Annotated in this window: 44 protein-coding genes and 2 rRNA genes (2 of these 46 cut by a window edge); 24 read left to right on the forward strand and 22 right to left on the reverse strand. The window is 51.6% G+C overall.

The window, feature by feature from the left end; translation table 11 throughout:
* Nucleotides 1-2,035: ribosomal RNA gene (locus HCH_RS10020) — 23S ribosomal RNA — on the forward strand (it extends 856 nt beyond the left edge of the window).
* Between the two features lie 117 nt (nt 2,036-2,152).
* Nucleotides 2,153-2,265, forward strand: a 5S ribosomal RNA gene (gene rrf / locus HCH_RS10025).
* Between the two features lie 109 nt (nt 2,266-2,374).
* Here the strand turns inward: rrf and HCH_RS10030 are convergent.
* The 3 genes from HCH_RS10030 to imuA are packed head-to-tail and all read right to left on the reverse strand — an operon-like array spanning nt 2,375 to nt 7,610.
* Nucleotides 2,375-5,473: an error-prone DNA polymerase gene (locus HCH_RS10030; protein ID WP_011396097.1), complete on the reverse strand. Its 3,099-nt coding sequence runs from the start codon at nt 5,471-5,473 to the stop codon at nt 2,375-2,377.
* Between the two features lie 15 nt (nt 5,474-5,488).
* Nucleotides 5,489-6,895 carry a Y-family DNA polymerase gene (locus HCH_RS10035; protein WP_041598556.1) on the reverse strand — a complete coding sequence of 469 codons (1,407 nt, stop codon included), beginning with the start codon at nt 6,893-6,895 and terminating at the stop codon, nt 5,489-5,491.
* A gap of 22 nt (nt 6,896-6,917) precedes the next feature.
* The gene (imuA, locus tag HCH_RS35170) at nt 6,918-7,610 is read right to left on the reverse strand and encodes a translesion DNA synthesis-associated protein ImuA (protein ID WP_420794875.1); all 693 of its coding nucleotides are present in this window, start codon (nt 7,608-7,610) and stop codon (nt 6,918-6,920) included.
* Between the two features lie 174 nt (nt 7,611-7,784).
* On the opposite strand from imuA, the gene HCH_RS10045 reads away from it, so the two are divergent.
* Entirely contained in the window at nt 7,785-8,273 is a 489-nt protein-coding gene (locus tag HCH_RS10045) for a GNAT family N-acetyltransferase (RefSeq protein WP_011396100.1), read from the forward strand.
* 51 nt (nt 8,274-8,324) lie between these two features.
* Here the strand turns inward: HCH_RS10045 and HCH_RS10050 are convergent, their stop codons facing one another.
* Nucleotides 8,325-11,219, reverse strand: coding sequence for an insulinase family protein (locus tag HCH_RS10050; protein ID WP_011396101.1), 2,895 nt, complete (start codon nt 11,217-11,219; stop codon nt 8,325-8,327).
* 275 nt (nt 11,220-11,494) lie between these two features.
* Here HCH_RS10050 and HCH_RS10055 point away from each other — a divergent pair, with 275 nt between their 5' ends.
* On the forward strand, nt 11,495-12,340 hold the full coding sequence (locus tag HCH_RS10055) for a GNAT family N-acetyltransferase (RefSeq protein WP_011396102.1): 846 nt from the start codon (nt 11,495-11,497) through the stop codon (nt 12,338-12,340).
* A gap of 26 nt (nt 12,341-12,366) precedes the next feature.
* Here the strand turns inward: HCH_RS10055 and HCH_RS10060 are convergent, their stop codons facing one another.
* The 4 genes from HCH_RS10060 to potA are packed head-to-tail and all read right to left on the reverse strand — an operon-like array spanning nt 12,367 to nt 16,135.
* Nucleotides 12,367-13,416 (reverse strand): extracellular solute-binding protein, encoded by a 1,050-nt coding sequence (locus HCH_RS10060; protein ID WP_011396103.1) that lies wholly within the window; start codon nt 13,414-13,416, stop codon nt 12,367-12,369.
* Entirely contained in the window at nt 13,413-14,186 is a 774-nt protein-coding gene (potC, locus tag HCH_RS10065; RefSeq protein ID WP_011396104.1) for a spermidine/putrescine ABC transporter permease PotC, read from the reverse strand. The genes HCH_RS10060 and potC overlap by 4 nt, the downstream gene beginning before the upstream one ends.
* The gene (gene potB, locus HCH_RS10070) at nt 14,170-15,036 is read right to left on the reverse strand and encodes a spermidine/putrescine ABC transporter permease PotB (RefSeq protein ID WP_011396105.1); all 867 of its coding nucleotides are present in this window, start codon (nt 15,034-15,036) and stop codon (nt 14,170-14,172) included. Before potB ends, potC begins: the two co-directional genes overlap by 17 nt.
* Nucleotide 15,037: 1 nt before the next feature.
* Entirely contained in the window at nt 15,038-16,135 is a 1,098-nt protein-coding gene (gene potA / locus HCH_RS10075) for a spermidine/putrescine ABC transporter ATP-binding protein PotA (protein WP_011396106.1), read from the reverse strand.
* 203 nt (nt 16,136-16,338) lie between these two features.
* On the opposite strand from potA, the gene HCH_RS10080 reads away from it, so the two are divergent.
* Nucleotides 16,339-17,082, forward strand: coding sequence for a substrate-binding periplasmic protein (locus HCH_RS10080; RefSeq protein WP_011396107.1), 744 nt, complete (start codon nt 16,339-16,341; stop codon nt 17,080-17,082).
* Between the two features lie 25 nt (nt 17,083-17,107).
* On the opposite strand, the gene HCH_RS10085 is transcribed toward HCH_RS10080, so the two are convergent.
* Complete coding sequence (locus tag HCH_RS10085; protein ID WP_011396108.1) at nt 17,108-18,016, reverse strand: U32 family peptidase; 909 nt, start codon at nt 18,014-18,016, stop codon at nt 17,108-17,110.
* Between the two features lie 60 nt (nt 18,017-18,076).
* Nucleotides 18,077-19,075 (reverse strand): ubiquinone anaerobic biosynthesis protein UbiU, encoded by a 999-nt coding sequence (ubiU, locus tag HCH_RS10090; RefSeq protein ID WP_011396109.1) that lies wholly within the window; start codon nt 19,073-19,075, stop codon nt 18,077-18,079.
* Nucleotides 19,076-19,135: 60 nt separating this feature from the next.
* Between ubiU and ubiT the strand changes: the two genes are divergently transcribed.
* On the forward strand, nt 19,136-19,798 hold the full coding sequence (gene ubiT / locus HCH_RS10095; protein ID WP_049780900.1) for a ubiquinone anaerobic biosynthesis accessory factor UbiT: 663 nt from the start codon (nt 19,136-19,138) through the stop codon (nt 19,796-19,798).
* 21 nt (nt 19,799-19,819) lie between these two features.
* On the opposite strand, the gene HCH_RS10100 is transcribed toward ubiT, so the two are convergent.
* From HCH_RS10100 to HCH_RS10110, 3 genes are all read right to left on the reverse strand, one after another.
* Complete coding sequence (locus tag HCH_RS10100; protein WP_011396111.1) at nt 19,820-20,443, reverse strand: LysE family translocator; 624 nt, start codon at nt 20,441-20,443, stop codon at nt 19,820-19,822.
* 150 nt (nt 20,444-20,593) lie between these two features.
* Nucleotides 20,594-23,662 carry an efflux RND transporter permease subunit gene (locus HCH_RS10105; protein ID WP_011396113.1) on the reverse strand — a complete coding sequence of 1,023 codons (3,069 nt, stop codon included), beginning with the start codon at nt 23,660-23,662 and terminating at the stop codon, nt 20,594-20,596.
* 27 nt (nt 23,663-23,689) lie between these two features.
* Nucleotides 23,690-24,808 (reverse strand): efflux RND transporter periplasmic adaptor subunit, encoded by a 1,119-nt coding sequence (locus HCH_RS10110; RefSeq protein ID WP_011396114.1) that lies wholly within the window; start codon nt 24,806-24,808, stop codon nt 23,690-23,692.
* A 369-nt stretch (nt 24,809-25,177) separates the two neighbouring features.
* Between HCH_RS10110 and HCH_RS10120 the strand changes: the two genes are divergently transcribed.
* Nucleotides 25,178-26,941 (forward strand): autotransporter assembly complex protein TamA, encoded by a 1,764-nt coding sequence (locus HCH_RS10120; protein WP_011396115.1) that lies wholly within the window; start codon nt 25,178-25,180, stop codon nt 26,939-26,941.
* Entirely contained in the window at nt 26,941-30,783 is a 3,843-nt protein-coding gene (locus HCH_RS10125; protein WP_011396116.1) for a translocation/assembly module TamB domain-containing protein, read from the forward strand. Before HCH_RS10120 ends, HCH_RS10125 begins: the two co-directional genes overlap by 1 nt.
* A gap of 26 nt (nt 30,784-30,809) precedes the next feature.
* On the opposite strand, the gene ccoM is transcribed toward HCH_RS10125, so the two are convergent.
* Both ccoM and HCH_RS10130 read right to left on the reverse strand, forming a co-directional pair.
* Nucleotides 30,810-30,929 carry a cytochrome c oxidase subunit CcoM gene (gene ccoM / locus HCH_RS35105; RefSeq protein WP_337998589.1) on the reverse strand — a complete coding sequence of 40 codons (120 nt, stop codon included), beginning with the start codon at nt 30,927-30,929 and terminating at the stop codon, nt 30,810-30,812.
* A gap of 136 nt (nt 30,930-31,065) precedes the next feature.
* Nucleotides 31,066-31,683, reverse strand: coding sequence for a chalcone isomerase family protein (locus HCH_RS10130; protein ID WP_011396118.1), 618 nt, complete (start codon nt 31,681-31,683; stop codon nt 31,066-31,068).
* Nucleotides 31,684-32,052: 369 nt separating this feature from the next.
* Here HCH_RS10130 and HCH_RS10135 point away from each other — a divergent pair, with 369 nt between their 5' ends.
* Genes HCH_RS10135 through HCH_RS10145 form a run of 3 tightly spaced genes read left to right on the forward strand, consistent with a single transcriptional unit; the run spans nt 32,053 to nt 34,572 of the window.
* Nucleotides 32,053-32,667 carry a flavin reductase family protein gene (locus tag HCH_RS10135; protein WP_011396119.1) on the forward strand — a complete coding sequence of 205 codons (615 nt, stop codon included), beginning with the start codon at nt 32,053-32,055 and terminating at the stop codon, nt 32,665-32,667.
* Nucleotides 32,664-33,692 (forward strand): class I SAM-dependent methyltransferase, encoded by a 1,029-nt coding sequence (locus tag HCH_RS10140; protein WP_011396120.1) that lies wholly within the window; start codon nt 32,664-32,666, stop codon nt 33,690-33,692. Before HCH_RS10135 ends, HCH_RS10140 begins: the two co-directional genes overlap by 4 nt.
* Nucleotides 33,693-33,717: 25 nt before the next feature.
* Entirely contained in the window at nt 33,718-34,572 is an 855-nt protein-coding gene (locus HCH_RS10145; RefSeq protein ID WP_202945296.1) for an RluA family pseudouridine synthase, read from the forward strand.
* On the opposite strand, the gene HCH_RS10150 is transcribed toward HCH_RS10145, so the two are convergent.
* A complete protein-coding gene (locus HCH_RS10150; protein ID WP_011396122.1) occupies nt 34,529-34,921 on the reverse strand; it encodes a DUF6455 family protein in 393 nt (130 codons plus the stop codon). The two genes, HCH_RS10145 and HCH_RS10150, sit on opposite strands and share 44 nt — an antisense overlap.
* A gap of 99 nt (nt 34,922-35,020) precedes the next feature.
* Here HCH_RS10150 and miaA point away from each other — a divergent pair, with 99 nt between their 5' ends.
* A complete protein-coding gene (miaA, locus tag HCH_RS10155) occupies nt 35,021-35,932 on the forward strand; it encodes a tRNA (adenosine(37)-N6)-dimethylallyltransferase MiaA (protein WP_011396123.1) in 912 nt (303 codons plus the stop codon).
* A gap of 2 nt (nt 35,933-35,934) precedes the next feature.
* Here the strand turns inward: miaA and HCH_RS10160 are convergent, their stop codons facing one another.
* Nucleotides 35,935-36,384: a CopD family protein gene (locus tag HCH_RS10160; protein WP_011396124.1), complete on the reverse strand. Its 450-nt coding sequence runs from the start codon at nt 36,382-36,384 to the stop codon at nt 35,935-35,937.
* A gap of 148 nt (nt 36,385-36,532) precedes the next feature.
* On the opposite strand from HCH_RS10160, the gene HCH_RS10165 reads away from it, so the two are divergent.
* The 7 genes from HCH_RS10165 (at nt 36,533) to HCH_RS10195 (ending at nt 47,668) form a co-directional block, all read left to right on the forward strand.
* Entirely contained in the window at nt 36,533-37,327 is a 795-nt protein-coding gene (locus tag HCH_RS10165) for a methyltransferase domain-containing protein (RefSeq protein WP_011396125.1), read from the forward strand.
* 338 nt (nt 37,328-37,665) lie between these two features.
* Nucleotides 37,666-38,487: an ABC transporter permease gene (locus tag HCH_RS10170; protein WP_011396126.1), complete on the forward strand. Its 822-nt coding sequence runs from the start codon at nt 37,666-37,668 to the stop codon at nt 38,485-38,487.
* On the forward strand, nt 38,441-39,898 hold the full coding sequence (locus HCH_RS10175) for an ABC transporter ATP-binding protein (protein ID WP_202945297.1): 1,458 nt from the start codon (nt 38,441-38,443) through the stop codon (nt 39,896-39,898). Before HCH_RS10170 ends, HCH_RS10175 begins: the two co-directional genes overlap by 47 nt.
* Nucleotides 39,891-44,732 carry a glycosyltransferase gene (locus tag HCH_RS32240; protein ID WP_049780902.1) on the forward strand — a complete coding sequence of 1,614 codons (4,842 nt, stop codon included), beginning with the start codon at nt 39,891-39,893 and terminating at the stop codon, nt 44,730-44,732. The genes HCH_RS10175 and HCH_RS32240 overlap by 8 nt, the downstream gene beginning before the upstream one ends.
* The gene (locus tag HCH_RS10185; RefSeq protein ID WP_011396129.1) at nt 44,729-45,685 is read left to right on the forward strand and encodes an NAD-dependent epimerase/dehydratase family protein; all 957 of its coding nucleotides are present in this window, start codon (nt 44,729-44,731) and stop codon (nt 45,683-45,685) included. The genes HCH_RS32240 and HCH_RS10185 overlap by 4 nt, the downstream gene beginning before the upstream one ends.
* Nucleotides 45,686-45,698: 13 nt before the next feature.
* Entirely contained in the window at nt 45,699-46,643 is a 945-nt protein-coding gene (locus HCH_RS10190) for a glycosyltransferase family 2 protein (RefSeq protein ID WP_041598558.1), read from the forward strand.
* 35 nt (nt 46,644-46,678) lie between these two features.
* Complete coding sequence (locus HCH_RS10195; protein ID WP_011396131.1) at nt 46,679-47,668, forward strand: glycosyltransferase family 2 protein; 990 nt, start codon at nt 46,679-46,681, stop codon at nt 47,666-47,668.
* Nucleotides 47,669-47,858: 190 nt separating this feature from the next.
* On the opposite strand, the gene cmoB is transcribed toward HCH_RS10195, so the two are convergent.
* Nucleotides 47,859-48,833, reverse strand: coding sequence for a tRNA 5-methoxyuridine(34)/uridine 5-oxyacetic acid(34) synthase CmoB (gene cmoB, locus HCH_RS10200; RefSeq protein ID WP_011396132.1), 975 nt, complete (start codon nt 48,831-48,833; stop codon nt 47,859-47,861).
* Nucleotides 48,830-49,576: a carboxy-S-adenosyl-L-methionine synthase CmoA gene (cmoA, locus tag HCH_RS10205; protein WP_011396133.1), complete on the reverse strand. Its 747-nt coding sequence runs from the start codon at nt 49,574-49,576 to the stop codon at nt 48,830-48,832. Before cmoA ends, cmoB begins: the two co-directional genes overlap by 4 nt.
* A 225-nt stretch (nt 49,577-49,801) precedes the next feature.
* Between cmoA and asnS the strand changes: the two genes are divergently transcribed.
* Nucleotides 49,802-51,199: an asparagine--tRNA ligase gene (gene asnS / locus HCH_RS10210; protein ID WP_011396134.1), complete on the forward strand. Its 1,398-nt coding sequence runs from the start codon at nt 49,802-49,804 to the stop codon at nt 51,197-51,199.
* Between the two features lie 113 nt (nt 51,200-51,312).
* On the opposite strand, the gene HCH_RS32245 is transcribed toward asnS, so the two are convergent.
* Entirely contained in the window at nt 51,313-52,869 is a 1,557-nt protein-coding gene (locus HCH_RS32245; RefSeq protein WP_011396135.1) for a response regulator, read from the reverse strand.
* Between the two features lie 441 nt (nt 52,870-53,310).
* Between HCH_RS32245 and HCH_RS10220 the strand changes: the two genes are divergently transcribed.
* The 3 genes from HCH_RS10220 to HCH_RS10230 all read left to right on the forward strand — a co-directional run bounded on the left by HCH_RS10220 (nt 53,311) and on the right by HCH_RS10230 (nt 55,792).
* Entirely contained in the window at nt 53,311-54,168 is an 858-nt protein-coding gene (locus HCH_RS10220; RefSeq protein WP_011396136.1) for a UDP-2,3-diacylglucosamine diphosphatase, read from the forward strand.
* Between the two features lie 274 nt (nt 54,169-54,442).
* The gene (msrA, locus tag HCH_RS10225) at nt 54,443-55,057 is read left to right on the forward strand and encodes a peptide-methionine (S)-S-oxide reductase MsrA (RefSeq protein WP_238384987.1); all 615 of its coding nucleotides are present in this window, start codon (nt 54,443-54,445) and stop codon (nt 55,055-55,057) included.
* Between the two features lie 3 nt (nt 55,058-55,060).
* On the forward strand, nt 55,061-55,792 hold the full coding sequence (locus HCH_RS10230; protein WP_148212532.1) for an ATP-grasp domain-containing protein: 732 nt from the start codon (nt 55,061-55,063) through the stop codon (nt 55,790-55,792).
* Here HCH_RS10230 and HCH_RS10235 read toward each other — a convergent pair.
* Both HCH_RS10235 and HCH_RS10240 read right to left on the reverse strand, forming a co-directional pair.
* Nucleotides 55,779-56,255 carry a hypothetical protein gene (locus HCH_RS10235; protein WP_011396140.1) on the reverse strand — a complete coding sequence of 159 codons (477 nt, stop codon included), beginning with the start codon at nt 56,253-56,255 and terminating at the stop codon, nt 55,779-55,781. The genes HCH_RS10230 and HCH_RS10235 overlap by 14 nt on opposite strands.
* Nucleotides 56,256-56,284: 29 nt before the next feature.
* Nucleotides 56,285-57,049 carry a M15 family metallopeptidase gene (locus tag HCH_RS10240; RefSeq protein ID WP_011396141.1) on the reverse strand — a complete coding sequence of 255 codons (765 nt, stop codon included), beginning with the start codon at nt 57,047-57,049 and terminating at the stop codon, nt 56,285-56,287.
* Nucleotides 57,050-57,345: 296 nt separating this feature from the next.
* On the opposite strand from HCH_RS10240, the gene fabR reads away from it, so the two are divergent.
* Nucleotides 57,346-57,671, forward strand: the 5' portion of a protein-coding gene (gene fabR, locus HCH_RS10245; protein ID WP_011396142.1) for an HTH-type transcriptional repressor FabR. 307 nt of this gene lie beyond the right edge of the window; 326 of the gene's 633 nt are visible here — the first part of the coding sequence; it begins with the start codon at nt 57,346-57,348; its stop codon lies off the right edge, out of view.

Genomic DNA, 57,671 nt, shown 5'->3' on the forward strand with positions numbered 1-57,671 from the left:
GTTTGGGCTAGGGGGTCATCTCGACTTACCAACCCCATGCAAACTCCGAATACCGTAGAGTGATATCCGGGAGACACACGGCGGGTGCTAACGTCCGTCGTGAAGAGGGAAACAACCCAGACCGCCAGCTAAGGCCCCCAAGTCCATGTTAAGTGGGAAACGATGTGGGAAGGCAGAGACAGCTAGGAGGTTGGCTTAGAAGCAGCCACCCTTTAAAGAAAGCGTAATAGCTCACTAGTCGAGTCGGCCTGCGCGGAAGATGTAACGGGGCTCAAACATGGCGCCGAAGCTGCGGATTCATCCAATGGATGAGTGGTAGGGGAGCGTTCTGTAAGCTGATGAAGGTGTGTCGAGAGGCATGCTGGAGGTATCAGAAGTGCGAATGCTGACATGAGTAACGATAATGCGGGTGAAAAACCCGCACGCCGGAAGACCAAGGGTTCCTGCGCAACGCTAATCGGCGCAGGGTGAGTCGGCCCCTAAGGCGAGACCGAAAGGTGTAGTCGATGGGAAATCGGTTAAAATTCCGATACTTTGTATTGCTGCGATGGGGGGACGGAGAAGGCTAGGTCAGCCTGGGATTGGTAGTCCAGGTTTAAGCCTGTAGGCAGTGTGTTTAGGCAAATCCGGACACACAATGCTGAGGGGTAATGACGAGCTCTCTTTAAGAGAGTGAAGTGATTGATGCCCAGCTTCCAGGAAAAGCCTCTAAGCTTCAGGCAATACAAAACCGTACCCCAAACCGACACAGGTGGTCAGGTAGAGAATACCAAGGCGCTTGAGAGAACTCGGGTGAAGGAACTAGGCAAAATGGTGCCGTAACTTCGGGAGAAGGCACGCCGTCATGTACGTGAAAGCCTTGCGGCTGGAGCGGAAGGCGGTCGAAGATACCAGGCCCCTGCGACTGTTTATTAAAAACACAGCACTCTGCAAACACGAAAGTGGACGTATAGGGTGTGACGCCTGCCCGGTGCCGGAAGGTTAATTGATGGGGTTAGCGTAAGCGAAGCTCTTGATCGAAGCCCCGGTAAACGGCGGCCGTAACTATAACGGTCCTAAGGTAGCGAAATTCCTTGTCGGGTAAGTTCCGACCTGCACGAATGGCGTAACGATGGGGGCGCTGTCTCCACCCGAGACTCAGTGAAATTGAAATCGCTGTGAAGATGCAGTGTATCCGCGGCTAGACGGAAAGACCCCGTGAACCTTTACTATAGCTTCACAGTGGACTTTGAACCTGCTTGTGTAGGATAGGTGGGAGGCTTTGAAGCGAGGACGCCAGTTCTCGTGGAGCCATCCTTGAAATACCACCCTGGCATGTTTGAGGTTCTAACTCTGACTGGTAATCCTGGTCGAGGACACTGTGTGGTGGGTAGTTTGACTGGGGCGGTCTCCTCCAAAAGAGTAACGGAGGAGCACGAAGGTGCGCTAAGTACGGTCGGACATCGTACGGTTAGTGTAAAGGCAAAAGCGCGCTTAACTGCGAGACAAACACGTCGAGCAGGTACGAAAGTAGGTCTTAGTGATCCGGTGGTTCTGTATGGAAGGGCCATCGCTCAACGGATAAAAGGTACTCCGGGGATAACAGGCTGATACCGCCCAAGAGTTCACATCGACGGCGGTGTTTGGCACCTCGATGTCGGCTCATCACATCCTGGGGCTGAAGCCGGTCCCAAGGGTATGGCTGTTCGCCATTTAAAGTGGTACGCGAGCTGGGTTTAGAACGTCGTGAGACAGTTCGGTCCCTATCTGCCGTGGACGTTGGAGATTTGAGGAGAGTTGCTCCTAGTACGAGAGGACCGGAGTGAACGAACCGCTGGTGTTCGGGTTGTGATGCCAATCGCATTGCCCGGTAGCTACGTTCGGACGGGATAACCGCTGAAAGCATCTAAGCGGGAAGCCCCCTTCAAGATAAGATCTCCCTGAGGACTTGATCCTCCTAAAGGGCCCTTGTAGACCACGAGGTTGATAGGCTGGGTGTGTAAGCGCTGCGAGGCGTTGAGCTAACCAGTACTAATTGCCCGAGAGGCTTGACCATATAACACCGAAGTAATTTACCGGTATTGATTGAGTATAACTGCTTATCCAAGTTAAAGGTCTTCTGACCAAGCGCCAACTAGACAAGCTAGAACTAAGACAAAGCTTAACGGTTTTGCCTGATGATCATAGCGGACTGGAACCACCTGATCCCATTCCGAACTCAGAAGTGAAACAGTCCAGCGCCGATGGTAGTGTGGATTCCCATGCAAGAGTAGGTCGTCGTCAGGCTCTTAATACGAAGAACCCGTCCCCGTGACGGGTTTTTTTTATGTCAAAAGAACACCAGCTGTGCTGGATCATCTATCCCCATCCTCCTAAGACAACCTTCCTTCAACGCTCAGTGAAAGTCCCTCGAGCGCGATTCCAGCTCTTCGAGATGCGGCGTCAGGTCTGTCAAGCGATGGGCGAGGACGTGCGCTACCCTTCCTTCCTCGTCCTTATCTAACTCCCCGTATACCATTAGCAGCCGCGCTTTGACCAGAATATCCATTTGCGCTATCGCTGTTTTTTTCCAGACAAGGATATTGATTGAGCCGGTTTCATCTTCAAGCGTAACAAAGGTGACTCCTGTCGAGGTTTTGGGGCGTTGTCTGTTGATGACGACGCCTGCGACATAGGTTTTTAGGCCGGCCTTTTGTTTTAGTAGCTCCACTGCCGTTAAGCATTGAGGGGTGAGGTTAGCCTCTCGAAGATAGGCCAAGGGGTGATCATTTAGCACTACGCCCGTACTGGAATGATCTTCGTAAATATTGTCCAAACGGCTGGGAGGCTCGAAGTCTATGTTTATGTATTCACACTCGGAGAAGAGTTGATAATAATAAAGAAACCCTGAGCATTCCCAGCGCTGCTGGTATCTATTCTCGCCTAACGAAGCCAATGCGTTGGCTGAGGCAAGAGCTTCAAGGTCTTCTCTGTTTATTTTCGGTAAATGCATTACCTGAACAAGAGAGGTGAATCCTTCATCGGTTCTATGCTGAATAATAGAACAGGCAGCTTCTTCTGATAATCCTTTGACGAGTCTGAACCCTAGACGCAAAGCGCCTTCTTTTGTGTTGTCAGAGTGTGGTTCTAGACGATGCTCCCAGTAACTATTATTTATATCTACGGGTAAGACGATAACGCCATGTCGTTGAGCATCTTGGATTACTTGCCAGGGAGCATAAAAGCCCATTGGCTGACTGTTTAAGAGAGCGCAGCAAAAAGCAGAAGGGTAATAGTATTTTAGCCAGCCTGAGTGATAAGCCAGCAGCGCAAAACTGGCCGCGTGAGACTCTGGAAAACCGTATTCCCCAAAGCCTTCTATCTGGCGGCATAAGCGCTGAATATATTCTAGAGGTACACCCTTTTTCAGCAGATTGATTATCAGTTTATCCATCAACTTGCCCATATGTCCGCGGCGTTTCCAGCTGGCCATAGAGCGCCTTAGTTCTTCCGCTTCTTCTGAAGTGAAGCCTGCACCGACAATGGCTATGGCGATGACTTGTTCCTGAAAGATAGGAACGCCAAAAGTGCGCTTCAGTATAGGTTTGAGTTCAGGTAAAGGAACGTCGTCAGGATCTTCCAAGTTATGTCGCCTGCGTAGATAAGGGTGAACCATATCTCCATGGATCGGACCAGGCCTCACAATCGCAACCTGCACCACAAGGTCATAGTACTTTTCAGGTCTGAGGCGGGGAAGCATGTTCATTTGGGCGCGAGACTCCACCTGAAACAGCCCAACAGTGTCGGCCCGCTGCAGCATGTCATAAACTTGGGAGTCTTCTTCTTTGGGGATGCTTTCCAAAGAAAACGTCTTTCCCGTTATTTCACTGATATATGTTGTACACTTTTTCAGTGCTGTCAGCATGCCCAGCGCCAGTACATCGACTTTCATTAAGCCAAGAGACTCAAGGTCGTCTTTATCCCACTGTATAACTGTGCGGTCTTCCATTGCTGCATTTTCTATTGGGACCAGCTCGACCAAGGGGCCTGCGGATAAAACAAAGCCGCCTACATGTTGAGATAAATGTCTCGGAAAACCTAACAACTCGGGCAGTAACTCTTTAAAACAGGTCAGGATATGATTGTCCTGAGAAACCTGAGGGGTGATGACTTCGTCTATCCAATCTTGTCCACGATAACGCCATCCATAGTTAGCGATCACGCTTTCGAGCTGCAGTAAGTCCACTCCCAGTGCCTTTCCCAAATCCCTTATTGCGCTTTTGGGACGATAAGTGATTACAGTCGCAGCAATAGCGCAACGCTCACGGCCGTAACGTCGATAGAGATATTGGATAACTTCTTCTCTGCGCGCATTTTCGAAGTCCACATCAATATCAGGTGGTTCATCACGTCCCTTGGATATGAATCGCTCGAAGAGAAGGCTGGCTCTGGTCGGGTCTACAGCAGTTATACCAAGGCAGTAGCAAACTACGGAGTTTGCGGCTGAGCCTCTTCCCTGACAGAGGATCTGTGATTTTTTCGCGTAATCCACAATATCGAAAATAGTTAGGAAGTAATATTCATATTGCAACTCACTGATGATATTGAGTTCTTTCTCCAGCGTAGCTAAAACGTTTTCAGGTATGCCTTGCGGGTAACGGAGATGAGCCCCTTCATAAGTTAAGCGGCGCAGGTAAGCGCTGGGATCGTCTCCTTCTGGAACGACTTCTTTGGGGTACTGGTAACGAATTTCATTCAACTCAAAGGCGCACTTTGCTGCTATCCTCAGACTCTCTTGTATTGTGAAAGAGGGATAAATCTCGTGGATTTCATTTAAAGGACGTAAATAGTTCTCCGCGTTAGGGGCTAGGCGATCTTTTATGGAGTCCACAGATTGATTGAAGCGAATTGCTGTTAGTGCGTCGTGCAGCCGCTTTCGCTCGGGGGCATGCATCTTGACGCCATTGCTGCTCACAACAGGAAGGTTATAGGCGCTGGATAGTGTTTGTATAAGTTCGCGTTCTGAGTCGTCCTCTTCTGATAGGGATAGCTCTAATAGTAGCCATAGGCGGCCAGAGAATATTTTCGTTAACGCTGGAATAAACTCTTGATCACTCTGTTTGGGACGCCAGAGTAAGAGGCCTTGCTTGATGTTTTCATTAAGCGCGTCAGGTGAAAATTGATAGTCGCCTTTATCTGCTTTTCTCCTGCAGTCGGTAATAAAGCGGCAAAGCTCACCATAAGCTTTCTTATGAGGCGCCAATACGACAAAGCAATTACCTTCATAATGAAACTCGCTGCCAATGATTAGCTTAAACGCTGAAGCCTCGGGCGCTTCCTGTCTTAGTCGCCGTAACTCACGCCACGCTTTGACTGCGCCGGCCACGGAGCATTCGTCTGTGATCGCCAGGCCTTCGTAACCCTGCGCAATAGCTTGCCGCACTAGCTCTTCTGGATGAGACGCTCCTTTTAGAAATGAGTAGTTGCTTATGCAATGGAGCTCGACGAAAGACATAAAGTAACAGCTGAATCAGGAGAAAAATCCATGACGGAACCACTGTTTCTCGGGGGTATGGAAAATCCAGTGCAAATTGTTGGTCGGGGTGGCTGCAACATAGTAGTCCCGTTTTATGGCATCTTTATCCCACCAACCCGAATCTATGCGTAGAGGGCCATAGAGCAGCCTATAGAACTCAATATCGACAGGAGATGCCGAAGGCAGTAGCCAAAGCGGTTGTGGCGAGGCTTGGGAGAGTGGATATTTTACAAGCGCGGGCAGGGGCGTTTGTTGGGTTCTCAGTTCTGGTCTATGGTCTGTGGTTAGGTTAAGAAAGTGCACGCGATCGGAGCCTAGTCGTGCAGTCAATCGGTTGAGTAGGCGCGTTTTTTCCGCAGCGATATTCTCGTTGAAATGCGCGAACAAGTACTCTGATTGCTGCGGCGCGGCTTCAAAATGGGAGGCGAAAAGCTCAATCATTATAACCGGCGCGGTCAGCTCTATTCTTTCCAGGCTCTTATTCAGTATGTATAACCACGATTCGGGCCGGTTATCTCCCTGTGCGAGTCTGATGTTTTCCTGGGTCGGAGTTTGATGGCGATGAATAAGGCGAACTTCCAATGACTGACAGGTCAGGCAGCGTTCCTGTAAAAAAAGGCAGAACTCTTTAACGACTTTGGCCAAGTAAAAGAGTAAAGGCTGTAGGCTTTCAAATTCCTGCTCCAGATCCAGCCGCTTTTTGAAATGTCTTGGCGGAGAAAAAGGCGAAGGTCGCCAAGGTTTGCGGCCAAGCGCGTGATCGAGATACAAGGCGAGGTCCACATCGATTCGATACGCCAGATCGCAGCTTGGAAGTTTGGCGATATCATAGATGCTTTTTAGGCCCACCTTGCGCAGTTTATATTCAATCCGGCTCTCCAGATTCAAGCGATCTAATTTCAGGCGTTTAAGCGTTCGCCAAAAACTCTCAGCGTTAACGTCTCTTTCTATGCCGGAGCGTGCAAGGAGGTGTGCTGCTTTGGGATGAGGGGCTGTTGCGCTCAGTACTGTAATCTTAAAAGTTGAAAAAGCCTGTTGAATGGCCTGACGCAATTGTGAGGGATTGGTATACAGGCGTTTCATTGAGGCGACTTCCAAGTACAAACCATCAGGCTCGTCGAGGCTTATCCAAGATGAAAAGCGACTCGCGACCTGCGCTGTTCGATGGATTGCTTGAGTTTGCTTGTACGATTTAATGCGGAGAACCCGCAAGGCGGGGCATAGGCAGAATGCTGTGTTTAAGAGCATCCCAGAGTCCACGCCTGAGCGTGACGCACTTGTGTTTGCATCCACAATGACGGAACCTCCTTCTTGAATCAGGGCGATGGGAGTGGCTTCCCCGAAGTCAGGACTCCAAGTTTCTGCGTACAGATGTGGGAAGTAGAGATATAACCATCGCATAAGGGACGTGCCGCCTTTGAACTTACCTGACTATTTTCCTATGAGCGTCGCTTTCCGCCGCAGAGGGAAATGGGGGCCGAATTAAAAAAGAGAGCGGATGCGGCGGATTTATGGCTACTTTGGCTGCTGCCCACCCTCTGCGTTGTTTTTGGATCTCTACGCATAAGCCTCCTTGGGGGAGCATCTTTAAACAAGCTCTCAGTGAGCTGGGTGAGTTCGCGTACTGTCTATCCTGAAACAAGAAGCACGGCTTTTGCTGTTGGGTCGCAATAATCTGTAGCCGACGTACGTGTTCTGGCCGCATGCTTTCCGGCCACGCCAGGACCGCGGATGAGGATGAGCTTTTCAGGCTTTCTTCGATTGACCAGAGTAAATCCCTGCGAGACTGAGGCTGAATTATCAAGTTGTTGTAGAGACTCAAGCCGCCATTAATTAAAGCAGGAGCATATAGAGGGTAAGGCGGCGCCACCCACAGTATCCACTGGTCTTGATGGCTTAATGGAGCCAAAGCTGGAAATAAAAGGCTGACTTCTCCCATACCTAGAGACCTGTATTCTATTTCAGTTACGCCATCCGCTGGCCATCCACCATCCGCCAATGCCTGATTCAAAGAGGGAAAGCCGGTGTCCAGTCCTTTTATGGGGACTGAAGAGAAATGCTTTCCCCGCCATACTTGGCCGCGATTAATGGCTTGCTCTAGCACTGATTTGCTCATTGCCCGAATAGGATTTAGTTGAAATAAAAATACTGTATATAAAATCAGTATTTTTGTCAAAAATAGACAATTCCTACTCTTTTTTCGTTCACGGATATTCCGCTATGCTTCCAATCGGTCCTGCTGCAAGTAGGCGGTTGTAGGAAAAGCGAAACATGTAACGACGAGGAATTCATGGAAATAAGAGAGGCGTTAGAAGCGGATTTTGAGCAGATTTGGCGGATATTTCACTCTGTGGTTGTCGCGGGAGAAACTTATGCTTACGCCCCTGACACAAGTAAAGAAGAGGCCTATGAATTATGGTTGCGACAGCCGCAGAAAACCTATGTCGCGGTTGAAGGCGATACGGTCTTGGGAACTTATTACCTGAAGCAAAATCAATTGGGTTTGGGCTCTCATGTCAGCAACTGTGGCTACATGGTTGCGGAGTCTGCTCGCGGTAAAGGCGTGGCCGCAGCATTATGCGAACATTCGCAAGCCATGGCGAAGCGCTATGGATATAAAGCCATGCAGTATAACTTCGTGGTCTCCACCAATGAGGTAGCGGTTAATCTCTGGAAAAAGCTGGGGTACGAGATTGCTGGCCGTCTTCCGAAAGCATTTCGTCACTCCAAGCTCGGGCTGGTGGATGCTCTAGTGATGTATAAGTGGTTAGGAGATTAGCTGCTGTCCGAGGAAAGGCCACAGGTGTTGAGTCCTATGGCCTCACCGAGGTTATTGCTTGCTAAGCATTAGCTCAACGCTTTCGGACTGTGGAGTTTCCAAGACCCACTTTTGATTAGAGTTTTGAAATTTCTCAAGCGAGCGTAACTTTGTGCTGGAGACTTGGGACTTCCAGTGGGTGTCGATACTGTGAGCGTCGCCTTCTACAAGAATGGATAGCAAGCGACTTTCTGAACTTGTAAAGCGTTGTCCATACCAGTTTATGAAGTTGTCCCTGCTGATGCTTTCCACCGCATCGGCCATACGCTTGGAAGCGTCAAAGTGCAAACTACCGTTCTTGATTTCTTTCCAGTATCCGTAAGCTTTATTTTCCAGTTCTTTGTCTGCATTTAGCTCTGCAACCAGCGTATTTTTAAAGACGCTGAAATCTTTTTCCTGTATGTCCTTAAGTATATCGAAGAAGCCTTTTATAAAACTCAGCGTTTCCAGTTCCAGCTTGTCTGGGCCAGACACAGGTGATTGCATTTTAAATTTCATGCCGGGAATATGAAGATAGTTATTTGATGTTGCGTGAACGACGTATCCAAGCTGTTTTTCTGTTCGAAGCTCTTTAAAAAAGGACTCAGATAGCATTTTCTCTAATAATTTGAAATGGGCGCGTTCCTCGTAGCTTGCAGAGCTTCCTTGTACATAGACAAGTGAGACGGAGTCTGTAAATATGGACTCCTCGAATAACCGAGTGACGCCTTTTGGAATACGCGTCACGTATTCCTTTATTCTCGGTGTGCTTTTTTTATTGACGATTGCGTCGGCCACCATCTTATTCCATGCTTCTGCTTGCGCCTGCTCAATATTGCCGTAAGCTAGCGAAGTAACGTGCAAACTATTCTTAAAGTCCTCTAGAAGATTGATCATTCTCGAATAGGATGCGCCTTGCATGCCCTTTCCTAGATCAGAGCGGCTATAACTAGGGCTGTAGAGAATATTGTCTGCTGTTTCTTGCGCAACGGTTAATGGGTGGGTTTCCTCAGTATACTTATTTAAAAACTCCATCCATCCATATCTGTACCCTTCATAACGGCGTTCTTTAACCCTAAAAGTCTTTATTTCCTCCAAAATTTGCGAGAGCAGAAGCTCTATGCTTTCAGGATAGCCATGGAAGTGGAGGGCGATGCCATTTTTTTGTCGCTCAATATCTAAAGTGGTATTTACTTCTTCTGCAATAAGCATTTGATGCTCAAATTTCTTTCTCAGCAGGCTCCAAAAAAGCTGTGTAAGCGCTGCACTTCTCTGGTCTTTGTCCATTTCTGGGGAGCGCAATGATACAAAATAATAAGCCAACGGGCTGCCGGCCTCAGTATTCTTACCATACCAGGCCTTAATATTCTGGTGGGTGTTTAACAGCTCAGGAGTGGCGGCTATATCGCCGCCTGCGATTTGCACTTTTCCTTTAGGTAAAAACGGGTTTGCGGGTGGAAGAGCCATGTAATAGCTTTCCTTCGGTAAATAATGCTTTTGCTCTGAAGGAGAAAGCATGCTTACAGAATATGGTGTGCTGAACCATTTAGACTCTCTAGATAGAACGAAATCGGGATGAGTGACAATCGCCATCATATTATCAGGGCGAATGGCTTCAAGAATCTTCTGGTAGAGAGCGGGATTAAATTCTTCTGCGACATACCCTTTGGCCAGCGCGTAGCTTGGGCCATAAAGGTTCAAGTTATGAGCTGTATTAGCGATACTGAGGTCGTCAAAGTAACACCATTGTAGCCCTCTGGTCTTTTGAAACTCATTAAACCTCCACTCTTCTAGCGGTGCTTTTTTCAGGATGTCGACATAAGCCATTAAGCGTCTGATAACGTCCCAGTACTGCTCGCCGCCTTTATAGTGCAGGTTTACATATACTTCAATCCGTGAAGCGCCTGGATCGTCTGTATTGAACCTGACGCTTACCCCTTTAGCATAACTGTAGCCTCTCAGGTTGCTGGATAAAGTCTGGGGCACTTGCTGCTCAAGTAAATAGCGAATGAACTCTTCTGGCGCAGCTTTGTATTCTTCCCGAATATCAGAAATAGGGAAGTAAAGAATCATGTACCTTTCCAGGTCGTTGAATTTGGTTTTCACCAAAGAGGGGATTCTATTCAGCCTGAGAGGCTCTTGGTTTGCTCGGGGGGCCGCCTGACGTACAGGCAGTCGCTTAAACTTTTCTTTGACCAGTGACTCCAGAACTTCGTTGGATTGAGGGGCGCTAATGACCAGAGACATTTTTTCGGCGCTATAGTGTGTCGTCCACCAGGCTCTCACTCGATTGGCAAGCTCTTGATCGTTGAAGGCCTCAAAAGATTTTGCATTGCCCATTCCAAAACGCGTAATTGGGTGGTTAGTGGCGAATGCTTCAGAAGCGGCATCAGTCAAACGCCAATACACCATGTCCTTTCTATACTGGTACTCTGCTTGAATTGCGTTTCTTTCCCTTCCTACATATGTTGAGTCCAACCTGGGAGCGGACATTGCGTCGGCGAATAGGTCCAAAGCGCCTTCCAAGTGCTTGGGCTCGACATCAAAGTGGTAATTAGTGGCGTTGTAATCCGTGGTGGCGTTGGTTGAGCCGCCATGCTGCGCCAGATAGGTCTGTAAGCCGTCGGCATCAGGGTACTTCTCTGAGCCTAGAAAAAGCATATGCTCCAGAAAGTGAGCCATACCCAGTATGTCTTGAGGGTCTTGTTGAGTTCCGACAGAAGCCTCTAGGGCAATTCTGGCTTTGTTTAACGATGAGTCTGAAATTGTCAATACTTTCAACCCATTATCGAGCTGAAGGTAAGAATATTGCTTTGATTGTTCACAATCCTTGGGAAGCAATGGGTTAATTTCTTCAGCGTAAGCGTTAACAGATAAAGTCAAAGCGAAGGCTGCGTAAATGACGTGTGTAATACAGCGAAAAAACACTAAAAACTCCAATGATCAGACTAATCTGGTTGGGGGAATTACTATTTATCAGGGGGTATGGGGCTACTGCATTGATGGGAATGCTACGACAGGGATGATTCCGTTCGATGGAGCTCCAACATACTACTGGTTAAGCTAGCGCGATAGTTTATAAGCTTTCGCTCAAAATATTAACTAAATTTTAGAAACGAAGTGTAGACGCATAGTAACTTCAGCCTGCTGAGTAGAAATTACCATCGCCCAGCAATTTGAGCAGACGTAATAAAGGAGTTCCCATGCCAAGCCTTGGATTACAGACTGATTTGATGTTCAGCCGATACGCTGGTCGGGTGGAGGATGTTGGACGATATGTTGTGATTACTACGCCGCATAATCCCAATTACTACTTTGGTAATTATCTGCTGTTGAAGAAGCCGCCGCAGGCAGGGCAGTGGGGGGATCTGGAGTTGGATTTCGCCCGTTATGTTGGCGCGCCGCCGCGGATTAAGCATTTTGCGTTTCAGTGGCGCGTCAGCGGCGACGAGGACGGGGCTGATATGAACGGATTTATGCAGCGAGGTTATGAGTACATGGAATGTGCGGTCCTCACTGCGAAGCGATCAATGTTGTCAGAGCCGCAAAATATTAACGCTGATATTGATGTGCGGATGCTGCAATCAGAGCAGGATTGGGACGCCTGGTATGAGCTTGAGTTGCAGGAGAGGGATGTCGATCAGCCGGGGGAGGAGTATGTCGCCTTCCTAAACGGCGTTCGGGATATGTATCGCAGCATGATTGCTGCAGGAAGAGGAGATTGGTTCGGCGCGTTTCAGCAGGGAGAGTTAGTGGGCAGTGTCGGTCTTTTTTTTGATGAGCGTATTGGCCGGTTTCAGAATGTGTTGACCAAGTCTTCCCACCGAAGCCAGGGAATTTGCCACACGCTGGTGCATGCCGTGGCGAAAGCGGGTTTTGATCGGGCGGATACATTGGTCATGGTGGCGGACGAAAACTACCACGCAGCGCGTATCTACGAATCTTTGGGGTTTCAGCCCAGCGAACGTCAGGCGAGTCTATGTCGTCGTAATGACGGTGAAAGTAAATCGGGAGAGGATAGCGGAGTGGAGGCAAGCAAGCCGGAGTAATCTTCCGACTTGCTTGCAGATCAGGATCAGTTGCCGGTTTTCAGCTTCTGCCAGTAATCGTTATAAATTTCCATGGCTTCGCCTACGTCCTGCTGGAAGTCGCCTTTCTGGATAACTTCAGCGGGAGGGAAGATGGTTGGGTTGTTACGCAGTTTCTCATCCAGCAGGTCGAGTGCTGATTTGTTGGGAGTGGCGTAGCCGATAAACTCCACGCAACGCTTGGCGATTTCCGGCTGCAGCATGAAATCGATAAACTTGAGCGCATTTTCCTTGTTCTCAGCGCCAGCGGGAATGGCGAAGCTGTCTACCCAAAAGGCGGCGCCTTCTTTGGGATAGATATACTGGATGTCCGGGTTCTCCTGTTGCGCCTGAATCACTTCACCGTTCCAGATCATGCCCAGATTGACGTCGCCAGCCATATAGGGCTCGCGGGGGGCGTCAGAGTTATATACCAGTACGTTAGGCGTCAGGGTTTTCAGCAGCTCATAAGCCTGTTTGATTTCCGCTGGATCGGTAGAGTTGCCGGAGTGGCCGTTGATTTTCAGCGCCATGTGGAAGACTTCGCGGACGTCATCCGTCAGCAACAAGCTTCCTTTCCACTTGGGATTCCACAGGTCTTTCCAGGACGTAATGCTCTTTGGATCAATGGCTTCCGCGTTTATACCGATGCCGGTGCTGCCCCAGGTGTAAGGGATACTGTATTGGTTATCCGGGTCGTAAGGCTTGTTCAGCAAGTTCGGGTCTAAATGCTTGAAGTTGGAAAGCTTGGACTTATCGATGGGCGCCAGCAAACCTTCTTTGCGCATTTTTGAAATGTAGTAACCGGACGGCACTACAACATCGTAGCCTTTGCCCTGCGTCAGTTGGACTTTGGCGTACATGACCTCATTGCTTTCGTAAGTGGCGTATTCCACTTCGATGCCGGTCTTGGCGGTGAACTCGTCCAGTACGCCTTCCGGTATGTATTCGGTCCAGTTGTACACGACCACTTTCTCCGCCGCCCGGGCTGTACCGATTGCGGCGAACAGGAAGCCTGCCGCGAAGAGGAAGCCAGTTACAAAGGAGGTTTTTTTCATGCTTCGGTTTTCCTTTTCATAAGTAGCGTCACCACCGTGACAAGAGTTAAAGAAATGACTAACAATACTGTGGCCAATACGTTCACTTCGGGCGATATGCCCACCTTCACCATCGAGAACACCCGGATGGGCAGAATCTCAAAACCGGGCCCGGTTACGAACGAGCTGATGATGACATCGTCCAAAGACAGTGTGAAACTCAGCAGCCAGCCGGAAATAATCGCCGGCAGGATAATCGGTAAAATGATCAGACGAAAGATGCGGCTTTCACTGGCGCCCAAATCTTGCGCCGCTTCCAGCAGATTATCGTCAAACCCTTTCAATTGGGCGTAAACGGTTATCACCACGAAAGGCAGGCAAAACGTGATGTGTGCGATCAATAGGGACCAGAAACCCAACTGAATGCCCAGGGCGATAAAAATCACCAAAAAGGTGATCGCCAGCACGATATCCGGCGACATCATTACTACGAACAACAAGCTGCCGGCAGTCTTCTTGAGTGGAAATTTATAGCGATAGATCGCCAACGCCATCAGCGCTCCAATAACCGTCGCCGCGGTCGCCGACAGGCAGGCGATCAGTAAAGAATTGCCGAAGGCGTCCATCAACGCATCGTTATTCCACAGCTTTTCATACCAGCGCCAGGAGAAGCCTTTCCAGTCATAGCCGTACTTGGATTCATTGAACGAATTGACCACCAGCACCAGTATGGGCAGATACAGGTACAGGAAGATCAGTCCCAGAAAACCGGTTTTAAAGATTCTGGTCATCGAGGCCTCCCATGCGCTGTACTTTCTTGTTGGCGGCGTAATACAGCCACAGCATCAGCCCCATGATGACAATCAGCGTGACGCTGAAGGCGGAGCCGAACGGCCAGTCCCGCACCACCAGAAACTGATTCTTGATGATGTTGCCCAACAGCAGGTTCTTGGCGCCGCCCAGCAGATCCGCCACATAGAACATGCCCATGGCGGGCAGGAATACGATAAGACAGCCTGCAACCACGCCCGGCATGGTAAGCGGCAGCACGATATGATAGAAACGCTGCCAGAATCCGGCGCCCAGATCGTGGCCGGCTTCGATCAGATCCTTATCCAACTTGTCGAAACTGGAGATCAACGGCAGAGCCATAAAAGGCAGCAGGATGTACGTCAGGCCGAACACCACCGCAAACTCGGTATAAATCATCTGAATCGGCGCATCGATGACGCCAATGGCCTCCAGCACCCAGTTGAACAGGCCTTTGTTGCCAAGCAAAAGTTTGATGGCGTAAGTGCGGATCAGGCTGTTGGTCCAAAAGGGGATGATCATCAGGAACATCATGAACGCCCGCCAGGCTGGCGACATCTTGGCGACAATGTAGGCGAACGGGTAGCCGAGCAACAGACAGATCAGCGTCGCTTTGGCGGACAGCGCCAGACTCTGCCAGAAGACGTCGGCGTATAACGGCTCCCAAATGCGGGCGTAGGCGTCCAGCGTCACCGGCCAGACCGCCAGATGTTCCGCGTCAGGCGTCATCACGCTGGTCAGCACCACGAGAAAGTGGGGCGCCAGAACGAACAACGCCAGCCAGGCCAGCGTCAAAATAATAATGAAACGGCGAAAAGGCGATTGGCTCACGTCAGGACTCCGCTTTGATCACGTGTTCCCAGCCATGCACCCAGTCGACCCAGACTTTCTGGTTGATGCTGTAATCGAAATCGGGATCGTCCTCATCAAAGAACTCACTGGCCATGATGGTTTGTCCCGACTGTAACTGAATCTGCGAGTCCAGGGTCTGCCCGGTGTAGTTGCGCTCCAGCACCTGGCCGGAAAAGCCGGGACGATCAGGCGCATCCTCCAGGTATTCAATCCGCAGGTCTTCCGGACGCAGCAATACATGCACTTTGTCGCCAGCTTCGAAGCGGCGGTCGGCGTGAATTTCCCGCTTGAAGCCGTCCATTGCGGCGAGGTAGCGATAATCGCTCAGGCTCTCCACGATTTCCGCATTAAAGACGTTAATTTCCCCAATGAAACTGGCGACAAACAGATTATTCGGACACTCGTATATCTCACGAGGGGTTCCCACCTGTTGCGCCTGACCGTTGTGCATGACCAGCACGCGGTCGGACATGGACAGGGCTTCTTCTTGGTCGTGGGTGACGTAGATAAAGGTAATGCCCAGCTTGCGCTGCAGTTGTTTCAGCTCCATCTGCATCTGTTGACGCAGTTTATAGTCAAGGGCGCTGAGAGATTCGTCCAATAGCAGCACTTTGGGGCGATTCACTACGGCGCGGGCGATGGCGACGCGTTGCTTTTGGCCGCCTGACAGCTGATGAGGTTTGCGGGTGGCGAAATCTGAAAGGCGCACGGTGGCTAACGCTTCTTTTACGCGTTCTGCAATTTCCGGTTTGCTGACTTTGGCCATTTTCAGGCCGAAGGCCACATTGTCGAACACGGTCATGTGGGGGAACAGGGCGTAACTCTGAAACACCGTATTTACCGGTCGCTTTTCCGCGGACAGCTTGGAAACATCCTGCCCGTTCAGCATGATGCGCCCTTCATCCGCGCCCTCAAATCCGGCTATCAGGCGCAGCACGGTGGTTTTTCCGCAGCCTGACGGCCCCAAAATCGTAAAGAATTCCCCGTCTTCAATGCTCAAATTGAAGCCCGACAGCACTTCCTGCGTGTCAAAACGTTTGGTGATGTCGGCAAGCGTAAGAATGGGCGGTTTGCTCAATGTGTATGACCCTGACTCTGTGACTCCGCGAAAAAACGCGGGAAAAGTGACTTTTTTGGCAACGTTTAACGTATGACCCTCTCCAACCCCGCGATTAAAGTGGATTGCTTGGCGAACGTCAATTCCGGTCTAAGACTTAATGTCTATACTTTAGCCAGAAGTGACGAAATGACGCCTGTGAACAACGAAATTAGGAGGCTTTAATGAAGCGCCTTATTCTATGTGTTTTGACTGTCTTTATCGCTACTGTAGGTTTTGAAGTGGGCGCTGAAGGTAAGAATGTGCAACTGACCTCGCTGGACTGGCCGCCCTATACCTCGGAAAGTCTGCCCAACCAGGGCGCCAGCGCGGCGCTGGCGAAAGAGGCGTTCGCCGCCATGGGCTACACACTGGAAGTGAAATTTTACCCCTGGAAGCGCGCAGTGGCGCTGGCCAAGAACGACCCTGCCTATGACGGTTACTTCCCTGAATACTACGCCAAAGAACTGGAAGAAGACTTTATCCTGTCCGAACCGATGGGCTCAGGCCCTTTGGGGTTCGCACAACGTAAAGATCATCAAATTGACTGGTCGACGCTGCCGGACCTCGCCAAATATCGCATTGGCGTGGTCAGCGGTTACGTCAATACGGCCGAGTTCGATGATATGGTGGCCAACCAAAAACTGAACGCCAGTGAGGCGGGGGACGACGTGAAGAACCTGATGAAGCTGGTTTCTGATCGTATTGACCTGGCGGTCGTGGATAAAAATGTCATGAACTACCTGCTGTCCACCGAGGCGAGTCTGAAATCCGCCGCAGGGAAAATAGAGTTCAATCCCACCTTGCTGGAAGATAAGAAGCTTTATATCTGCTTTAAAAAAGGCCCCCGTGGGGAAGAGCTAGCCAAAGTATTCAGCGAGGGCCTGAAAAAGATCGACATTGATAAAATCATGCAGGGGTACTTTTAAGCCAGACTTTATATCTGGATAAGTCTCAGGAGAGGTTGGACGTCTCCTGAGGCCCCGCCGCCAGCTCCATGCCTGGAATGCGGCTCCAGTAGCCGTTGCTGTGGCGGAGCTGATATGGCAGGACCATGTCCTGTTTCTCTTTGAGCGCCAACGCCAGACTCTCTGCGACGCGCAGGGTATCCGGCGACTCGGGGCTCAGTCTGATCACCTTCACGCCCGCATGTTGCAGATCACGCCATTGATTCAGCAGGTGATAACACTTGCCGGACTGCGTCTGAATACCGTTGAGGTTGAACAAGGTTTCGCCTTCCTGGCTCCGTGTGGGAATACCTTGCGGGTATTTCTTGCATACGAAGCGGCAGTCGTCCTTGGGCAGGCCCTCTGATCTTGCTGTGAAGCAACGGGCGGAGAGCGCAAGAGGGAGATGGCCGTAGGCGAACAGTTCGGTTTCAATCGGTGCGGCAAGATTCTCCAGAATCCCTTCCAGCGCGTGACGGCTGATTTCCACCGGCGGCGTCCAGCGTTTGGCGCCTGCTTGTCGGATGATTTCCAGGGCCTGGGCGTTGTATATATTCAGGTAAGGACCGGCGATGAACGGCTTGCCTGCCTCCGACATCAGGTGCGCCGCCGCCATGTCGTTGGCTTCCACGCTCAGGCGCTCGTCTGCATTGGCCGCTTTGCAGATAGCGCGCAAGGCTTTTAATTCCGATTCAGCTTCTATCAACGCCAAGGTGGAAAGCGCCACTTCTTTGCCGGCGGCGAGCAGTTTTTCTGCGATATCCAGCCAGTCCCGCAGATTCATCTCTCGGCGTTTGGAGCAGACAGTTTCTCCCAAATAGATAATATCGACCGGCGCGGCGGCGACTTGGGAGTAGAATTGAACGACCATCTCTTTTGGCCAGAAATAAGGCAGGGGACCCAGAGAAATTTTCATAGTACTGCGCCTTCTAGTGGTGATGCGGGCATACGGGACCTGAGGTATGCGTCCGCTGATTTACTGCCAGGGACGCGAATAAGCGCCCAATGTAGTTTGCGCGCCTTCAGACAGCGCCTGTAGCGCCTCCTGCCAATCTTGCCGGCAACGGAACGCTGCAGGCTCGCGTTGGAAGCAATCCAGCGCCTGACGCCAAGTGGAGACGACTTGTGCGACGTAAGAAGGGCTGCGCTGTCGGCCTTCTATTTTCACCGCCTTCACGCCGGTCGCGGCGAGTTCTGGGATGAGGTCGAGCGTATTCAGGCTGGTCGGCTCTTCAAAAACATGAAAAGCATGGCCGCCGCCTGCGTTAAAGCGTCCTTTGCATAACGTGGGATAACCGGCGTTTTCGTCCGCTTCAAAACGATCAATGAGAGAACCGTTAAGGCGGGATTCCAGGCGTCCGTCTTTCTGCTCCCATTTCACGAACTTGGCGGGGGAGCAGGCGCCGCTGTTATTTGGGGACTCGCCAGTCATGTAGGACGACATGTAGCAGCGCCCCTCCGCCATGATGCACAGACTGCCGAAAGCGAAGACTTCCAGATCAACCGGGCTGTGCGACGCCACTTGGCGCACCTGTGGCAACGACAATACCCTGGGCAGGACTGCGCGCTTGATATTGAAACGGCTGTGGTAGAAGCGCAGCGCTTCATAGTTGGTGGCGGAGCCTTGTACGGAGAGATGCAGGTTAAGCAGGGGATACTGGCGGGAAGCGTAATCCATGACCCCGATATCCGCGGCGATCAGCGCGTCCGCCTGCAATCCGGCGACTTTATCCACCGCGTTGCGCCAGCGCTCCCAACCTTGTGATTGCGCATAGGTGTTGATGGCGACGAAGAGCTTTACGCCGCGGTCGCGCGCGTAAGCCAGCGCCTGTTGGGCTTTGGCGTCGTCGAAATTCAGCCCGGCGAAATGGCGGGCGTTCGTATCGTCTTTGAATCCAATGTAAACAGCGTCGGCGCCGTTATCCACGGCGGCGCGAAGAGCGGGAGGACTTCCCGCCGGACAAACCAGCTCCATTGCATGCTCCCAGGGCGGCAAATATGGGTAAGGTAGCAAATGCGCTGTGCAGGGGATTTGATGGAAATCAAGATGCTTCTGGTCATGAGCCTATTTAATAACGGCTATTTAACGCTGCGACAAGGGAGACCGAAGTTCATGTTGAAGAGCCCGCTGCAATTATCCAGAGAGCTTGCCGCTGCGCTGCCGCCGTTGACGGACGTGGTGCGGCGTCCGGGCCGTTATCTGCTGCAACCGCTGACGCGAACGCCGTTCGCATTACAGGCCGCACTGTTACGTAAACTGTTGAAAGACAGTTACGGCGAGGCGATCAGGGAAGGGGACTTTGACTCACTCGTCAACCGCTGGATAAAGATCACAGTGGTGGATCTGGACGCCAGTTGGAGCATCAGTCTCGGCGCCGATCGCTCTATCCGGGTGGCGCAGACGGAAACGGCGGATACGGAAATTCGCGGAGACTCCGCCGCTTTTGCACTGATCGCCGGGCGTAAAATGGACCCGGACACTTTATTTTTTCAGCGTCGTATCGTCATCCTCGGGGATACGGAGCTGGGGCATGAAATGAAAAATCTGCTGGATACCGGCGACCTTAACGATCTGCCTGCGCCAGCCCATCAACTGCTGGAGCTGGCGTCTTCCATCGCGGTGTATTGGGAAAACGCCAAGCGGGATATGCTGGCGGCGCTCAGCTATAAAATCCCTGTAACGCCGCCCTCTGCGTAAGGACAGTTTGGCGAATCGCCATCAGAAAAACGCCAGCCAGGCTCCGACGCCGATCATCAAGGTCCCGGCCATGCGGTTCAGTAAGCGGACGTTATCCCCTTGCAGCAGGAAATGACGCAGTGTGCGGCCGCCGCTGGCGTATAACACCAGGCAGAAAAACTCCACAATCAACAAGATTGACACCAAGGCCGCCAATTGCGGCGCCATTGGCGCGTCGGTGGAGATAAAGGGAGGCAACAGCGACACCATGAACGCCCAGCCCTTGGGGTTGGAAATCGCCGTCACAAAGCCCTGGGTAGCCAGCTCCGTAGGGCTGGCGACGCGGCTGTCCTCCATCTTCTCGGGAATGGCCATTTTGCCCCGGGACAGCCACATTTGTACGCCAAGATAGGCGAGGTAGGCACCGCCGACGTATTTCATGACGGCGAACACCTGCGGGTACTGCAACATCAAAGTGGCGACGCCTATGACGGAGGCGACGGAGACAATGCCGACGCCGACCAGCTCGCCCCACATCATCCAGAACGCGCGCTTCAATCCAATGCTCAATCCCATCGTCAACGCCAGCGTCATACACATGCCCGGGGTGGCGGACACAAACAGACAGGTGGAAAGAAATACCAGAAGCACGGAATAGTCGGTCATACAAAGTTCGTCCTGAAAGAGAGGGTCTAGCGGATGGCGTTAGGGGAATAAATCAGAAAAGCCATTATCAGGCAAGCCGGAGCCGCCTGATAATTGCTTTTTTCAATAGGGCTCCGGCGCTTGCGGGCGCCGGAGACAATGGCGGGAAGGTCAGGCGTGGGACAGTTCGCCGTCCACATCCTCCTGTTTCTCGATCTGACTGTGGTCCGCGCCCAGGATCATATACATGGTGGGCACCACGAACAGCGTGAAGAGGGTGCCGATGGACAGACCGGATGCGATGACCAGACCGATGTCGAAGCGACTGACGGCGCCGGCGCCGCTGGCGAACAGCAGAGGCGCCTCGCCCACCACCATCGCCGCGGTGGTCATCAGAATCGCCCGCAGACGAATGCCGGCGGCCTGTTCGATGGCTTCGCGCTTGCTCAGCCCCTGTTCCACCTGTAACTGGTTGGCGAACTCGACAATTAATATGCCGTGTTTGGTGATCAGACCAATCAGCGTCACTAGGCCAATCTGAGTGTAGATATTCACCGACGTCACGCCAAAGGCGATGGGAATCAGCGCTCCCAGCAGCGACATCGGCACGCTCACCAGAATGATGAACGGGTCGCGGAAGCTTTCGAATTGCGCCGCCAGCACCAGATAGATCATCAACAGGGCGAAGAAGAAGGTGAAGATCAGCGCGCTGCCTTCCTGCTTGTATTGACGGGACTGTCCGGCGTATTCATATCCATACCCCTGCGGGAAGATGGTCTGCGCCTTCTGCTCCAGGAAACTCAAGGCTTCGCCCAGACTGATTCCCGGCGTCATCACCCCTTCCACCACCATGGCGTTCAACTGTTGGAACTGACCGCGCTTATTGGGCTCCACGCCTTTGGACACTTCTGCGATGGTGGAGAGCGGAATCAATTCGCCTGAGGCGGTGCGCACGTAATAGTCGTCCAGTTGCTCCGCCGTGGCGCGGTATTCCCGCAGCACCTGTGGAATCACCTTGTAACTGCGCCCCTCCACACTGAAGCGGGTGGTGTAGCCGCCGCTCAACATGGTCGCTAATGCGGCGCCGATATCCTGCATGCTGATGCCCAGCTCCGCCGCCTTGCTGCGGTTGATGGAAATATGCGCGGTGGGCTTGTCGAACTTCAGGTCGGAATTAACGAACAGGAACTTGCCGCTCTTGCGCGCTTCGTCCAGCAGCTCCTGGCCTAACTCATACAGCACCTTGTAATCCTGCGCGGTGGTGATGACGAACTGCACGGGCAGGCCGCTGGAACCGGGCAGGGTGGGCAGGTTAAAGGAAACCGACTGATAACCGGCGATATCCCCCATGCGCTGCTGCATGATGGGAACCAGCTCCATCTGACTGCGCTCGCGTTCTCCCCAGGTCTTTAGAATCATCCCAGAGAACATGCTGTTGGCGGCGCCGTCTGCGCCTTGCACGATGAAATAGTCATTTCTTTCATCGAAGGTCTCTATGGTTTTGATGACCTCGTCCGTATAGGCGGCTACATAGTCATGGGTCGCGCTCACTGGCGCAGTGGACATGCTGAAGATGATGCCCTGGTCCTCGTCCCGGGCCAGCTCTTTGTTAGAGAGCTGATACAGAAAAAAGCAGCTCACCAGCATGGTTAGCACCATCACCAGCGTGACCGGGCGATAATTCAGCGCGTTATGCAGGCGACGCTGGTAGGCGCCTGTGAGCTTTTCAAACACCTCATCCAGCCAGATCGCCATCTTGCTGTTGGTTTCCGTCATCAGCTTGGAGCACATCATTGGCGACAGCGTCAACGCGATGACGCCAGAGATGATGACGGCGCCCGCCAGCGCGAAGGCGAACTCCTTGAACAGGCCCCCTGTCAGCCCGCCGAGGAAGCCAATCGGCGCGTACACCGCCGCCAGGGTCAGGGTCATGGATATGACTGGCGTGGCGATTTCCCGTGCTCCAATGATGGCTGCCTTGAACGGCGACAGGCCTTCATCGATATGTCGGTGAATGTTCTCCACCACCACGATGGCGTCGTCCACCACCAGACCGATAGCGAGCACCATGGCCAGCAGGGTCAACAGGTTGATGGAGTACCCCAGCGCCAGCATGAAAAAGCACACGCCTATCAGCGACAACGGGATGGTCACCACCGGAATCATCACGGCGCGGAAAGAGCCCAGGAACAAAAAGATGACGAATATAACGATGACCGTCGCTTCGCCAACTGTCTTGATAACCTCGTTGATGGAGTCGCGAATGAACTTGGTGGCGTCATAAGCCACTTTGACGTTCAGGGCGCTGGGCAACTGCTTTTCAAGCGCGGGCATCAGGTCGTAGATATTATCGATCACCTCCAGCGGGTTGGCGGCGGGCAGAGACGTGATGGCCATGAATACGGCGCGATTGCCGTTGAAGTACACCGCTGAGTCGTCGCTTTCCGCATCCAGCTCGATAGTGGCGACATCCTGCAGACGCACCAGGGTCGCGTCATCCCGTTTCACCACCAATTGCTGGAACTCCTGCACGCTGTGCAAGTCCGTATCGGCGGTGATGTTGGCGGTGATGTACTGTCCCTTGGTGGCTCCGGCTGCGGACAGAAAACTGTTGGAGCCGACGGCGCGGGCCACGTCCTGAGGCGTCAGGTCGAAGGCCGCCAGCTTCTGCGGATTCAACCAGACGCGCATGGCGAAGGTCTTACCGCCAAGAATTTCCGCTTTGGCCACGCCATCCGCGGTTTCCAGCTGGGGTTGCACGACGCGTTTCAGATAGTCGGTGATCTGCGCTTCACTCATGTCCCGGCTGAAAAAGCTGACGTACATGAGCGCGGTGGAGCCAGTCGTGGACTTCTGGATCACCGGCTCTTCCGCATCCGACGGCAACTGACGACGGGCCTCCGCCACCTTGGACAGAATCTCCGTCATCGCGGTGCTGGAATCAAAGCCCAGCTTCAGATGCACTTCCACCAGACTGGAGCCTTGATTGCTGGAAGAGGTCAGATAGTCGATCCCCTCGGCGCTCGCTACAGCCTGTTGTATGGGCGAAGTGATGAACCCCGACACCAACTCAGAGCTGGCGCCAGGGTAGGCGGTGGAAATATTGATGACCGCATTTTCCAGTTGTGGGTATTGCCTCACCTGCAGCGTTTTCAGGGCGTTGAGGCCCAACAGCAGGATGATCAGGCTGACGACGGACGCCAGCACCGGACGGCGTATGAATATATCGGTAAAACGCATAGGCTTCTCCTTGTTTACCGGTGCGGATCAGCGCAGTTCCACTTTGTTGTTGATTTTCACGCGGGAGCCGTTCTGCAGTTTGAGCTGACCGGCGGTGACGACGGACTCGCCGGGCTCCAGCCCTTTAGTGATTTCTGTCCAGTTGTTCTGTGACAGCCCCGTTTCCACATAGCGGCGCTCGACGACCAGGTTTTCCTGCGCGTCTTCGCTGGCGGCTTGTCCATCTGCGGGAGCTTTGCTGATAACGAATACGGAAGTGCCGTACAGCTTGGACTCCAGCGCAGTGGCGGGCACGGTGGTGACCTCGCGCTCAGATCCCAGCAACAGTTTTACTTCTGCGAACATGCCGGGGCGCAGCGCCTGGTCGGGATTCTCGAAAGTCGCCTGGATGGTGAAATTCCGGGTTTGCTGATCCACGCGGGCGTCGATGGCTGTGACTTTGCCGTTAAAAGTGCGCTCGGGAAACGCCGCCACTTTGGCTTCTACCTGCTGCCCATTACGCACTTGGCTGAACAGCTGCTCTGGCAGAGCGAAATTGACGTACACCCGGGACAAGTCCTGCAAAGTGACTATCGGCGTTCCTGGCTGCACATACTCGCCAAGATTGACCTTACGGATGCCCAATGTGCCTTTGAAAGGCGCGCGAATGCTCTTCTTGTTGATGCGGGCGCGCTGACTCTCCACTTGGGCCTGCGCATTCTTCAATTGCGCGCGGCTGGTTTCGAAATCCAGGCTGCTGGCGACGTTGCGTTCTAAAAGCTTTTGATCGCGTTTGTAGGTGGCTTCCGCGAGTTCTGCGGAGGCTTGCATGCCTTTGATCTCCGCGACGTCCACATCGGTATCCAATTGCACCAGCAGATCGCCGGCTTCCACTTTGGCGCCGGACGAAATCGGCATGGATTTGATGACGCCAGCTTCCTCGGAGGTCACCGTCACCTGTTGTACGGCGATGACGTTACCGATGGAGCTGTAGAAGGGCGTCCACCTCTCCGTGCGGGCGCTCTCTGATGAAACGGTGACTGGCGGGGGTTGAAAATTGGCGAAATATTCGCCCATCATTTTCGGTTTCAGATAGCCCAGGAAGTAGAAAATTCCACCGAAGACGACAGCAAGTACGACAATCATTATCGTCATGCGTTTAGCCATGAAGTTCTCCCTTTATGATTACTTGTATATGTCCGAGTCCGGCCGGAGAGCGGCCGGGAAAAGTTGTATTCTGGCGAGGGGTGAGAGGGCGTTAGCCCGAAGTTCGTTGAGTGCAATCGCTGAGTTCCGGTTCTTCCTGATCCTGCTGAATTGTAAGTGCTTTTTGCGAATGTTCCTGAAGGAAGGTAAAGCCGCCGACGCTTATGTTAGCGGATAAAACATAGTTGTCACCTCTACTCATTATTAAATACGGGTAATTCCTGCTGTTTCTTATAGAAGGACGTCGAAAATTATCGCAAAATGCCCAGTCTCATAGGACGAAGCAATTTCATCGCCTGACTTTATATTTCGGATAGCCATTTCAACCTGATGCGTTTAATAAGGTGTTTAGCTAGTTTCACATTTATTCTGGCCGTTTCCGGACTCTCTCACGCCATCGACATTCCTTTCTTTTCAGACAAACTCAAATATGAAGTTGTGGTGGAGGATAACGAGGAACTGAAATCTCTGGTGGAGGATGAGCTGGATCGGCAACGGGATGAGAACCTCACGCTCAAGCAATACACCAACCCGGTCAAAATCGCCCGCTACGAGAAAGACATCATTCAACGTCTGCTGCGTTCACAAGGATATTACGCGGGAGCGGTGGAGTATCGCCTCAAGGACGATGACAAAGGCGTGACCTATCTATTGACCCCCGGTCCTCTGTACAAAGTAAAAAAGATTACCTTTGATGTGCCGGAAGCCCTCAAGCTGCCTAGAGCATCCACTTGGCCTTTGCGGGAGGAGCGCGCGCTGGTGGCGTCCAATGTGTTGGACACTCAGGATGCGCTGAAAAAATACATCCAGGAAAGCGCCTGCTATTACGAAGTGAAACTCAGCTATGTGGCGGAGGTGAATCACGCCGACCATTCCTCAACGGTGGTTTATCGTATGGAGCCCAGTCCCAGCGTCAATTTCGGAGAGATCGCCATAACCGGACTGACCTCCGTGAAAGAAGAGTATCTGCGCAATAAGCTGGGTTATGAGGCAGGGCAATGCTTTAACCGCGCCCGGGTGGATCAGGCGCGCTTGAACCTGCTCAAGACGAACCTGATTGCGCGTATTGAGACCAACATTGCGCAGCCGGATAATGGACGCGTGAATACGTCCTTTACTTTGCAGGAACGTAACCACCGCACCCGTAAAGCCGGTATCGGCTACAGCACGGACGAGGGATTCGGTTTATCCCTTGGCTGGGAGCATCGGAACATTCTGGGCGCCGGCGAGAAGATTGAAGTGGGCGGGCGGGTGTCTCAGGTGCGTCGCACCGTGGAAGGGGAGCTGACGCTGCCGAACTTTTTTCGCGACGACCAAAGCGCCGTCCTGAATGGCGATCTCACCAAGAAAGAGCTGGATGCGTATGATTCCCTTAGCGCGCAGACCAGTCTGACAATCAAGCGTCAGTTTACGGATATTCTGTCCGGCTCCATCGGGACGCAACTGAAATACAGTGAAATCACTGATGAAGGCGTGACCGAAGAGTTCGGCCTGGTGTCTTTCCCGTTCACCTTGAAACTGGATACGACCGACAATCTCCTTGATCCGCGTAAAGGGTTCATTCTTACCGCTGGCGTCCAGCCATATATTGATACACTGGAAACCTCCCGCCGCTTTGTGAAAACCACTTTTTCCGCCAGTACATATCTGACAGCGGATTCTTTTTACTGGGAACCGACTCTGGCGCTGCGGGCGGCCACGGGGTCGATTTCCGGACAATCCACCGCCGACATTCCCGCTGATGAACGCTTTTATGTGGGCGGTGGCGGCTCTGTGCGCGGCTATCCCTATCAGTCATTAAGCCGGATCACCGGTGACGATCCCTTTGGCGGCAGTTCCTTTAACGAAGTGTCCGTGGAGACCCGTTTTCGCTTTTCCGAGAGCTGGGGAGCGGTCCTCTTCGTAGATGGCGGTTTCGCCTTTGACGACGCCAACTTGCAGCCTGGAGAAGAGTTGAAGTGGGGCGCGGGAGTCGGCCTGCGTTATTTCACTTTCTTTGCGCCCATCCGCTTTGACGTGGGCGTTCCGCTCAGCCCAAGAGACGACGTGGATGACAACTTTCAGCTGTATATCAGCATAGGGCAGGCTTTCTGATGCTGCGTAAGTGGTGGGTGCGTTGGCCGGCTCATTTTGTCTCCCTGCTCATGAGCCTGATTGTATTTATCGTGCTGTTGGCGGTGACGTTCGTCGGCAGTGAAAGCGGCCGCGTCTGGTTATTGGGGAAAGGGTTGCCGCTGGCGCTGAAAGGTTCGCCGGTCAGAATCGAGGTAGAGGACGTCGGCAGTCCGGACCTGGGGCACTGGAGCTTTGGGCTGCTGGAAGTCTATCTCAATGAAAAACAGCTGGTGCGCGCACGTGCGCTGGATCTGCAGGTGGACATCAACAGCCTGTTCGCCCAGCGGGTGCATGTGGACAATCTGTCGGCGGATGATCTGTATATAAACCTGGTCGACACTCTGCCCGAGTCCAGCGAAGAGGAGGACGAGGACGCGCCTGATTCGGGAGCTGCGGCAATGTGGCCGGTGGCGTTGGATGAGTTGTCCCTGCTGCGCTTGAAGGTTAAAGCGCCGGGGATGGAGGACATTCCCGCCGCGAAGATTCATGGCTCCGGCACACTGTATTGGACGGATGTTCCCCTTACACTAGAGCTTAACGCTGGGACGCTTGAAGATAAGCCGGCGCAGATCGCCATCGCTACGCAATGGGATGAGCAAAAGCGGCTGACGTTGACGGCGATGTTGAATGAACCGGCTGGCGGCTGGTTGGGCGGATTGGCGAAAATGCCCGCCTGGCAGGCGCTGGATGTGGAGCTGAAAGCGGTGATAGCGCAGTCTGAACCTTCGGGTCAAACGACTGACGGTTCCCGGCAAGGCCCTACTTACGGCATCGATTTACAGCAATTGAAAGCGCCGTTGTTCGGCCACAACCTGCGCGCATCCGGGAAAGTGGACGTGAATCTGGATGCGTTTCTGGTGCAGACAGAAGGATTAGACATCTACGTCGATCAGCGTCTGCAAAAAATCCGCGGGCGGGTGACGGATGAGGAACTGGACGCGCAGGTGGATATCGATCGCTTTCCGCTGGATGTACTGGCCCCCTGGACCAAGGACTTCAGCTCCGGCAACGCCAGCGCGAGTCTGCGCGCCACGGGCTCGCTCAATGACCCGAAAGCCTCGGGCAACGTCAGCGTCCGCACCAACTTCGGCGGCAAGCCGTTGATCGCTTCCGTACGCGGCAGCGGCGGCAAAGATAAAATTGTCGTGGAATCCCTGAGCGCCAGCCTGGACGAATTGCAGGCGCAGGCCAGTGGAACGGTGGATCTGGCCGCGGAGAAACTGAATATCCGCGTGACCCGGGCGCAGACGCCGTTGAGCTATCTCAGCTTGTTGGAGATAGCCCCGCCAGAAGGTTTAACATTATTTGCTGAAGCCACCAACGTGTCGGTCACCGGCCCTTACGTGTCGCCGAATTATGAGGGACAAGTGGCCGCCCGCGGCGCCTATCTGGATCTGCCTTTCACTGTGCAAGGCGGAGTGAAGGGCGGCGTCGACTCCGTAATTCTGCGGGATGCGCGTGTGAATACGAGAGACGCCTGGGTGACGGCTTCCGGCAAAATCGACTGGAGCAAGTCGCTGCTCGATCTGAGCGCCAAGGGCGGTAAAATCCCGCTGGACCTGCTCAGCAAACTGGAAATCGAGCTACCGCCCGAATTGGGTCCGACCCTGGTTGGCGTCGACGCCAAGGTAAAAGGTAAATTCACCAAACCGGAGTTCTCGGGTGTGGCGCAGGTCGCAGGAAGTTTCAAATCGCAAGCCTTTGCGGTGAGCGCGAACCTGTCCGGCTCCCCCGATGCCTTGAACTTTCGCTCATTTCGCGCCGAACTGCCTCGCGCGCCATCCGCCGAGGGCAATGCCGCAAGCCAGGCCGAGCTGGCCACCTTGGAAGGTTCTGGGCAGGTCAGCATCGCTAAAAGTACGCTTAACCTGGATGTAACGGCGCATAAACTGCCGTATTCTCTGGCCGCATTGGCGGATGTGGCGTTGCCGCCGGATCTGAGCGGCGATCTGGATGCGGATTTGCATGTGGAAGGGCCATTTACCAATCCTAAAGTTTCCGGTCGCCTGCATACCGCCGGACGTTATTCAACGCTGCCGTTTGAGGTGAGCGGAGAAGGCTCAGGTGGGACGCAGGGCGTGGATATTTCCTCCTTGAGCGCGAACCTGGGCGAAGCCGGGCGCGTTGATCTGTCCGGCTGGTGGCGGCCTGACGGCTTTGATGTTTCTTTGCATTGTTCTGGTGTGAACACAAAGAGTTTGCAGGCTTTTGGCTGGGAGATGCAGCATGGAGTGCTCAACACTGATCTGAGACTGCAGGGCTCTCTACAACAACCCAAAGTAGATGGGTATTTCGCCTATGCCACGGAAATCGAGGGAATGGACGACAAGGGGCGAAAGCAGAAGTACCCGTTTCAGTTACATACTGACATTTCCACTCGGGAAGATGAAATCTTATCGTTGTTCACAGTAGTTAAGAAAGACGATACGCAGACCGGCAGAGTGAAGCTGGATATCAACGCGCGTACTTACCTGGATTTTTTCAACCAACTGCAGGGCGAGCCGGACGTGCGCAAGATCCCGCTGGATGTCTCTGTGGCGGGCAATTTGGAGACGCGTTGGCTGAACTTCCTGCTGGACCCGGATATTCACCGCTTTTCCGGCGACCTGAATCTTAACCTCTCCGCCCAGGGCGTTCTTGGCGATCCTCTATTGAATGGCGACTTAAAACTGCAGGATGGATTTTACGAAAACCGCATCACCAGCACCCTGTTCAAAGACGCTCAGGCCAATCTGGCGTTCGCCGGTCGTAAAATGACGCTGAGCGACAGCTCCGCCAGCGACGGCGGCTCCGGCAAGCTGGAGCTGCTCGGCCATGTGGATTGGAGCGAGCTGAATGGCGGCGAAGAAAATGAGGATAATCCGATAGCGCTGCAGTTAGTCGCCACCAACGCCAGTATCCTGCGGCGTTCCGATATGGAAGGCGCTGTGTCCGGCAAGTTGACGCTGGAAGGGGACTTCAAGAATCTGCTGCTGAGCGGCAAAGTCGAGGTGCTGCCGTTCGCGATGATGCTGGATGCGGCGTTAGGCCGGGATATTCCAGAGATTGAAGTGCGTGAGGTCGCCAAAGAAGAACAGGAGGATGAAAGCATTCTGCCTCTGCCCAAGGTCGCTCTGGATATCCGCCTGATCGTCAATCAGCAGGCCTTTCTGCGTGGACGCGGATTGGAAGCGGAGCTGAAAGGCCGTGTGTTCGCCAAAGGGCCTCTGGAATCCGCGTCTTATCGTGGAAGCTTTGAAACCTTGCGCGGAACCTTTGAGGTATTCGGTAAGAAATTCGATCTGGAGGAAGGGGAAGTGTTGTTTGAAAACGACAGCTTCACCATGTTTATCGTCGGCGTCTACACCAGCAAAGACACAGAATACCGCGCGGAACTGTCAGGGTCGCTGGCGTCGCTGAAGGTGAATCTGAGTTCGAACCCGCCTTTGCCGGAAGATGAAATTCTATCGCAGCTCATGTTCGGCAAATCCGTGCGCAACATCACGCCGATTCAGGCGTATCGTCTGGCGGCGGCGGTGCAGACGCTGCGTGGGGAAGGCGGCAGTTTCTTTGATCCGATCGCCACCACCCGCGATCTGCTGGGCGTTGACACCCTGTCCGTCGACACACAGGAAACCGACAACGGCAGCGGCGTATCCGTCGGCGTGGGTAAATATCTGACTGAACGCGTCTACCTGGAGCTGGAGCGTACTCCAGACCCGGCGCAGCCATGGAAAGGCTCTGTCGAGGTGGAGTTGAACCCCAACCTCAATCTGGAGACGACCACCGGCGGACAGTCCGGCTTCGGCGGCGTCGAATTACAGTGGAAACAGGACTACTGACGCCAGCATAGCGACGAGGCCTGTGATCAGTGATGTTTCCGGTGCTTGTCGTTTTCTTTTTTCAGTACGACATAGACGCCGCCGAAGAATGCGATGGTCATACCCACTACCAGTAATCCCGCGATGATGGTTTCGTCGATGTACATAATGCATCTCCAACTTAATTGATCGGTGATAACGTGATCTTTCGTTGGATTATGGAGAGGGTTCGCCATAGCGAGTTTGATTCAGGTCAACCTCTCTCAGCCGCCACACCTCTGGTAACGCTTATATTGACCGGGGTCAATTCCGCTCAGTGGTTCGACTCGCCGACTGTTGCGGCGCCCCCAGAATCCCGGCTTTGAAGTCCTGACTGACAGGGTAGTCGCCAATCCAGATGGAAAGAATGGCGTCAAACAGCTTCTTGCCGGGAATAACGCCGCGATCGCGTCCGTCCAACCAGACTTGAGCGCCGACGCCAGGAATATATTCCACAACCGCTGTGTCTCCCTTTTTCAGCTTCTGGTCGAACATATGCACCATTTGCTCGATTTCTCCGCGGATGTCTTCCGCCTGCTGCTTGCTGATGTTCAGGCGCATGCCTTCGTAAAAGGCGTCAGCGATTTTGCGGCCGCGCACGTCCCGCAGCATGGTGAACTCCATACGCCGGTATCCTTCATCGGCTAACAGAGCTGGCGCTTCGTGAGTCGTTTGCTCCACATACAGCGCGCCGACATAAACATCGACAAAGACCAAAAAGCGGCGCGTAGCGGCTCCATTCAAGGAAAGAGAAGGGCGATCGCCCTCCGGCGGCAGGGTTTCAGGAACTTCCACGCCTTGCAGCGTCACCGCAAAGGACGGCGCAGTCAGGCTCAACAAGACGATAAACAGCATCGACGATAGCGTTAGGGGGTTGCTCATTGTGGCGCCTCTTTGCCCTGGGGTCTGTGGACAGCATGCATACAGATCCCGGCGCCAGGGTTTGTTATAACTTTATGGATTCCTGGCGCAACAGGTTGATGGACGTTATTGTTTTTATCGCGTCACGACTCTCAAGACATGGCTGTCTGGGAGATTCTGACTGAATGTTGAGCAGTGTTACACAATGATACAAAGATTGAGTGGATGCTGATCACATTTTCATCTGCTTCAATAGGTCATTTTATATAGTCCTTTTCTGGGGCGTGATTATTTCCCCAACTCTTCGTAAAGGTTAGAAAAAAGAGGCGGGCGGGCTTAAAATAGCGGGCTTTAGCAACTTCAAGCCACCGCAACGCGACAGAGTCCCTCATGTATATTGACTTCCAGCAACTAGAAGCGACCAAGATCTATCATTGGATGACGCAGACTATCATCCCACGTCCCATCGCATGGGCGCTGACCCGCAATGAGGACGGCGGCATGAATCTGGCGCCGTTTTCCTATTTCACGGCGATTTCCAGCGCGCCTCCCACCATTGCTATTTCCATCGGTAAAAAAACCAGCGGAGAGCTGAAGGATACGCGCAGCAACTTGCAGGTTGGCGCGCCCTGCACCGTGCATATCGCCGGTCGCGAATTGGCGCAGGCGGTGACGGACTCGTCCCGGACTCTGCCTTACGGCGAATCCGAGCTGCAAGGGCTTAACTTGTCATTGGTGGACTTTGAAGGCTTCGAGCTGGGCCGCTTGGCGCAGTGTCGTCTGGCGTTTGGATGCCGGGTGCAGGAAGTGGTGGAGCTGGGCAGCGTGCCTCAGGCGATGGTGCTGCTTAATATCGAAAAACTGTTCGTGGACGATAGCGTCATGACCACGGACGCCAAAGGTCGACTCAAAGTGGATGCGATGCAGGTGAACCCGCTGTCTCGTCTGGGGGCGGATGAATACGCCACACTGGGTGAAGTCATCAGTATTCCGAGGCCCGCATGAGTCAGTTAAGCAATCCAAGCCAGGCTTTTTTACGCCAACGTGGTCAGTTGAGCGGTCGAATATTATTGTGCTCGCCGCCCGCAGACGCTATTGCGGCGGAACTGCGCCAAACGGGTGTTGAGGTCAGCGTTCTGAGTTGGGATCACACGGCGGTGAACGCCTGCCGGGGCGCCGTAGCGGAAGAGTGGTTATTCACGGATCTGGCGTTGCCTGCGGACGCGCAATGGGATCAGATCGCCCTGTTCATGCCTAAGGCCAGAGAACTGCTGGACCTGATGTTGTCCGTCGTCGCGCCAGCACTGAAACACGCACAGCATATCTGGCTGGTAGGCGAAAAGCGGGAAGGCGTGGAAAGCGCCGCCAAGCGTCTGGCGAAAGAAGACTGGGACGCCACTAAGGTGGACTCGGCGCGCCATTGCCAAGTCTGGAGTTTGACGCCGCCGGCTGACTGGAAGCCCAAGCAGAACGACTTCTGGCGCGCCTACGAACTTGCGCAGGAGAAGGTGGATACACTGCAGCTTTTCACTTTGCCAGGCGTATTCAGCGCAGGCCGTCTGGATGAAGGTACAGAGGTGCTGTTGCAATCTCTGCCGGAGTTGCACGGGCGGCGCCTTCTGGACTTTGGTTGCGGCTGCGGCGTCATTGGGGCGACTTTGAAGAAACGCTATCCCAAAGCGTCTGTTGAGCTGACGGATATCAATCTGCTGGCGCTCAAGAGCGCAGCGCGCACCGCTGAAGCCAATGGCGTGGAGCTGAACGTATACGCTTCCGATGGTCTTGCTGAAGTACAGCCCGGCGTGGACGCTATTATTACCAACCCGCCTTTCCATCAAGGCGTGAAACAGGATACTCGCGTCACCCAGCAATTTCTGCGTGACTGCGCGCGCGTGCTGAAACCTGGCGGCTCATTAACCCTGGTGGCGAACCGCTTCCTGCCGTACCCGGATTGGATCGAGGCCCATGTCGGGCCGGTGCGGGTTCTGTTCGAGAACAGCCGATTCAAGGTGTACCATGCCGTCAGATAATGTGTGGCGCTCCGGGAGCGGGGAAGTGGATCCCCAAAGTCGCTGGCGTCGTAAGTTGATTGTTGGCGAGACGGTGGCGGATGCCTCTACCTGGCTGGCTGCGCAGACCGGCTTGTCGAAGCAGAAGGTCAAAGACGCCATGCTGAAGGGCGCGGTCTGGTGGAAGCGCGGCGGCAAGCCGCAGAAGCGCCTGCGCAGAGCCAAATCCCCATTGGCGGTCGGCGACGTGCTGGAGCTGAATTACGATCCTCAGATTCTCGCTCTCAACAGTCCGCAGCCCACATTGGTGGCGGATCATGACGCCTACTCCATCTGGTGCAAGCCCGCTGGGCTGCTCACGCAGGGCTCCGAATGGGGCGACCATTGCAGCCTGCTGCGCATGGCGGAGCTGCACTTTCAAAGCAAGCGGCAGGTGTTCCTGCTGCATCGCCTGGATCGCGAGGCCATGGGCTTGGTGATCATCGCCCATAATAAAGCGGCGGCGGGGCGGTTTGGCGCGCTGCTGCAGGATAATGCGCTGGATAAGTTCTATCTGGCGCGGGTAAAAGGGCGTCTGGCGCAAGAGCAGGGGGAAATCGACTTCCCTGTGGACGGCAAATCAGCGTTGAGCTATTACCAGGTTCAGCATTATGACGACGCGACGGACTCCAGTCTGGTGCGGGTCAAACTGATCACGGGACGCAAGCATCAGATTCGACGTCACTTCGCGGATTTAGGGTATCCCTTACTGGGCGATCCGCGTTATGGCTCAGGCAACAAGCATGAAGACGGTTTGATGCTGGCGGCGACGGAACTGGCGTTTACCTGTCCCATGCGCCGCCGCGCCATGCGGGTGGTTATGCCGGAGGCGTTGCTTCCGGCCTGGAGTCGTCAGCGCTGACTGGCGCTTGGGCGATAATGGCGTCCTGGTTAGGGCAGAAGTCGGGAACGCCCGGGGTGGCGTTCTCCCGTTGCAGATGTTCGCCACAGTGGGCTTTCTCGGAACAGTTGCGACAGTTCTGAATCGCCTTGAACACTTCAACGGAAGACGAGCCCCTAACATAATGCGTGGTGTCGACGCCCTGCTGTTTCAGCATCTGACCCAGACGTTCCTGCTCCACCCGGTTGGCAAGCCCGTTGTAATACAGGTCCGCTGTGCGTGAATTGCGAAAAATAAACGCCAGCACCATCATGGTTGGCAGCATAAATACAGCGGCGACGGCCATCCAGATAATGGTTACTTTCATCATTGCCATACTCCGTGCTCAGATAAATGGGTTCTGATATAAGCATAGATTAGATTGCTTCCCGACGCGGAAGGCTGTCCGAAATCAAGAAAAGAGTCACAAATGAGTATCGCTAACGACAATCCCAACGCCAGGCCCGTCGTGGTGCTTGGCCCTACCGCCTGCGGTAAAACCCGGCTCGCAGTGGCGTTGGCTCGCGCCTTTGCGGGAGAAGTGGTGTCTGCGGATTCCCGGCAGGTGTTTCGGGGCATGGATATTGGAACCGGCAAGGATTTGCAGGATTACGGCGACACCCCTTATCACCTGATCGACATTGTTGATCCGGGGGCTCCGTTCAGTCTGTTTGACTACCTTGGCGCCATGCAGCGGACACTCGATGATCTGGATGCGAGAGAGAAGCGCCCAATTATCGCCGGTGGTTCCGGGTTGTATCTGGATGCGATTCTGCGCGGCTATCGACTTGTCGAGGCGCCTGTCGACCCGCTGCTGCGGGAACGGCTCAAACATCATGATCAAGAGCGGCTGAATGCGCTGCTGGCTTCATTGAGGCCCTTGCACAACACCACTGACACGCAGGACCGCGAGCGCACGCTGCGAGCGATTGAGATTGCCTACGCAGAGCTGAATGAAGACAGTCCCAGTGTGCAGATCAGTATCGACCCTGTCGTGATCGGGTTGCACTGCGATAATGACCGATTGCGCGCCCGCATTCGCGAACGTCTGGAAACTCGTCTGGACGAAGGTTTGATTGAAGAAGTGGAAAGTCTTCGGGCGGAGGGGCTGAGTTGGCGGCAGTTGGATGAGCTGGGATTAGAGTACCGCTACGTCGCGCTGTATCTGCAGGAGCAGCTGAACCGCAATGACATGATGCAAAAGCTTGCTTCTGCGATATACCTCTTCGCCCGCCAGCAAGTGAAATGGTTCCGTCGTATGGAGCGTCAGGGCGTCGCCATCCATTGGCTGGAAGCGGACGACGCGCCATTGGATAACGCCTTGGCGCTATTGCGGCGATAACATCAATACGGCCACTTGCCAACCGCGACGCAGATGACGATGAGCCCCAGGCACAGGTTGGCCAGCACCGCCTGTCGCACCTGGTTTAGCGCGGCGCCGGCTTCGCTCCAGGTCTTTTCCAGGGTGCAGGTCTTCAGCTTGCGAAAGGGAAAGAAAAACACCCCAATGAAAATGAGCGTCATCGCTAACGCGCCGCCCAGCATGATGTGAACGTACAGGGGCGGTTTGCCGCCCCATAGCGCGAGCATGCCCAAGCCGGAGCCCCAGAGCGTCAGCACGGCGATCCACACCCATCTGAAAAAGCGAGTCAGCACTTCCGACCACAGCGGCAGACGCTGAGGCGGCTGCAATTGCTCCGCTGCGGTAGGGCGCAGAATGAAATAGGCGAAAAACATACCGCCGACCCAGCCCAGGGCCGCTAGAACATGAAGTAGTTTAAGTAGCAAAAGCATGGCGAAGCGTATCCTTGTTACATTGGATCTATTGATATTGCGGCGACGTTTTTTCGAAGGCTTTTCAATAACCTGTCGAGGGCTTTGTGCGCAGTAGTGGTATTATACGCGTCAACATCAACCTCGATTCAACAGTAAGTTCCCAAAAATGCAAGAAGATTCAAAGGGTTCCCCGGGGCATAACTTCGACGAACTGAAAGAGCGCTTCCAGAACAATATTTACGGCACCCCCAAAGGGCGCCTGCGACTGGACCTGATCAACGAGGACCTGGACGCTCATCTGGCGGAACGATTGGGAGAGGGCGCGTGGCGGATTTTGGACATCGGCTGCGGCGCGGCGATGATCAGTGGACGACTGGCGCAAGCGGGACATCGCCTGACTCTGACCGATCTGTCCGCCGAGATGCTGACGGCGGCCCGCGCTAATCTGGAGTCCCTTGGATCGGCGCTGGCCTGCGAAGAGTGGCGTGAAGGCCCGATGCAGGACGTTCTGCCGCAACTCCAGGGACCTTATGACCTAATAATCATCCACGCGGTGCTGGAGTGGATGGACGACCCCCGCCCCGCGCTGGAGCTGGCGCTCAGCAAACTTCGACCCGGCGGGGTGCTGTCCCTGGCATTTTATAATCGCAACGGCCTGATTTACCGCAATCTGCTGCAAGGGAACTTCCGCAAGCTTAAGAAGAACAACTGGTACTACCGTAAAGGCGGCCTGACGCCTCAGAATCCATTAGACCCGGATGAAGTCTACAATTGGCTGGCCCAGGCGGACATGCGCCTGATATGCAAACGGGGCATCCGCACTTTTTACGACTTCATGCAAAAACCCGTAGCCCGGGAACGCAGCTATGAAGACGTACTGGAAATGGAGCGCATGCACTCCCAGAAAGAGCCGTACCTCTCCCTGGGGCGGTATATTCATGTGTTGTATCAGAAGGATTAGAAATGGTTAATAAATTTGAAATGGTCCCAGCAAGGAGTTGTGTACTGCCTGTGGGCGTCAAGGGTAGTCCGTCGTTTACACTTTGCAAAAGGCCCGTAAAGCTGGAAATTTTTCCTCCGGTGTATATAATCTCGCCGCATCCGGCAAAATCTCTTGCGTGGCTTGATTACGCGCCCTAGTGGAGTTAACCAGCAAATGTTTGGTGTAGAGTAGAAGGAAGCCTGTCGGGACTCCCCATGAGTATCTACCCAATGCAGCCTTCACTAAAAGGGCTTTTGGTGAAAACCGCCTTCAAATTATGTCCATATGACAACTTATTCTGGAAGTTCTTAATTTAAATGCTTCAGTACTCTTCTTCTATAGCTGGGCTGATTTTATCGATCAGTCGTAATTGGCAACTAATTCGGCAAATGACTAAAAGAGAAGTTATTGGTCGGTATAGGGGCTCTTTTCTAGGGCTTGCTTGGTCTTTTTTTAACCCAATTTTGATGTTGGTCGTTTATACGTTTGTTTTTTCAGTAATATTCAAGGCCAAATGGGGAGTTGGCGGTGAGGAAAGTAAATCCCAGTTTGCAATAGTACTTTTCGTGGGCCTGATTGTTCATGGCGTATTTGCTGAAGTGATCAACCGAGCCCCAGGGTTGATTTTGGGTAATGTAAACTTTGTAAAAAAAGTGGTATTTCCTATTGAAGTCTTACCAGTGGTTTGCTTGTTTGCGGCGTTATTTCATACCTTAATTAGTTTGCTTGTGTTACTAATAGCATTTGTTATTTTTAATGGCTTCATTCACTGGACAGCTATATTTTTACCTGTCATTTTCCTGCCATTTGTTATGCTTATTCTTGGGGGAGCTTGGATATTGGCTTCTATCGGTGTTTTTATTAGGGATGTGGGGCAGACGATTGCCATAATAACTACAGTTCTGCTATTCCTCTCTCCCGTATTCTTTCCCATTGATGCGTTACCTCAAAAATATCATTCTTTAATTATGTTAAACCCCCTGACATTTATTATTGAACAATCACGAGACGTTCTTATTTGGGGGCGTATGCCCGATTGGATTGGGCTGGGTATCTACTCACTTGTCGCGATAGTCTTGGCTTGGGCCGGATATGCTTGGTTTCAAAAGACAAGAAGAGGCTTTTCAGATGTCCTTTAGTAGTAACAGTACTGTTTCAAACGATGAGCTTAAGGCTGATGACACGGCTATTTGTATTCGAAACCTTAGTAAGTGCTATCAAATATATGAGTCTCCTCGAGATAGACTTAAACAATTTGTTATCCCGAGGCTAAAACGTTTTACAAGGCAACCGCCAGAGCGCTACTACCGCGAATTTTGGGCCCTCAGAGACGTTTCATTTAATATAAAGAGGGGCGAAACGGTAGGGATTGTCGGACGCAATGGTTCGGGTAAGTCTACTTTGCTGCAAATAATCTGCGGCACACTGTCGCCGACAGAGGGGACTGTAGAAATAAACGGTCGTATTGCAGCGCTTTTGGAGTTGGGAGCGGGGTTTAATCCAGAGTTTACTGGTCGGGAAAATGTATATCTCAATGCAGCCGTTCTAGGTCTAAGCCAAAGCGAAGTTGATGAGCGGTTTGATGATATCGCGGCATTTGCTGATATCGGACAGTTTATAGACCAGCCAGTTAAGACTTATTCCAGCGGCATGGTTGTTCGACTTGCATTTGCTGTTGCTATTAATGTTGATCCGGAAATCCTCGTTATTGATGAAGCACTATCTGTTGGTGACGAGCTTTTCCAGCGAAAGTGTTTCTCACGAATTGAAGCTATTCGTGATAGCGGCGCTACAATTCTGTTTGTTTCTCACTCTGGCGGCACAGTTGTAGAGTTGTGCGACAGAGCAGTACTTATGGACTCTGGGGAGAGGCTTGCGGTCGGTAAACCCAAGCAGATTATAGGGAGTTACCAGAAACTGCTCTATGCGCCAGAGGATAAGCGGGAGAGCATTCGTAACCAGTTGCTTCAGGCTAATGAGATTATGTCTGAGCGAGTGGATGATGTGGCAGGTTTGTCTCAAAACAACAAAATGCAGGAAAAGGAATATGAGCGCCTCCAAGAAAATTTTGATCCGCATTTGAAACCTGTTAGTACGATTGAATACGAATCACGCGGCGCTACAATCGAATCATTGAAAATTTTGACTCTAAATGGCGAGCCGGTAAATGGCTTGGTCCGCGGCAGGAAGTACCGGTATTGCTATAGTGTAAGGTTCGATGTCGCCGCTTCAAATGTTCGTTTTGGTATGTTGCTAAAAACGACGTCAGGACTAGAGCTCGGGGGCTCTATTTCTGCTCCATCTCTTGCTGAATCTATTCCGTTTATTCCGCAAGGGAAAGTCGTATCGGTTGAGTTTACCTTTCATTGCTACTTAAATCCTGGGGTTTACTTCATGAATGCTGGAGTATTGGCGGTTTGTGGCCAGGAAGAAACTTTTCTACATAGAAAAATTGATGCGATTGCATTTCGTGTATTGCCGGAAACGTCTAGTACTGCAACCGAAATCGTTGATTTTTGCTGCACCCCCTTGGTAAGTATTGATGAATGATTTGTTCAATAACCTACTTGTCACGTGCCCGAATCAAGGAGGGCTGTTCCTTATTCATGAGGGCGTTATTCATAAGCTGGATGATTTTAGTGCAACGGGGCTTGCTGTAAGTAGCGAAAGAATCGCCAGAGGCCTGCAGCCCTCCTCTGTAGTGGTGCATTGCCATAAGAAGTCTGACCCTGAATCCAGCGTTATGACAGCTACAGCTGACGACATACATGATGTGTTGATAGCTGGCGACTATGTGTATTTTGTAGGCACATCTGGTAATGAAGTAATTAAAATTAATAGCGATTCTATAGAAGTGGATAGGTGGACTTTTGATGGAGAAGTGGACTCACTTCACATTAACTGCCTTGGTTTTTGGAATGAAAGAGTCGTTTTTTCTGCGTTTGGCGATTTTAAGCAACATCGTGAATATAAGGGAAAAACCAAAGAGGCAGGCTATGTAAAGGACTTGCTTAGTGGTAAGTATCTAATAAAAGGACTCTCTCAACCTCACAGTCTGACGCCTTTAAATGGAAATTTATTGCTGGCGAACTCAGAAAAGAAAGAGATAGCCGAATATAGTAGCGCTGGGGAATTGATGCGTTCGAAGCTTCTGGGAGGCTATACACGAGGAATATGTGTCACTGATGATAAAATTTTCGTAGGTTTAAGCGCCTCTAGAAATCTTGACGACCCGGGAGTTAAAAGCGCCACTGTTGTTGCTCTCGATAGGAACACATGGGAAGAGTTGGGACGTTTAGATCTGCTTGCCCCAGAAATTTATGAAATACATCAGGTAAGCGATAAGCGTTTGATGTGTAGTGTGCTTGGGAAAGTGGCGTCTTATTCATCTTCAACGCTTGCCTTGGTTATTCAGGATCGTGAACAGGAAATAGTAGAGCTTAAGCAAGAGATAAACGTGCGAGATTTGGAGGCACTATCGCTCAAGCAAGAAATTAAAGATCTGGATTTGGAGGCACTATCGCTCAAGCAAGAAATTAAAGATCTGGATTTGGAGGTGCTGTCGCTCAAGCAAGAAATTAAAGGTCTGGGTTTGGAGGTGCTGTCGCTCAAACGGGAAATTGGTGAGCGAGATATGGAAACCCTGTCGCTCAAGCAAGAGATTGGAGAGCGTGATTCGGAAATATGCCGCTTAAACCAAGTTGTAACAGAGAAATTAGCTAAGATCAGCTCCCTTGGTCAGGTCATTCTTGATCAAGATGAAAAGATGGCCGTATTCACCAAGGCTGCTCATGAACATAAACAAACTATTAGTAACCTACAGCATATCATTACTCAAGTTGAGCATAGGCTGTCTGTATTTGCCGAAAAAGATAAGAGGATTGGAAAAGTGGTTTTGAGTAGACTGGAAAGCCGTAGTAAGTTGCTTTACTGGTATTGGAAGCTAATGCGGTCTCCTCTATTTGACTCTGAATGGTACCTAAAGAACTATCCAGATGTGGCTGAAAAAGGCGTTAATCCTCTTAAACACTATTTGGCGATAGGCTGGAAAGAGAGTAGGCAGCCAGGACCATATTTTGACAGTGAATACTATCGAACTCGCTATCCCGATATTGCAGGCTTAGACATGCCTCCTCTGGTTCATTACTGGCTGCATGGATGCTCCGAAGGGCGTCACCCTAATTCACTGTTTGATATGGACTGGGATCGACCTGAAGAAAATTTGGCGCCTATTTCGAATGAAGGTACTCGTAATTTAGCCGGACTGTCGACTTCTACTGACTCACTTCTAATAAGCGTAATTATTCCAACTTATAACAGAGGTAAGCTCCTGCCTGAAATTATTGCTGCATGGCGCGAAGTAAATGCAGTGACAATGTTCCCGTATGAGATTATTTTCTCTGATGATGGTTCATCTGATGGTTCTGTCGAATTTCTTGAGACAGTGAATGGTCTGCCGTTAAAAGTGCTGCGTAATGCGCATGGAGGGGCTTCAAGTGCGCGAAATGCTGCAATTAGAGCTGCTTCAGGTGATAAGTTGCTTATCATCGGAGATGATATCTTCCCTGATCCTCAAATTCTTAATATTCATGCTGAAATATGCGAGCAGCTTGGACCTAAAGTCGCCACGCTAGGTGTTGTCGATTGGCACCAAGACCTCGATGTTAATCATCTGATGCATCATATTACAGAAATTGGAAATGAGCAGTTTAGTTATAATCGCCTTAAGGACAACGATTTTACTGATTTTCGGCACTTTTATACCTGTAATATCTGCGTTGATAGACGTTTTCTTCTTGAAGAAGATGTAATTTTTGACGAGCGATTTGACGAGTATGGATTCGAAGACATCGAGTTAGGTTATCGGCTGGCTAAACGCGGGCTCAAGTTATTTTATACCACGCGAGCAAAAGGCGATCATTATCATCCCTATGTGACGTCGAAGTTCTGTAAACGCCAAATTTCAGCAGGGAAAATGGCCGTGGTATTTGCAAGAATGCACTCGGGTATTGATATGCTATTGGGAGTTGCGTCACTTGAGAAAAAAGCGCGTAAGAATCGCACATCGCAATACTCTCAAGAGATGTGGCAACAGAGGTTGGATGCGCTTGTCAGTAGATGTGAGTACTACGAAGAGCTTATTGCGGCCACTCCTGATGATATTTCCATGGGCATTCGTAAATGCTTGAGCACTTTGTATGTGCATCTATTTCGGGCAATGTACGAATATGGAGTCATTCAAAAGCTGGGTGACTATCCTAATTCTTTGGCGATTGCGATGGAAGCGCACTTCCCGGGGGGCGGATCAGATTATTGGGATAAGCTTGAGAAGAGTGTAAAGGAACCAGATGGTTTGTCTTCGGCTGAACTTTACAATCTGTGTGAGGCGCTTAATACAAGAAGCGAAAGAGATCTCCACTATGGTTCAAAGCAGCGCCGGCTGTTTGATGAATTAATGCAGGCCCAGTTGCTGTTAGAGTCGCAGGTGACTCTGGTTAGTAAAATGGAAAGAGTCAGGCAATTGGCGTCAAGGGCGGTTTATCATCTTTTAAACAATCCAAGATACTTAATCCATCGAGCAAGACAGCTAATCAGTGAAAATAAGGTTGGCGATAAGGTAAATGCCGTTAATACTGATGTCGCCACTGTTGTTAAGGCCATTCCAGCTCTTGTAGTTGACTCGCTTGGCTCGGAGACAAAGAGCTTGGTAGAGACTTTCCGTCGCACCTTTGGCGATACTGCAAAAGTGTACGAATTGTTGCAGAATGGGATGCTGTCTCTTATCGAAGAGAGTGATCTCGGCAGCAACCCCATCATGCCGTCGGCTGCTGAAGCTACAATATTCTTTTGGCCAATGTCTTCCTCTGCTATTTCCTGCCCTGACCATTTGTACTCTGCTTATGTGGCGCTTATAGAGAACGGTTTAGATCTATCAATAATTTCTAACTCACTTACGTTAGATGGGAGCATCTGTATTGGAAACCTGCGTGATCATATGATCTTCTCGCGTGATATCGCTCATGCAGTTTTTGAAAATAAACTTAATCAGGCTCCGTTGCGGGGAAAAATACTTCGATTATTACCGACAAGGAGCAATGCTGCTGAAGCACGTATTAGTGAAGCGCTTGAATGCAGCCATATTGAAGTAGATGCGGATGGCTTCTTTTCCAGTCAGGTTAAACCTTCGTGCGGCTTGACACGATACGAGTCCCAGTATTTGCCGCCACGTGTAAATACAAAGCCAGTTATCTTTGTATTCCCCATTTTTTTAGCGGTAGGCGGCGTAGAGCGTAATACCGTTGAGATAATGAGGAAGCTGAATCGCCAATTTGAGTTTATCGTGATAACGATGGAGAGATTGCGTCCAGAGCAAGGCAGCTTGGCAGCTCAGGCTATGGACGTTGCGGCTCAAGTGATTGAAATGGCTGAGATTGTACGCCATGAAGACTATTTGCGCGTTTTGGCTCGATTAAAGACGAGTTTGAAACCTGAACTGGTTTGGGTTTGCAATGGCTCCCCTTGGTTTTGTGATAATGCGTCTTCTATTCGTCGTGTATTTCGCGATGTGCCGATTATTGATCAGGAAGTATATGATGTTGAGCAAGGGTGGATTACCCGTTACGGTGAACCTGGCATCAGGTCTTTTGACCATTTTATTGCTGTTAATAAGAAGATTGAGCGACGCTTCCGTGAAGATTTTGGAATTGATCCAAAGCAGACGCATTTAATTTACTCTGCTGTTGATACTTTTCGTATTCAGCAGTTTAAGCAGTCGCAGCCTGATGAGGTTGCGCTGAGAGAAAAATTTGGGCTTCCCCAAGGGAAGAGGATATTTACGTTTGTAGCACGGCTTACGCAGCAGAAAAGACCTCTTGAGTTCCTAAAACTGGCAAAACTACGTTGCGATAATCAGGATGAGTATTTTGTGCTGGTCGGTGATGGCGAACTCGCTGATGAAGCTAATGCATTTATTGAGAAAAATGAACTAAAGAATGTAAAACGAATACCATATGTTGAAAATACACTTGAACTCCATGCCGTGACTGACGGAATTATATTTACCTCAGCGTATGAGGGGCTGCCAATAGCGATGATTGAAGCATTGGCAATGGGAGTTCCTGCGTTTGCAACTGATGTAGGCGATATTGCAGATGTAGTGAGTGAATACTATGGCGGTGGCGTGATTTCGGTAAATTTATCAGATATTGATATAAACTCTGAATTCGAAAGTTGGCTTAGAAACCATCAGAAATATCAGATGGAATTGAAGGCTCGAGAACAGGATATACTTGATCGTTTTTCCAGCTCGAATATAGCAAAGCAGTATGTTGATTGTTGGAATGGGGCGATTAGTCAATACAAGAAGCAAGGTGTAACAGTATGAATGCGCCAAACGTCTCCCGCGTTTTGATACTCGGCGGTATGGGCTTTATAGGGCAGCATCTGACACAAGCTTGTCGCTCTGCTGGAATGACTGTAAGAGTTGCAGACATGTTTTTGCCTGCTTCTGAAGTGAGACAAGACGGAGTTGAATACGTTGAGGGAGATTACAAGGACCCGGGCTTCCTAGAAAGTATACTTGAAGAAATCGACTCTATTGTGCATCTTGTTCATGACACAATGATTCTTAATCAAGAGTGCAGCATGGATGTTGAGTTTGAGCGTAATGTCCGACCTGCAATGCAACTTATGGATATGTGTTGCTCGAAGAAAATTGGGAAATTTTTATTTGTATCTTCTGGTGGCACTGTTTATGGAAATCAGTTGAGCCGTCAGCCTATTGCCGAAAGCTCATCTACAAAGCCGATTTCTTTATACGGAACTTCTAAGCTGATTATAGAGAATATTGGGTTTCTCTATAATGTTCAGAAAAATTTACCCTTTATTGTTGCGCGTCCCGGTAATGCATATGGGCCTGGACAGAAGCCGTTTCGTGGCCAGGGCTTTGTTGCAACTGCATTTGCTTCTGCCCTGAAGGGGGAAGTATTGAATATTTTTGGTGACGGGTCGGTTGTTCGAGATTACATACACGCCCGCGATCTGGCTGATGCGCTAGTTGCCATACTCAGGTTTGGCAAACTTGGTGAAGCATACAATATTGGAACATCTAACGGCGTCGCACTGCACACTTTGTTAAATGAGTATATAACTCCAATATTAGAAGACGATGGTTACAGTTTGCAGTGTCAATACACTCCTCCTCGAGGTGTAGATGTGCCATACAACGTATTATCGAATGATAAGCTACGCCGCGACACGAACTTCTCTCCAAGTATCGAGCTTCGTGATGGTTTGCGCGAAACCTTAATGTGGCTAAAGAATTTTAAATTAATGTGAGAATGTAATAGCTATGAGCCTTGTATCAGTTGTTATACCCAGCTATAACCATGCCCATTATATCAGGGAGGCAGTGGAAAGTGTTCTCTCTCAATCTTATACCAACTTGGAGTTGATCGTCATTGATGATGGCTCCAGCGATGCATCACTCGACTACTTACGCAGTGTGGATGACCCTCGATATACATTAATAGAGCAGGAAAATGCGGGGGCTCATAATGCTATTAACAAAGGATTGTCTCTAGCAAAAGGCGACTATCTTGCAATTCTAAACTCCGATGACATCTTTCATAGGGAAAGGCTTTCTGAGTGTGTAGAAAGGCTGCAGCAAGGCGCAGATTTAGTAGCAACATGGATTGAGATAATAGACAACAAAAGTAAGGTGCTTGGTGTTAAAGAAGGGTGGCGGAATATGCTGCCCTGGACCATTAAAAAGCCGGATGCACGACTTATTGGGGCGGATGACTTTAAGTTAAATTTGCTGTTTTCTAACTTCGTGTCTACAACGAGCAATGTAGTCTTTTCTCGCAAGGTATATGAGGCAGTCGGTGGTATGCGTAATCTACGATTCGCACATGACTGGGATTTTTTATTAAGGGTTGCTCTGAAATTTCGATGTGAGCTTCTGGAAAAGCCTCTTTTGAAATATAGGATTCACTCTACAAACACTATTTCATCAAATCGTGCGTGGATGCTGTTTGAAATCTGTTGGATTTTTGCAGTTCATCTAAAGAACTTTTCAGGCGAATTACTATTGCAGTCTACTGAATTGGAACGATTCTCTCATGGTCTTGACCTGATGGCTAACTCAATAAATTTGCAGGGTAATGATAAAGTTTTTTGGATGCTTATGCAGTACATTGCGGCGCATCAGAAAATAGAAAATTTTTCACCGGAAGAAGTACTGTTGAATCGTGAGGAATTAAGAGCTGAGTTTATCCGCTATATAAATGTATAGGGCGCTTTGTTTACTAATGGATATACAGAATCTCAATGACTGTTACGACCATCATTGTTAATTACAATAGCGGAGCTTTACTTGACGAATGTCTTAAGCACTTGGAAGCGCAGACTGTTCGTTCAGATAAAATTATTGTAGTTGATAATGCTAGTGTTGATGGCTCTCAGGACATTGCAAGAGCATTTTCTAATGTCGATGTGCTTCTGCTTAACGAAAACCTTGGCTTTGCAGGCGGCAATAATTTAGCGCTATCAGGTGTGGATACGGAGTTTGTTGCACTGTTAAACCCTGATGCTTTCCCAGAACCTGATTGGCTTGAGATGCTGCTCATTGCGGCGAGTGAAAATCCTGACGTAGGCGCATTTGGATCTCGCCAGCTTTGTAGCGACGCCAACTTGATACTGGATGGGGTTGGCGATAGTTACCATGTCAGTGGATTAGTTTGGCGTGATCGACATGGCGCGAAGCAGCAACCCAATGATCTGGTTACAAGAGAAATTTTTTCACCATGCGCTGCAGCGGCATTGTATCGAAGGAAGGCATTGCTTGATATCGGAGGGTTTGACGAAGATTATTTTTGCTATGTTGAGGACGTAGACATAGGGTTTCGTCTGCGTTTGGCTGGTTATAAGTCAATGTATGTTCCGAGTGCGGTGGTTTATCATGTTGGATCGGCAACCACAGGTGGACAGAGAAGCGACTTCTCTGTTTATCATGGTCACCGAAACTTAGTGTGGACCTTTATAAAAAACATGCCATCTTATTTATTCTGGCTGCTTTTACCGTTGCATATTTTGATGAACTTAGCGACGGTGTTGCTATTTATTTTAAGAGGGCAGGGAAGAGTTATTCTTAGGGCTAAATGGCACGCAATAAAAGGGGCGCCTAGGGCCTTTGAGAAGAGAAGGGATATTCAGTCCGGTCGAGTTGCTAAAGTAGCTGATGTCTGGAGGTCTCTGAATAAGCGCTCGCCCAGCTTAAACAAGCTTCTTCCTGCTAAGTTAAAAAGGAGTGCTGACTAAATAAATTATAGCTCGAAAAGCATTCAGCTAGGATATCTTTTAAATGTTTTTGCAATCCACATGAGGCATTTAGAAGCAGATCCTAATAACACTTCTCTCCGAGGCTCCTCTGACGTCATTGGCGGTTTCTACAGTAGACAATTGAGAGTTCTGCCTTGGATACTGTCAATTGGGCATCATTCTTAAAAAATTAAGGCTTCCGGGCCACCAAAACCGCGCGAGCTGGAGCGGGGTAGCCTTCCACTGTTCTGCTGAAATCCTCGGGGTCGAGAAAGTCCTTGAGAGACTGGAAGGTCATCCAGTCCGTCTGGCGTTGTTCATCCAGTGAGGTGACGCCCTCATCCACAATACGGACGTCTTCGAAGCCGCAGCGCTCCAGCCAGCGTTTGGTGGCCAGTGAGCTGCCGATAAACCAGACATTGCGCATTTGCGCGTAGCGATCCAGCGGGGTCAGGACGGTGTTTTCGTCGCCGGGAACGATCAGTGTTTCCAGCACCAGTTCTCCGCCTGGTCGCAGGGCCGCTTTCAGCTCATCTATATGGTCGAACGGAGAACGACGGTGGTACAGCACGCCCATGGAGAAGACGGTGTCGAAGGCGTCCATGTTGGGCGGCAGGTCTTCTGAGCGTAGCGGCAGGTAATAAACTGGCGCGGTGGGCGCGTATTTTTTAACGCAGTGGAACTGGAACAGAAACTTGGGCGAAGGGTCCACGCCGAGGACGAACTGCGCGCCTTCACCCAGCATGCGCCAGCAGTGGTAGCCGCTGCCGCAGCCGACATCCAGCACAAAGCGACCTTTCAATGGGCTTAAATGCGGGGCGACGCGCGTCCATTTCCAGTCAGAGCGCCACTCTGTGTCGATGTGATTTCCAAAAAAATTGAAGGGGCCTTTGCGCCAGGGATGCAGGCCGCGTAATCCTTTGATGAGCGACTCCTGCTCTTCTGGATCAAGGTCTCCTTCTGCGCCGATCATCAATGTGTCGACGTCGAACTGTATTTGGCTCGCCTGCGCTGTAGGCAACTGCTGCAGGGCGTTCCACCAGCCTTCATAGTCGCCATGGGTGCGAGAGTAATAACGCTCATCCAACACGCGCTCGAAGTCGGGGATAAAGCGCTGCAGACGGTTTTTGTCGGCGTGAGCCAGGAAGTCGTCGAAACGGATCATTTTATAGCCAGAAAAGAAACGAAGTTAAAACATTGGAACCATAAGTAAGCTTGGCTGAAGCCGGCTCGTTGCAGACGCTCAATATGCGCCTCGATGGTTTCCGGCACCAGGACGTTCTCCAGGGCGCTGCGTTTTTGCGCGATTTCCAGGTCACTGTAGCCCCGAGAACGTTTGAAGTCATGATGAAGATCGAACAGGGTATGCTGCTTATCCGTGTCGGCGAACTCGATTTTCTCGGACAGCACCATCGCCCCGCCGGGTTTCATATTGACTGCGATGCGATGCAGCAGATCTTCCCGTTGCGCCAAAGGAATGAACTGCAGCGTGAAGTTCATGACAGCGATGGAGGCGTTTTCGATGGGCGTGCTTAGAATATCCTGACACAGTATTTCTGTGGGAATGACGCTGGGCATCCGCTCCATGTTCACCCGACAACGCTCCACCATGGCGGCGGAGTTGTCGACGCCGATCACCTTGGGCTTGTTGTCGGATTCATTGAAATGTTTCAGATTGCTGCGGATAGCGAGGGTGGAGGCGCCCAGCGAGCAACCCAGATCGTAGCAATGGGCGCCCGCCTGGGCGTAGCGCCGGGAAATAACGCCGATCATTTCCAGCATCATGGCGTACCCAGGCACCGAACGGTTAATCATATCCGTGAATACGTGCGCCACCCGCTCATCAAATTCGAAAGCGCCGACGGCGCCTTTGGCGTCTTGGTAGATTTGGTCTTTGCTGTCGCTCATTTTCCGCTCGCTCCTGTCAGGGCGCGCATTTTACCGCCCCGGCCCATACAGGGTCCAGTCGCCTGGCGCGGTCTGAGCTTTGATGACTGGCGCATAAGGCGCTCAAACCGCAAGAGAACGCTAGACTTTGCGTCTTAACCCATCTTTAATTGGCGGTTGTGCGCCATTGGCCAAAAAATTTGAGAAGCATTTATTGAAAAGATAGAGAGGATAGCGGGCAGGTTTATGACTCATTACGCCATTTCAGACTTACTCAAGAACAAAGCGGAGATCGGCAGCGAAGTGACCGTCAAAGGCTGGGTAAGGTCAAGAAGGGACTCCAAGGCGGGCGTCTCTTTTATCCACGTTCATGACGGCTCCTGCTTTGACGCGATTCAGGCGGTTGTCGCGAAAGAGCTGCCCAATTACGACGCTGACGTTCTGCGTTTGACGACCGGCTGCTCCCTAATCGTCACCGGCACCCTGGTAGAGTCGCCCGGGCAAGGACAATCCTGTGAGATTCAGGCGACTTCAGTGGAATTGGTCGGCCTGGTGGATGATCCGGAAACTTATCCGGTCGCCAAGAAAAGACATACCTTTGAATTCCTGCGCGGCGTCGCTCACTTGCGTCCCCGCACTAACGCGTTCGGCGCCGTAACACGTGTGCGTACGACGCTGTCTCACGCTGTGCACCATTTCTTCTATGAGCAAGGCTTTCAATGGATCAATACGCCGATCCTGACCGCCAGCGACTGTGAAGGCGCCGGCGAGCTGTTTCGCGTCAGCACGCTGGACATGGCCAACCTGCCCAAGACGGACAGCGGCAAGATTGACTACAGCAAAGACTTCTTCGGTAAAGAGACGTTCCTGACCGTGTCTGGTCAGTTGAACGTAGAAGCCTACTGTCTGGCGATGTCCAAGGTGTACACCTTCGGGCCTACGTTCCGTGCGGAAAACTCCAACACCAGCCGTCACTTGGCGGAGTTCTGGATGATCGAGCCGGAGATCGCCTTCGCCGACTTGAATGATGATGCCGACCTGGCGGAGCGCTTCCTCAAGCACATGTTCAAGGTGGTGCTGGACGAGCGCAGCGACGACATGGCGTTCTTCGCCGAACGCATCAATCCTGACGTGGTTTCGCGTCTGGAGAATATGGTCGACAAGGAATTTGTGCGTATCGACTACTCTGAGGCCATCAAGATTCTGCAGAACTGCGGCAAGAAATTCGAATACCCGGTGCAGTGGGGGCTGGATCTGCAATCCGAGCATGAACGCTATCTGGCGGAAACCCATGTGGGCGCGCCAGTGATCGTGATGAACTATCCTAAGGAAATCAAAGCGTTCTACATGCGCCTGAACGACGATGATAAGACCGTTGCCGCCATGGATGTTCTGGCGCCGGGTATCGGTGAAATCATCGGCGGCAGCCAGCGCGAAGACCGTCTGGATGTCTTGGACGCGCGCATTGGCGATATGCATCACAAAGAGGAACTGTGGTGGTATCGCGATCTGCGTCGCTACGGCAGCGTACCCCACGCCGGTTTTGGTCTGGGCTTCGAGCGCCTGATCGCCTACGTGACCGGCATGGAAAACGTGCGCGATGTCATCCCGTTCCCAAGAACGCCGGACAACGCCCAGTTCTAGAACCCTGACCTGGACGTCAGTCAACAAAAAAGGCCCGATTCCATCGGGCCTTTTTATGGGAAGGGACAAGCCGAGTCCCTGGTTTCCCTGCCTGCATCATATTTGCGCCGGGCTTAAAATACGCCGAAGCCTTTCAGCAGAGACACAATCGCCAGTACTACCGCGACGCCGCCAATAGCCATGGCCGCTGCGCCGCCGCTTTTTGGCGGTTTGACGTTTTGCAGGTTGTTGAGCTGCGTCGCCAGCGTAGTTTTCTGGCGTTCCAGTTGCTCTACCCGCACAGCCATGGCGTCGATCTCGCTTTGTTTTTCCGCCATTTGCTCACGCAGGGCTTTGGCGATCTGTTGCACCAAGTCCTGTCCCTGCTTGCTGATTTGCCCACGCAGCAACTCTTCCACCGTCCCCTCGATCAGGGTATGCAGCTTCTTGTCGTTGAGAATGTCTTCTATGTTCAGGCTGGGCGCAGGTTCGTCTCTGGAAGTGCGCTCGATCAGGGTGCGCTTGAGCTCTTCCTTGGCGGACTGCAGCTCCGCTTCCCAGGCGCTGAGCCTGTCTTCCACATTGTTGTCCATGGTGGCGGTGGCGGAGTGGGTGGCGATATCCATCACCTGAGGGCGGATGCGCTCGATGAGGTCGTCCAGGTCGGGCGCTTCCGGCACGGGCTTGGCTCTCATCTCAAGATCGTTGACCGTTTCTCTTAGCTGTACGTCCAGGTCGCGACGAGATTCGCTGACTGCGTCGTCGATGGAGCCGAGTAAACGGTCTTCTAGACTTTTCAGCTCGGCGTCCAGCAACGGTGTGAGGGTCTGCTCTACATCACGGGTTATCGTGGCGGCGAGTTGTACTTCGTCAATCGCCGGGGCGGAGGGGGCCTCGGCAGGCTCAATGCTTTCGATATGCGCTTCCAGAACCTGTTGCACGCGCTTTTCCAGTCCTGGCATCAGTTCTTCGCGCAATTGCTCCGCCATGGCGCTGAAGTCAGGCAGGGGCTGCTCCGGCGCTTCAGAAGGCTGCTCGCGCAACTGCTGGATATCCTGACGCAGAGAGGTCAGTTCGCTCTCGTTTTCTCTCAGGCGGCTTTCGAAACCGTCGAAGGAAGGGAAGTCGCGGCTGTTTTTTTCCAGTTTGTCGAGACGATCCACCAGGATTTCCCAGTCGGAAGCGGACACCACGGCTTGCTGAGGTTGCGGTGGTGTGTATTCCGGCGTTGGGGTGGGGACGATAATCTCTGCAGAGACTTCCTCCGTCACTTCCGCCACAGGTTCCGCTTCCTGAGGGACGGAGACGGAGGTGAGGGTTCCGCTGCGCGCGGACTCAATCACCATGGCTAACTTTTCCGCTTGCGGCGGCTTGAACAGCGTACCCGACGCGCCGATAGCGCGGGCTTCCGCATCGTAATTATCTTTTCCTTCTTTCCCGGTGCACATGATAACGGGAATATGGGAGGTCTGAGGGTCCGCCTTGATTTTCTTGGTGGCTTCGAAGCCGTCCAACTCAGGCATCAGATGGTCCATAAATATGATATCGGGCAGATTGGTTTTCAGCATTTCCAGAGCGTGTACCCCGGATTCTGCAAGTTGAACCTGCAAATTATGCTTCTCTAACAGTCTTTGTAATGTAATACGCGCCAGTTTGGAGTCATCTACCACCAGTGCAGTTTGCAGCGACATTGCGGAACCTTTTGCAATTTAAGATACATCGATAAATCTAGCACATTCTTGAAGCTAGCCGGCAAAATCCTAGTATAGGGTTTGTTGAGGTTTCTGCATCCTCTGAACGCCCTGCCACAGGCTTTTTCGGGCGTCTAAACAGCGTTGCCGGAGCCTCAACAAACACTAAGGTGCGACAAAGATATATCAAATAAGACTTTCCTATCAAAAATCATAAGGTTAGATATTGTAACAGCATGTTTTTTGATCTGTTTAATGTAACTTTCGTCATTTGGTCACCTTAGCGTCATATAGCCTTTCTAGCATCGCGGCTAAAGATGATTAAAGTTAATTTTTCTATTGTTTCAGCGTTGTATTTGCATATTCAAATCAATGTGTTGCGTTTGCTGGAAAAATAGATAATTACGCCGCAGGGGCTTAATCGTAAAAAAGGACATCCGGATGCAAGATTCCCTAAGAGCCGTTTTTATCTCAGATGCGCACTTGGGCTCGGCTGCCTGCCAGGCTGAGCACTTGCTGGATTTTCTCAACAAAATCAAAACTGACAGGTTGTATCTGGTAGGCGATATCATCGACCTGCTGGAAATGCGACGCAAAGCCCACTTTCCCGAGACGCATCGGGCCATTCTCAGCCTGATCATGCGAAAAGCGCGTGAAGGGATGGAGGTCATCTACATTCCCGGCAACCATGATGACTTTTTCCGGCAAATGGCGGGACAGACCTTCTCCGGCGTGAAGATTCGGCTTAACAGCGTCCACCGCACTGCGGACGGGCGTCGCTTTCATGTGAGCCATGGCGACGAGTTTGACCAGATTGTGCAACTGAGTCCGCTGGCGTTGCTGGTGGGGGATAAAGCCCACGGCATGATGCTCAAGCTCAATAGCTGGTTGAATCGCGCCCGCAGGCTTTTTGGCTTTCCATACTGGTCCCTGGCGGGATACCTGAAGACCCATCTGGGACGCGCCCGGGAGTTTATCCATCGCTACGAAAACGCAGCCCTGAAGGCGGCGCGTAGCCTGGAAGTGGACGGTTATATCTGCGGCCATATTCACTACGCGGCTTTTCGTCGCAAAGACGGCAGGCTCTACTGTAATGACGGCGACTGGGTAGAGCATTGTTCCGCACTGGTGGAAACTCATCAGGGGCAATTAAGGTTGCTGCATTGGTCGGAACAGCCGCGTTGGCTGGCGGTGGAGCCGGATGCTGAACCGACCTGGATCGATGACCCCATTCCGGGGTTGTTTCCGGCCCCTGTCTGTTGCGCTATGACTGAGAAGCAAGCGCCCGAGGCCGCCTGACAGACTGAGTGGGCGTTGGGCTGGTTTCTGTCTCTTCCATTATGAGCAGCCAAATCAAACAGTTGGCTGCTGGCTCCTTACGGAAATATAACGCCGCAGTCCTGTCGCCGGGCTTGAACCAATTCCCCGAAAACGTGTCTACTATCACAATATTGATCCGCTTTTAGCTTTGTCATCTGCATGGATGGCGGGCAGATCGTCATGATGGCGAAGTTTAAGAATATTGGGAGAGGTTAAGCATATGTTTGGAAGTCATTCACAGGATAAAGCATCTATGCCTGCACGGGAGCAAGCGCTGCCTGGCAGAGCGGAGCCCATGGAGATCGAGGGTGAGCATTTTGTCTTTGGCGTGGATATGAGAGGTCCCTTTCCGGCGCAAATGCAAACAGCGGTGTTCGGGCTGGGGTGCTTCTGGGGGGCGGAGCGTTTGTTCTGGAAACAGGAAGGCGTTTACAGTACCTGCGTAGGCTATGCGGGAGGCTATACGCCCAACCCCACCTACAAAGAAGTCTGCACCGGGCAGACCGGCCATGCGGAAGTAGTGCAGGTCGTATTTGATCCCGCCGTGATCAGTTATAAGAAGCTGCTTAAACTATTTTGGGAAAATCACGACCCGACTCAGGGAATGCGTCAAGGCAACGACGTCGGCTCTCAATATCGTTCCGCTATCTATTACGCCAATGATGAGCAGAAACAACTGGCGGAAGCGTCGAAGGCGGAATTCCAGCAATCGCTGCATGACGTAAATCGCGGCGCCATTACCACGGAAATTACTCCGGCGCCGGAGTTTTACTTTGCGGAGACCTATCATCAACAGTATCTGGCTAAAAATCCTGGGGGATACTGTGGTCTGGGCGGCACCGGGGCTTGTTTAGCCAGCGCGGACTGAGCTTTGACTGAGTCCGCGACCCTTGCTGGGTTAACCTTGGTTATCCCGGAAAAGAACGATCTTGAGCGGGATTCTGTGGCGGCGGCCTGGAGCGCCGCCGGAGGCGAGGTATCCCGATTGGGACGATTCTGGGAGCCTCCTTCCTATGATCCAGCCAAGGTGCGGGTCTATGGAAATGACACTTTTGCTCTGGTGTTGGCGCAGAAGTTGGGACTTGACCTGATTTCACCCGCAGACGACCTGTTGGTGCAATTGCCGCAACAGGCGTTGCAGCGCTCAGTAACGCTGCTGCCTTTATCTGTGGCGATGACCTCGCCATTTCCGGCTTTCCTGAAACCCGCCGCGCCAAAGCTGTTTAAAGCCGCCATATATACAAGTCTGACTGATCTAGCCGTGGAAACCCGAGGGCTGGAGCCGGATACGCCGGTGCTTCACTCGGAAATCGTACAGTTCGCCTGTGAAATTCGTTGCTTTGTCTGGCGGGGAGACGTGTTAGACGCTGCAATCTACGAAGGCGATGGAGCGCTTGAGGACGGCTTAAGATTCGCCAGACAACTTGCTCGAAGCGGAGACCTGCCGACCACCTGCGTGCTCGATATCGGCTATATTCCCCAGCGCGGCTGGGCGATCATCGAAGCCAACGCCGCCTGGGGCGCCGGCCTCAACGGATGCCGGGCCGATAAAGTATTGCCTTGTATCGAGGCGGCGACGCGCCAAGTGGCTATTGGCAGTTAACAGAATACTCGTCAATCGTCAGTCTGCCTTTCAGCGCTTCTGGACTGAACTGAATCAAAAACTCAGGTATTTCTTGCTGAGCAGAGACTCTATGAATGAAATCGTAAACGGCAGGCTCTAGTATCGGGCCTGTATAGAGGTAACAGGTGCGATCAGATATTACAAAGAGAGTGGAATACTTTTCCTTGAAACCATTCAAATTAATATTATCCAGGGCGGGAGAGGCGTGAAGAGCGCGAGTGACACTCAAGTTATCGCCTTCAGTACTTTTAAAGTCATTCAAGTAGGCTGCCCAGTCAGCATAAAGCTCGGACTCATTCGGTGGCGAGTCTTGCAGAAATAATTGTATTTGCCCTTTTTTATTATTGCTTTCTACCGCGTTAGTTGTTGAACAACCGGCAGATAAATAAGTAGTCAGAATTAAAGCCAGACTAATCTGTAGTCGATATTTACATCTAGCCATTTAAGGGCTCCCAAATAGAGATGATTTCTTTATTGGTGATCATCTTTTGATTCAAGTAGTGTTTGAAAGTCGCCACCCCATCTAATAAGTTGAGCTTTTACCGAAGCGATAAATTTTTTGGCGTTTTCGCTTTCCTTTCCTTGAGAAAAAGTGGCGGAGCTATTCCAGTTATCACCATCCATTAAATTGCAATCTATAGCATGACCTATGAAGTGCTGGGACTTTTTAGCTGGAGTTACGACACTGCCGCTAACCACAGTATTAACCAAGCGTAGGGTTTGGTTCAGCTTGATGATAATACCGTACTTTTTCGCTTCCTTGTTCATGTTGACAAGGTGAGGGGCGAGCGCAAGAGAAACCACAAATTCGTTATCGTTAATATTGGGATGCTCTATTTTTTTGAAATAAGGCCCTAACTCAATATTGCTGAAAGAGCTCTCTTTTATGCGAACCAAGTCGCCGCCAACTACCGCTTTATGAGAAACCCACTTATCAAGCTCTTTATATGAGTTTATGTCATAAACTCCGGTTGGAGACATATTAAAAGAGTAAATGGAGCAACTCTCTAGCCCTATTTCTTTGGCCGTCCACTGAAAAAATCTGAGCGCTTTCGCCGTATTGGGACCAAACTCACCGTCACTTTCTCCTGAATAGGCCTTGACCGCGGAAAGTTTCTCCTGAAGCTGCTTTACATAGTCTGCTTTTTCCGTGTTTCTAGGCTCGCCTCCCCATGTTTTCCGGGTGTCTGAATCCCCTTGCCTTAATGCGATGTAGTTTCCGTCTAATATAAGCATTCCACCCCCTCCATTCGCTGCGTTATTGCCTTCTCCTGATTTTCTATTGTTCCTGTCGCCAAAACTTCAGGTTAAGTAATATACCTTTTTCTGTTTTGGCGAAAGCTCAATTGGGCATATTCATTCACGATAAAAAATTAGCTTCTTGTTGGGAATATCGATAAACCCTAGATTGTCTAGTTGGCGTTCGTACAGTTATTCATAAATTTAGTTATGAAATGTAATAATGGATATAACAAGTAGAGCCAATATGATATAAGCTCACGATTTCCTGGCAGCTATTGGTAACCACCGCTATGGCCGTAAGAGCCGAGAAGAAACAACAAGTTAATCGTAATATCTGCAACGCTGCACTGCGTCTGTGCCGGACGAAAGGGTATTCCGGGGTGAGTCTGCGGGAGATCTGTCGGGAGGCGGGGATTGCGCCGCCGACGTTTTATAACTATTACCCGAATCTTGAAGAGCTGGGTCTGGCGATTATCGACGAGGCGGGGCTGACACTGCGCCGTCTGATGCGCCAGACCTGGAAAGAGGTGGATGTGCGGGAGGGCGTGGTGCGTCGCACGATTCGCGTCTTTGGGCGCTATCTGGAAGAGAATGGCGATTTGTTTCATTTCGTCGC

The sequence above is a fragment of the Hahella chejuensis KCTC 2396 genome (assembly GCF_000012985.1).
In the GTDB taxonomy this organism is placed as follows: Bacteria; Pseudomonadota; Gammaproteobacteria; order Pseudomonadales; family Oleiphilaceae; genus Hahella; species Hahella chejuensis.

Coding starts and splice junctions, on each gene's coding strand:
- HCH_RS10110 (WP_011396114.1), bottom strand. CDS start 24,808: ATGGCTAAACGCATGACGATAATGATTGTCGTACTTGCTGTCGTCTTC.
- HCH_RS32245 (WP_011396135.1), bottom strand. CDS start 52,869: ATGTCGCTGCAAACTGCACTGGTGGTAGATGACTCCAAACTGGCGCGT.
- HCH_RS10035 (WP_041598556.1), bottom strand. CDS start 6,895: ATGCGATGGTTATATCTCTACTTCCCACATCTGTACGCAGAAACTTGG.
- imuA (WP_420794875.1), bottom strand. CDS start 7,610: ATGAGCAAATCAGTGCTAGAGCAAGCCATTAATCGCGGCCAAGTATGG.
- HCH_RS10220 (WP_011396136.1), top strand. CDS start 53,311: ATGCAAGATTCCCTAAGAGCCGTTTTTATCTCAGATGCGCACTTGGGC.
- HCH_RS10060 (WP_011396103.1), bottom strand. CDS start 13,416: ATGAAAAAAACCTCCTTTGTAACTGGCTTCCTCTTCGCGGCAGGCTTC.
- HCH_RS10125 (WP_011396116.1), top strand. CDS start 26,941: ATGCTGCGTAAGTGGTGGGTGCGTTGGCCGGCTCATTTTGTCTCCCTG.
- HCH_RS10175 (WP_202945297.1), top strand. CDS start 38,441: ATGCTTGGTTTCAAAAGACAAGAAGAGGCTTTTCAGATGTCCTTTAGT.
- ubiT (WP_049780900.1), top strand. CDS start 19,136: ATGGAAATCAAGATGCTTCTGGTCATGAGCCTATTTAATAACGGCTAT.
- HCH_RS10150 (WP_011396122.1), bottom strand. CDS start 34,921: ATGATGAAAGTAACCATTATCTGGATGGCCGTCGCCGCTGTATTTATG.
- miaA (WP_011396123.1), top strand. CDS start 35,021: ATGAGTATCGCTAACGACAATCCCAACGCCAGGCCCGTCGTGGTGCTT.
- HCH_RS10240 (WP_011396141.1), bottom strand. CDS start 57,049: ATGCTTATATTAGACGGAAACTACATCGCATTAAGGCAAGGGGATTCA.
- ubiU (WP_011396109.1), bottom strand. CDS start 19,075: ATGGAGCTGGTTTGTCCGGCGGGAAGTCCTCCCGCTCTTCGCGCCGCC.
- HCH_RS10130 (WP_011396118.1), bottom strand. CDS start 31,683: ATGAGCAACCCCCTAACGCTATCGTCGATGCTGTTTATCGTCTTGTTG.
- HCH_RS10140 (WP_011396120.1), top strand. CDS start 32,664: ATGAGTCAGTTAAGCAATCCAAGCCAGGCTTTTTTACGCCAACGTGGT.
- HCH_RS10165 (WP_011396125.1), top strand. CDS start 36,533: ATGCAAGAAGATTCAAAGGGTTCCCCGGGGCATAACTTCGACGAACTG.
- HCH_RS10105 (WP_011396113.1), bottom strand. CDS start 23,662: ATGCGTTTTACCGATATATTCATACGCCGTCCGGTGCTGGCGTCCGTC.
- HCH_RS10120 (WP_011396115.1), top strand. CDS start 25,178: ATGCGTTTAATAAGGTGTTTAGCTAGTTTCACATTTATTCTGGCCGTT.
- HCH_RS10190 (WP_041598558.1), top strand. CDS start 45,699: ATGAGCCTTGTATCAGTTGTTATACCCAGCTATAACCATGCCCATTAT.
- asnS (WP_011396134.1), top strand. CDS start 49,802: ATGACTCATTACGCCATTTCAGACTTACTCAAGAACAAAGCGGAGATC.
- HCH_RS10235 (WP_011396140.1), bottom strand. CDS start 56,255: ATGGCTAGATGTAAATATCGACTACAGATTAGTCTGGCTTTAATTCTG.
- HCH_RS10045 (WP_011396100.1), top strand. CDS start 7,785: ATGGAAATAAGAGAGGCGTTAGAAGCGGATTTTGAGCAGATTTGGCGG.
- cmoB (WP_011396132.1), bottom strand. CDS start 48,833: ATGATCCGTTTCGACGACTTCCTGGCTCACGCCGACAAAAACCGTCTG.
- HCH_RS10100 (WP_011396111.1), bottom strand. CDS start 20,443: ATGACCGACTATTCCGTGCTTCTGGTATTTCTTTCCACCTGTCTGTTT.
- HCH_RS10055 (WP_011396102.1), top strand. CDS start 11,495: ATGCCAAGCCTTGGATTACAGACTGATTTGATGTTCAGCCGATACGCT.
- msrA (WP_238384987.1), top strand. CDS start 54,443: ATGCCTGCACGGGAGCAAGCGCTGCCTGGCAGAGCGGAGCCCATGGAG.
- HCH_RS32240 (WP_049780902.1), top strand. CDS start 39,891: ATGAATGATTTGTTCAATAACCTACTTGTCACGTGCCCGAATCAAGGA.
- ccoM (WP_337998589.1), bottom strand. CDS start 30,929: ATGTACATCGACGAAACCATCATCGCGGGATTACTGGTAGTGGGTATG.
- cmoA (WP_011396133.1), bottom strand. CDS start 49,576: ATGAGCGACAGCAAAGACCAAATCTACCAAGACGCCAAAGGCGCCGTC.
- HCH_RS10085 (WP_011396108.1), bottom strand. CDS start 18,016: ATGAAAATTTCTCTGGGTCCCCTGCCTTATTTCTGGCCAAAAGAGATG.
- HCH_RS10185 (WP_011396129.1), top strand. CDS start 44,729: ATGAATGCGCCAAACGTCTCCCGCGTTTTGATACTCGGCGGTATGGGC.
- HCH_RS10160 (WP_011396124.1), bottom strand. CDS start 36,384: ATGCTTTTGCTACTTAAACTACTTCATGTTCTAGCGGCCCTGGGCTGG.
- HCH_RS10030 (WP_011396097.1), bottom strand. CDS start 5,473: ATGTCTTTCGTCGAGCTCCATTGCATAAGCAACTACTCATTTCTAAAA.
- HCH_RS10135 (WP_011396119.1), top strand. CDS start 32,053: ATGTATATTGACTTCCAGCAACTAGAAGCGACCAAGATCTATCATTGG.
- potC (WP_011396104.1), bottom strand. CDS start 14,186: ATGACCAGAATCTTTAAAACCGGTTTTCTGGGACTGATCTTCCTGTAC.
- HCH_RS10170 (WP_011396126.1), top strand. CDS start 37,666: ATGCTTCAGTACTCTTCTTCTATAGCTGGGCTGATTTTATCGATCAGT.
- HCH_RS10080 (WP_011396107.1), top strand. CDS start 16,339: ATGAAGCGCCTTATTCTATGTGTTTTGACTGTCTTTATCGCTACTGTA.
- HCH_RS10195 (WP_011396131.1), top strand. CDS start 46,679: ATGACTGTTACGACCATCATTGTTAATTACAATAGCGGAGCTTTACTT.